The organism is Niveibacterium sp. COAC-50 (assembly GCF_013184235.1).
Lineage (GTDB): Bacteria > Pseudomonadota > Gammaproteobacteria > Burkholderiales > Rhodocyclaceae > Niveibacterium > Niveibacterium microcysteis.
On the sequence record NZ_JABCJM010000002.1, the window covers coordinates 907960 to 961734 of the forward strand.

Sequence of the window (53775 nt, forward strand, 5' to 3'; positions counted from 1 at the left end):
CTTGTTCCTGTCACAGGCGGCGGCGCCCGCCTTGCGCGAGGCCGGTGGCGCGATCGTGAACATTGTCGATATCCATGCCGAGCGGCCGCTCGCCGGCTACCCGGCCTACTCGGCTGCCAAGGCGGGTCTGCTGGGTCTCACGCGGGCACTGGCGATCGAGCTGGCGCCGCGGGTGCGGGTCAATGGCGTGTCGCCGGGTGCGATCGAGTGGCCGGAGGATGGCCAGTTCCCACCCGACGAGCGTGAGGCGATCGTTCGGCACACCCTGCTGCAGCGCGTGGGGTCGCCGCAGGATATCGCCGGCGCGGTGCGCTTTCTGATGCTCGACGCACCGTACGTCACCGGCCAGATTCTTGCCGTCGACGGCGGTCGTTCCGCCCGGCTCTGAACGTCGTAATCGCCAAATTAGGTAGGGAAGCTGGGGTCGGCGGGGCCCCTTCAACGCTGCGAACGGGACGATTTCCCATGCCATGCGATTGAAGACCGGCTCAAAGCACCGCTCTTCCATTTCAAGCCATCGCGATGGAGCCAATTAAGTATTGATTTATCAATGGCTTGGTCGGTTTTTGCCGTGCGATGTATCGACGCCCATATTGCGCTGCAATGGGCGCTCCGAAAGCCCCGGGCCCCCAGCTATAATCACGCGTTACCCTGACCCCCCGCAGAACGCCCGTGGACGCCATCTCCGCCTTGCCCGAGCAAGGTGAAACTTACGTTTCGAATACTTTCCTGCGCCTCAAGAAGCATCTGGAGCGCCAGGTCGGCCGCGCCATCGGCGACTTCAACATGATCGAGGATGGCGATGTCGTGATGGTCTGCTGCTCAGGCGGCAAGGATTCCTACTCGCTGCTGTCGCTGCTGCTGTCGTTGCGCGAGCGCGCACCGATCAACTTCCGCATCATCGCGATGAACCTCGACCAGAAGCAGCCAGGTTTCCCGGCCGAGGTGCTGCCGGCGTATTTCGAGAAGCTGGGCATCGAGTACCGCATCATCACGGAAGACACCTACTCGATCGTCAAGGACAAGATTCCCGAGGGCAAGACCACCTGCTCGCTGTGCTCGCGGCTGCGCCGCGGCATCATCTACCGCGTCGCGCGCGAACTGGGTGCGACCAAGATCGCGCTGGGCCACCACCGCGATGACATGCTCGAAACGCTGTTCCTGAACATGTTCTTCGGCGGCCGCATCAAGTCGATGCCGCCCAAGCTAACCAGTGACGATGGCCAGCACATCGTGATCCGCCCGCTCGCGTACTGCAACGAACGCGACCTGTCGCGCTTCGCGCGTGCGATGGAGTTTCCGATCATTCCTTGCAACCTGTGTGGTTCGCAGGAGAACCTGCAGCGCAAGCATGTCAAGGCTATGCTGCAGGAGTGGGAGCAGCGTTATCCGGGGCGCATCCAGTCGCTCACGACAGCGCTCGCCAACGTGGTGCCGTCACACCTGCAGGATCAGCGGCTGTTCGACTTCAAGGGCCTGCAGAAGGGTCAGCCGCTTGCAGAGGGTGACGTTGCCTTTGATGCCCCTGATTTGCCGCAACAGGAAGCTGCAGTGGGTATTGCGAGCATCGTTCGTGTTGACCGTGACGCGGTGGCTGGCGCAGAAGAGGCTTCAGGCTCTATGCTCGTGAGCCGTAAATGTTGATTCCGAATGCATCCGTTTTCCGCGGGACGTGACCAGATGTCGAACCGGACCGATTTCAATTGCGTGCTGTTTGCCGAAATCCTCGGCAATCAGAAGCTTGCCGACAAGCTCGGGCAGGCAGAGGCCCAGCGCGCGCTCGACCGGGGCCGCAACCGCATCATGCGCTCGGTGGATGCCCACCATGGCAAGGCGCTGCTCGATCGTGCGCATCGCCTGATTGCGGTGTTCAAGAAGGCTGACGATGCGGTGCAGGCTGCGGCCGACATGCAGGAAAAGGTGCGTCGCCTGCCGCCGGTTTCCGGCATCAACCTAGGCCTCAAGATCGGGCTGCACTGCGGTGAGCTGCGTGCCGGTGACGAGCCGGCCGGCTCCGCCGTCGATCTGGCAGGCCGCCTTGCCGATGCCGCCCAGCCGGGTCAGGTCCTGCTGACGGGCGAACTTGCGCTGCATCTCACCGAAGGCGTGCGTCCGCTCGCGTCGGCTGTCCTTGATCGTGGCTTCCGCCACGAAGGCGTTGAGGTCCCGCTGTTCGAACTCTTCATGCAGGATGGCCCCGAGTCCGCCATGACGGCGACCGGCCCGCACAGCGAACCGGGCCTGTCGCGCACACGGCTGGTGCTGCGTCACCGCGGTGTCGCACACATCGTCACTGAGGCGCGTCCGATCCTGTTGATGGGGCGTGAAGAAGGCAATGACATCGTCGTGCTTGACCGCCGCGCGTCGCGTCACCATGCCCGCATCGAATGGCGCAGTGGCCGCTTCTTCCTGATCGACCAAAGCTCGAACGGCACCTTCGTGGCGCCGGACGACGAGGCTGAGATCATGCTCAAGCGCGAGGAGTGCGCGCTGCCGGCAACCGGCAAGGTTGGCTGTGGTTTCTCCTGCGAGGAAGACAGTCAGGGTGAACTGGTGGCCTTCGAAGTGCGCGAAGGCTGACGCTGACGCCGCCGGAACGAAAAAGGGCCGCAACGCGGCCCTTTTCTTTTGCTGCAGGCCGTTCAGGCGCTGCGGATGGCGCGGCTGTGCGAGCGCACGGTTTCCACCAGGGCAGTCACATTGTCCGGGTTGGTGAACTGCGAAATGCCGTGCCCCAGGTTGAAGACATGACCCGGGTGGTTGCCGAAGGCGTCGAGTACGCGGCGCGCTTCGGCCGACACTGATTCCGGCGAGCCAAACAGCGCAGACGGATCGAGGTTGCCCTGCAGCGCCACCTTGTCACCAACGCGTGCGCGCGCCTGCGCGATGTCGGTCGTCCAGTCCAGTCCGACCGCATCGCAGCCAATCGCGGCGATGTCTTCCAGCCACTGGCCACCGCCCTTGGTGAATACGATCACCGGCACGCGTTCGCCGTCGTGCTCGCGCTTGAGGCCGGCGATGACGCGTTGCATGTAGGCGAGCGAGAATTCGCGGTAGGCATGCGGCGTGAGCGTGCCACCCCAGGTGTCGAAGATCTGCACGGCCTGGGCGCCGGCTTCGATCTGCGCGTTGAGGTACTGCGTCACCGCATCGGCGGTCACGCCGAGGATGTGGTGCAGCAGATCGGGGCGTGCGTACAGCATGCCCTTCAGATGACGGTAGTCGCTCGATCCGCTGCCTTCGACCATATAGCAGGCCAGCGTGAAAGGGCTGCCCGAAAAACCGATCAGCGGTACCGAGTTGTCGAGCGCGCGGCGGATCTCGGCGACGGCGTCGATCACATAGCGCAGCTTGTCGTGCGGATCCGGCACCGTGAGGTCACGGATCGCCCATTCCTCGCGCAGCGGGCGCTCGAAACGCGGGCCTTCGCCTTCGGCAAAGTACAGGCCCAACCCCATCGCGTCGGGCACGGTGAGGATGTCGGAGAACAGGATCGCGGCGTCGAGCGTGAAGCGGGTCAGCGGCTGCAGCGTGACTTCGCAGGCGAGCTGCGGGCTCTTGCACAGCGCAAGGAAGTTACCGGCGCGGCGACGAGTCTCACAGTATTCCGGCAGGTAGCGCCCGGCTTGCCGCATCAGCCAGGTCGGCGTGTAGTCCGTGGGCTGGCGCAGCAAAGCGCGCAGAAAAGTATCGTTGCGGGGACGGGACATGGCGCGACCTAGGATGGAAAGACCGCGATTTTAGCGCGAGCACCCCGATCGGCGGCGAATCCGGCGTCGGCGAAGCCGTTCAGCGGCAGTTGAAGTTGAGCGGCGACGGCTCTGCGCCGGCGAGCACCCGCCCGCCCGTGATCAGTTCGCAAATCCTGGGTGCGGGCTCGATCCTGCGCGTCAGCATCAGTCGGCTGCCGTCGTAGCGGCAGCCGAGCCAGATGCCTCGTGGCGCCGCGGTATCAAAGCGCCATACCTGCCGCTGCCCACCATGGCTGATTTCAGGTTTGAGCTCGGCGCCCTCGGAGGGTGGCCCATCAAAGAGCGAAATCGCGGCCAGGCGCTGCGGCTGTCGAAGCGGCACCAACGACCAGCCGTCCGGTGTTGCCGCAAGGCTTTGCTGGCTCTCGAGCACGCCAGGGCAGTTTAGTGCGGCTGATGCAAGGGCCGCGTGCAGAGCCAGCACGATCGCGACGGCGCTGGTTCTCAAAGCCGCCTCAGGAGTAGCGTCGCCAGTATCGATAGCAACACGGTCATGCCCAGTGCGATACGGATTTCGCGGCCGCCCAGGCGCAAGCGCAGATCGCCCGGCAAGCCGCGCGGAAAGCGCGCGCGCAGCCAGCTGTCGAATATCCCCGAAGCCAGAGCCAGCAGCACGATCACCAACAGCCATTTGATCATCGATCACTCCGTCGCCCGGGCGATACCGCGCCGTACGGAAGAGTGGGATGATGTGCACGTGCAACATCGGAGACGGGAATGATCACGCTGTATACCTGGGCAACGCCAAACGGCCGAAAGGTCTCGATCATGCTGGAAGAGTGCGGGCTGCGCTACTCGGTCAAGCCGATCGACATCAGCCGTGGCGACCAATTTTATCCGGCGTTTCTGGCCATGAACCCGAACAACAAGATTCCGGTGCTGGTCGACGATGAGGGCCCGGACGGCCAGCCCATCACGCTGTTCGAGTCCGGCGCGATCCTGGTGTATCTCGCAGCCAAGACAGGTCGGCTGCTGCCGGCCGACGATAGGGGCCGCTTCGAGGCGTTGCAGTGGTTGATGTTCCAGATGGGCGGACTGGGGCCGATGTTGGGCCAGGCGCACCATTTCCTGCGTTTCGCGCCGGAGGCTGTGCCCTACGCGATGAAGCGCTACTCGGATGAAGCGCGGCGGCTTTATGGCGTGCTGGAGGGCCGTTTGACGCAGCATGAATGGCTGGCGGCCGATACCTACACGATTGCCGACATCGCCGCGTTTCCATGGATCGATCGTCACGACTACCAGCAGATCGATCTGGCGGACTATCCCAAGGTGCAGGCCTGGCATGCCCGCATTGCGGAACGCCCGGCAGTGCAGCGTGGCATGAAGGTGCCGGCATGAACGTGCGCGCACCGGCCTCGCTCGAAATCCTTAGCGCCTTGCCGGCCACGGGCGCCAACGGCGAAAGATCACCACTGCTCTTCGTACATGGCGCCCACGCGGGCGCGTGGTGCTGGCAGGAGCATTTCCTGCCGTACTTCGCAGAACGCGGTTGGGCCGCGCACGCGGTGTCGCTGTCTGGCCACGGTGGCAGCCCCGGGCGCGAGTATCTCGATGCGTTGTCAATCGACGACTATGTGCGCGATCTGCGGGAAGCCATTGCAACCCTGCCAGCGTCGCCTGTGCTGATAGGCCACTCGATGGGTGGTTTCGTCGTGCAGAAGCTGCTTGAAACGCAGCCGGCGCCGGCCGCCGCGCTGATGTGCGCGGTGCCCCCCGGCGGCATGTGGTCGTCCGCGCTTGGGTTGGCGATCCGTCGGCCGGGCCTGCTGTTCGACCTGAACCGCCTTGCCGGGGGCGGCAACATTGGTCCGCGCGCACTGGTCGAAGCGATGTTCCATCAGCCCTTGCCGACCGAATTGCTGGAGCGCTACTTCCTGCAGATGCATGGTGAATCGCAGCGTGCGATCTGGGACATGCTGGGCTTTGCGCTGCCGCATCCGAGCCGGCGCAATTGTGCGCATGTGCTGGTGATGGGGGCGGCGGAAGACGCATTGATTCCGGTGGCCGGCGTACGCCAAACCGCCAGCCAGTGGGGTGTTGAACCCCTGATCGTTCCCGGCATCGGCCACGGCATGATGCTGGAAGCAGGCTGGCGTGCTGCCGCCGATCCGCTCGCCGCGTGGCTTGAAAACTTGCCTATCTGACCACCTTCGCAGCGCCTCGGGAAGGCGCTGTTTTCCCCCTTGTCGCTTTCTCGCAACATCGCCCGTTAGCCCTACAGATGCGGTCACTATTGGCTTGCAGGCGCATCGACTGTGGAACTTCGTGAAAAAAATCGCGTCGATGCAACATCAGACCTCAACTTTTTCGGGGTTTGAACGTTCACTGCAATTAAGGGCTCAATGAAAGAGCCCGCTACGAGGGGTGTGTCCGGTGGCATTGCCAAGCGGACATGGGTTGGGGGCGACCCAGACAGAGGGCGAGACGGTGATGATCATGGATATGGCAACAGGCAGGCTGCTCGACGAATTCGGGCAATTCGCAGAAGAAGTCCTCAACGCCAGCGGCCTGCCGCAGGCACTCGTGGAGCAGCTCGGTTTGCAGCCGGTGCACGCCGCGCAACGTGTGCGCGACACACCGCCCGGCGATCCGGACGATTTCCTGCGGCAGATCTATCGCAGCCAGGAATGAAGCGGCGCGCGACGCGGCGCGGTGCGTACCCGAGGTGAGCGCCGCGCTGTTCGGCGAAGGCAGTGCCTTGCTGGCGCCGGTCGAAGCCGCACTGGCGCCGCTGCACGCTGCCGTGGCACCGCACCGCTTTCGCCTTGGCGATCTGCAGGTGCAGGTCGAGCGCAGCTTGCCCGAAGGGGTCGAGCCGGTACTCGCTTGGTCGATTCAGGAGGCGAGCCGCGCTGGCGTGCGCGTGGTGGCGTATCTGGCCGAAGCGGCCGACCCCCGGCCGTCGGTGCGGATCACGCTTGTCTATACCTTGGCCGATGCTGCGAGCGGCAAACCGCGGCTGCTTGACGCGGACGAAAGCGCGCGCGTTGCAGCCTTCCGCGCCTGATCCTTTTACCGCGTTTGCCTTACCAGCGTGAGGCGTGATCTTCGGTCACGCCCAGCAGGCCACTGAGGTCCACGCGTGCCACGCCGGGCACACCGATATGCCCCGAAAAGCAGCCGATTGCCTGCACGAAACGGCTCGCGACGATGCCGAAGTTCTTGTTGCCCCGGTGCAGCCCTTCCGGCTGAAAGCTGAGCCGCGTGTTGCCACAGCTTGAGTGGATCCGCCACGGCGCGAGCGGGTCGGCGGCGCGGTAGTCAAACTCCACCGGGCCGAGCTTGTAGGGCATTCCGCCAAGCCAGACGACGTTCTCCGCATCCCCCATATAGCCCGCCTGCAGGTTGAACCCGAGGCCATCGGCATGGGCTGAAGCCCAGTTCCAGCGAGTCTTGTGGGCGAGCAAGCCATCCGAGTGATCGATGCTCGCGTGGCAGCCATTCAAGTCCAGCTTCCTTGTGCCAGCCCTGAGTTCGCCGGTCGCAGCGATCGCACCGGTCTTGTGGGTGCAATGGGCAAGCAAGTTGGCGGGTGCGACGATGCAGGCCGGCGCCGGCATTGTGCGCAGATCCAGCGAAGCGTCGAGTTCGATGTCGCGACTGCGCACTGCAACGTCGATCGCGTCGCCCGCCAAGCGCATGTCGATGCGCAGGCCCGGCAGGCGCGCGCTGGCGTTTGCAAGCGGGCCCCCGACTGAGGCCGCCCCCGGCAGACCGTCCCGCGCAATCGATAGCAGTTGCCGTGGCCCGCGCAGGAAGGCATACGCGAAGCCGTGGGCGGCCCAACCCAGATCCACCGTAGCGATACCGACGAAGACGTCCGGGTGAGCGAGGGCGATGTACTGCCAGCGCTTGTGCCGCAGGTGCAAGTCAAACCAGCCGGGGCGTCTCGGCAGCCGGAGCGGATGCCAGTCCACGCTCGGCATGCGCCCCGCCCAGGCGCCGAAGTTAGGCGCCCCGTTGTGCGTCAGCAGTGGCGGGGGCGGGCCCGCCAGCGGTTGTGCAGGCTCAGAGTGCATGCAGGCGGTCGCCGCGCATGAAGCCGCGGAGCGGCTCTGCAATGCCGCGCCCGATTGCCAGCACCTTGAAGAGTTCGCCCATTTCATGCGGCGCGATCAAGCGCTGGGCGGCGCGCGCGGCGCGGATGTAGTCGGCGTTCTCGGTCGGGCCGCGTGCGGCAACGCGATCGAGCAGGCCGCAGTTGAGCAGGAATGCGCCCTGATCGATGTAGCCCAGCACATCAAGGCCGGCGTCGTACGCGGCATCCGCCGTGGCGGTGAAGTCGACGAAGCTGGTGATGTCAGTCAGCCCCGGCCACAGGAAGGGGTCGGGGTGGGCGCGGTGGCGGTAGTAGCAGATCAATGTGCCGGTGCTGCGAGAGGCGAGGTAATACTCGCGCTGCGGATAGCCGTAGTCGACCAGCAGCATCACACCGCGCGTCAGCCGGCGCGCCCATTCGGCGACCCAGGCGCGAGAGGCGAGGCAGACTTCGCTGACGTACTCTCCAGCAGTCGGCATCGGCGCCGGCAGGGCGGCCGCAGCCCGCGCGAGTTCGCCGGTGGCAGGGCGGTCGGCCCAGCGAAGCCCATCCTGCCAGGCAACGCCGCGCTGGAAGATGCCGCCATCGCGCCATACGGCGAGTTCCACCGGCATCACGTCGAGTACTTCGTTGGCGATCACGACGCCATCAAAGTTGTCAGGAAGTGTGTCGATCCATTCGACCCGTTCGGCCAGTTTCGGCACTTTCTGCTGCAGGGTTTCCTGCTGACGAGCACGCAGTTCACCCGAGACCTCAAGTATCCGGTATCGATCGGGAAGTTGCCCCAGCTCTGCCAGTGCGGCGAGCAGGTCGGCCGCGAGCAGGCCGGTTCCTGCACCGACTTCGAGTACTTGCGAGGCGGTCTGCCGGAGGATGTCCGCGATCTGGGTGGCGAGCGCCTGGCCGAACAGCGGTGTGAGTTCTGGCGCGGTGATGAAGTCGCCGCCGGGGCCGAACTTTCGCGCGCCGCCGCTGTAGTAGCCGAGCCCGGGGCTGTAGAGCGCTAGCGCCATGTAGTCGGAAAACGGAATCCAGCCGCCTGCGTTGTCGATGGCGCTGTGGATGCGTTCGAGCAACGCACCGCTGGCGGCGAGCGCGTCGGGCGAAGGGGGCGGGAGCTGGTCGGGGCGTTCTGCAGTCATCGGCGGATTCTACCGCCGGTGCTGCGCGCGGCGATTTACTGCGTCCCGCTCTCGGGCGACCCTTGCCAGGCGTAGTCCATCTGCCTTGCGGTGCGCACGGCGAGCGAGCGGTCGGCAAGGCGTGCGACGAGGTAGAGGCTCATGTCCAGCCCGGCGGAAATGCCGGCCGAGGTGATGATCGGCCCGTCGTCGACAAAGCGCGAGTCGGTGACCACGTGAGCGTTGGGATAGCGGCTACGCAGCGCGGCGACATCTTCCCAATGCGTGGTGCAGCGACGACGATCGAGCAGGCCGGCCTCGCCGAGCAGGAAAGCGCCGGTGCACACCGATGCGATGCGGCCGTTGCGAGCGGCCTGGGCACCGATCCAGGTGACCACTTCCGGGCGTTCCAGTTCGGCGTCGACCACCCCACCCGGCACCAGTAGAAGGTCCAGCGGCGGATGGTCGTCGATGCGATGAGGCAAGGTCACACGCAGTCCGCCGCGTGCGCGGATGCTGGGTTCACGGCCGATCAGTGCGGTGCAGAAGGGGGGCGGGGCGCCGGGATGCAGCCGCGCAAATACGCGACTGGCTGTGGAGAACACCTCAAGCGGACCGGCGAAATCGAGAATCTCGACCTCGTCGAACAGGTAGAGCCCGATGCACAGCGTCATCACACACTCTCCAGCCACAGTGGGGGGATGCGGCGGCGAGGATTGTGGCATGTTCTGTTGCACTGCGTCAGCTTACATTTCGTAAGTCATTCCGGTTGGACCATCGCCCCCCTCGCGTGCGATGATTCGGCAATGATTCTTGTTAGGCGAATGGCATATTTGTGCGATCGTCGCCCAATATCCATGCGGGTTTTGGCGATGTCGCGCCGTGCGCGCGTCGGGGCGAATCGGCGTGCCGCTCGGCCGCGGTCGATCGTGCGGCGCAGCGTCATGCCATTGAGTACGGCCAATCGGACGAGGGAGGCCGCGCGACAATGAACGCACCGAACGAATCGCTTCCGTTGCCAGCGGCGCCTGCTGCGCTCGCGGGTCACGATCTCGCGTGGCGAGTGCTGATTTTTCTCGGAAATGACGTCGCTCTGGCACGGCAGGATCTGCGCGCCTTCGCACGTCTCGCGGCTGAGTTCCGCACGTTGGGCGCCGACCTGGTTGCCGTGACGCCGTTTGGCGAACTCGGCCAGCGTTTGATGACGCGCGGGTTGCGGCCTGATCAACGCTTGCCGATGGCGGAAGATCTTTTCGGGCTTTGGTCGCGCCACGCCGGCATCGTCGCTGGGGAGCGCGGCGCCGCCATCCTCGGCCCGGGAGGCGTGATTGCCGCGCGGTTGGACGCGGCCGCTGGGGCAGCCGCGGTGCTGGACGCGCTGGCGACCCGCGTCGATTAACGGATCGCTTCGACCCCAGTCACGTAGTAGCCGGTGTCACCGAAGCAGGTGGATGGAATGCCCACGTGCTCGTCGTAGTGCAGCGTGACCTGCTTGCCCAAGACCTGGTTGATCTGCTCCGCCACTTTCTCGTCGGGAACGGTGAAGTGGAACTTCTCCGGCAGCGCGCCGGGGATGGCCAGCATCTGCAATTCGCCTTCCCAGGTCTTGCAGACCCAGCCCTTGCGAGAGAGCTTGAGTACATACCCGGCACGCTCGCCGCTCGAGTAGGCGAAGTTGAGTACGGCCACGGTGTAGAGCACGGTGCCGCCGACAATGGCGAGCAACACGATCAAGGCCCATTTGCGCACGCTGCGTACCTTCTGGTCTCGGTTGGATAGGCTGGAGGTGTCCATGGCTTTTCAGGCGATTCGATGGTCAGGGGGCAAGGATAGCAGGCGCTTGTTACGCGGGCATCGGCAGGCTGCGGCGGAGCTGTATCGCTTCCGCAACGTGGCCCGCACCCACAGTATCGCAGCCGGCCAGGTCGGCGATCGTGCGCGCGACGCGCAGCAGCCGATGGGTGCCCCGTGCCGAAAGGCCAAGGTGCGCGATCGCGCTGGCGAGCAGGCGCGAGCCGGCCTCGTCCGGATTGCAGTGCCGCTCGACACCGGGGGCATCAAGCGCCGAATTCGGTGTGCCCTGGCGTGCCCGTTGCACCGCGTCAGCCGCGACTACGCGCTGCCTCACCGCGACGCTGGCCTCGCCGGGCGCCGTGGCGCGCAGTTCGGTGGCGGGTACGGCGGCTACTTCCAGCACCATGTCGATGCGGTCCAACAGTGGCCCGGAGAGTCGGCCCCGGTAGCGTGCCACCTGGTCCGGCGTGCAGCGGCAGCGGCCAGTGTTGCTGCCGTGGTGGCCGCAGGGGCAGGGGTTCATCGCCGCAACCAGCTGGAAGCGTGCTGGGAAGTCAGCGCGGCGGGCCGCGCGCGAAACGGTGATGTGGCCCGTTTCGAGTGGCTCGCGCAGGCTCTCCAGCACGCGCCGGTCGAACTCGGGTAGTTCGTCGAGGAACAAGACGCCGTGGTGGGCGAGCGAAATTTCGCCCGGTCGCGGACTCGCACCGCCGCCAACCAGCGCGGCAGCCGATGCCGAGTGATGTGGCGCGCGCACCGGGCGCACCGCCCAGCGTGCGGGATCGAAGCCGCCATCAATCGATTGCACTGCCGCCGCTTCAAGCGCTTCGACCTCGTTCATCGGAGGCAGGATGCCCGGCAGGCGTTGCGCGAGCATCGACTTTCCGCTGCCCGGCGGCCCGTACATCAGTAGCGAATGGCGCCCTGCGGCGGCGATCTCCAGCGCCCGCTTGGCAGTCTGCTGGCCGCGGACATCGGCGAGATCAGGGTACGCGGGGGCGGTTTGCGCGCCGGAAATGGTTGCCACCGGGTCGAGCTCGTGTTGGCCGTTCAGGTGCGCCACCACTTCGAGCAGGCTACGCGCCGAAAAGACGCTCGCGCCGGCAACCAGCGCTGCTTCGCCGGCGTTGTCGGCCGGCAGTACGAGCCGTCGGCCGGCGCGGCTGGCGGCCAGTGCCATTGCCAGCGCGCCACGCACCGGGCGCAGCCGGCCGTCGAGCGACAGCTCACCCGCGAATTCGATGCCGTCCAGCGCGCCGCTACGGATCTGGCCAGAGGCCGCGAGGATGCCGAGCGCGATCGGCAGGTCAAAACGCCCACCTTCCTTCGGCAGATCGGCCGGTGCGAGGTTGGCGGTGATGCGGCGTTGAGGAAATTCAAACTGGCAGGTCTGCAATGCGGCACGCACCCGGTCGCGCGATTCGCGGACTTCCGCTTCGGGCAGACCGACCAGCGAAAAGCCCGGCAGGCCGTTCGCAAGATGGACCTCCGCGACCACTTCCGGCGCAGCAATGCCATCGAGCGCGCGGCTGGTGACACAGGCAAGGCTCATGATGACTCCGGCATGAGAATGCTGCGAGTCTAGCGATCGGCGCAGCAGCGTCCATAATGAAAACTCGCGCGGCGCGGCACCAGTCACGCCGCGGCGTGGGTGCAGACCGGGAGGGGCTTGCGTCATGCGTGGTATCGGGATCGGAGCAGTCTTTGCACATGGGGCTTTGCTCCTGCCCCTCGTTGTTCTGACGCCGCCGACGCTGGCGGACGGCTTGCGAGTCACCGGCAGCAGCTTCGGTATCGCTGCACCGGAGATGGATTTCGCCCGGCTCTTGCGACCCGGCGCGGATGATGGCGACCTGCCGACACCGGGCCGAACCAGCCTGCGCTACGCGTTGCTGGACCAACCGGGCTGGCATGCAGGCCTCGGTGTGAGCGCATGGGAGACAACGCCGCTGACCGCACCGCTGCTCGCGCAAAGCGGCTACGTGCCCCTGCTGCATGCATTTGGTGAGTACCGTTTCTGGCGCAGCTTCCGCCTTGCGGGCGACGTGGATGCGTTGGGGGGTACGCAGGGGCGGGGTGTCGATGCCGGCATGCGGCTCTCCTACGATTTCAGTCCGGCCTGGTCCATCTCGGCCGCCTACCGCCTGCACCGCGAGGACCGTGCGCCGGGTTTCGACCTGATCGACCAGGGCAGCCTTACCTTCGGTACCCGCCTGCGGTTCTGAACGCAGGCGCAGCGCGCGCGCTATCGGGCGCTGACGTGAGAGCATGCGGCTGTCGCCGTCATGCAGGGTCTTGTCATGCCTAATCCGCCCACCGTCCGCAGCATCCTGATCGACCTCTTGCGCCCCTACCGCGCACGCATCGCAGTGGCGGCGATCGCGCTGGTGCTTGCGGCGAGTGCAATGCTGGGTGTTGGGCAGGGCTTGCGCGCCGTGATCGACCGCGGCTTTTCGGCCGGCGATCCGGCCTGGCTGGATCGCGCGTTGGCCGCCATGTTCGGGGTGATTGCGCTGCTCGCTGCGGCGACCTGGCTGCGCTTCTACAACGTCAGCTGGCTCGGTGAGCGCGTCACCGCCGATCTGCGCCGCAAGGTGTTCGATCATCTGCTGAGCCTGCCGCCCTCGTGGTTCGAGAGCGGTCGCACGGGCGATGTGATCTCGCGACTGACTTCCGACACCACCCAACTTGAGAACGTGATCGGTTCCAGCGTGTCGATTGCGTTGCGCAATGCGCTGCTGCTGATCGGCGGCCTGGTGATGCTGTTCACGACCAGCACCAAGCTCACGCTGCTGGTGATCGCCGGCGTGCCGCTGGTGGTGGCGCCTATCGTGCTGTTTGGCCGCCGCGTTCGCACGCTGGCGCGCGAAAGTCAGGACCGTGTCGCCGATCTCGGCAACCGCATCGACGAGACGATTCACGAGATCCGAATCGTCCAGGCCTATGGCCACGAAACGGCTGATCGGGCCGATTTCGGCGCGCGGGTCGAACGTGGATTCTCCACTGCGCGGCGCCGCATTGCGGCGCGTTCGGCCTTGATCGTGGCCGTGATGGTGCTGGTCTTCGGCGCCATCGCGTTCATCCTGTGGATCGGCGGCCACGATGTGCTGGCGGGCCGGCTCAGCGGTGGCGAACTGTCGGCCTTCGTGTTTTACGCGGCCATGGTCGCGGGCAGCGTTGGCGCACTGTCAGAGGTGTGGGGCGATCTGCAGCGCGCGCGTGGCGCGACCGAAAGATTGATGGAACTGCTCGCCACTGCGCCAGATGTGGCGCCGCCCGCCAACCCGGTGCCACTGCCGCCGGCGCGCGGCGAAGTCAGCTTCGAGGCGGTGGCTTTCCGTTACCCGACACGCCCTGATACGGCGGCGCTCGATGACTTCAATCTGAAGGTGTCGCCGGGCGAAACCGTGGCGCTCGTCGGCCCCTCCGGCGCAGGCAAGACCACTGTTTTTCAGCTCCTGCTCCGCTTTTACGATCCGCAGGCTGGCCGCATCACGATCGACGGTGTTGCGCTGGATGCGGCGGATCCGCTCGCGGTTCGCGCGCGCATCGCGCTGGTCCCGCAGGAGGCGGTGATCTTTGCTGCAAGCGTGCTCGAAAACGTGCGCTACGCGCGGCCGGATGCCTCGCTCGCGGAGGTGCAGGCGGCTTGCGTGGCGGCCTATGCCGACGGCTTTGTGCGCGAGTTGCCGCAGGGCTACGACACAGATCTCGGCGAGCGCGGTGTGAAGCTCTCCGGCGGGCAGCGCCAGCGCATTGCGATTGCCCGTGCGATCCTCGCCGATCGCCCGATCCTGCTGCTCGATGAAGCAACCTCGGCGCTCGATGCCGAAAGTGAACGCATGGTGCAGGCCGCACTGACGCACTTGATGCGCGGTCGCACGACGCTGGTGATTGCGCACCGGCTTGCCACCGTGCAGCAGGCCGATCGCATCGTCGTGATGGAGCATGGTCGTATCGTCGAGCAGGGCGACCATGCCGCCTTGATCGAGGCGGACGGGCTCTACGCCCACCTCGCGCGCCTGCAGTTCAGCGCTTGAGGCCGGCCGCCGCTAGCCGGCAGCGCTCGGCGTGGCAGGCGAGTCCGGCGCGGCCTCCGGTGTCTTCTCGACCGGCTTTGCGCGTAACGGCGCCGGGCGAGGCGGCGCTGCCTGCCAATCCAGGGCGTAGCGCGGATCGCGCAAAGCCCCGCTGATCCGCACCGGCACCGTGACACCGCGCAGGCCGATCAGGTCGCGCGGAATTGGCCCTTGCGACTGCACCGCCGTGCGAACGAGCCAGTCCAGCCGGCCATCTGCAAGCAGCACCTTGCCGCCGCCGCCAATGCGCGCCCAGGGTGTGCGGCCGGCCAGTTCGCTGCAATCGGCCTCGCCACCGCCAAAGCGGCAGTGCGCACCGAATTCCTCAAAGGCCTGTTGCTCGCGCGCAGCATGGCGGCGCTCCGCTGCGCCGCGGTCCTTCAGTGCGGGCCGTACGGCGCGCAGGAAGTCGTCCAGTGCGAGGCCGGTCCACTGCGCGGGGCGCAGGGTGAACTGGCCTTCGCCGCTCAAGCTGTGGGCGATGGCTGGCCAGTCCGGCCCGTTTGCCTGGACCGACCAGCGGCCGGACACGCTGCCGCGCAGCGGCCAGTTCCGCTTGAGGTCCTGCGCGAGCGCAGCGAGTTCGACACCGGTAAAGCGGCTGTCCAGCGCTAGGCTGCGATTGGCCGTTTCGTAACGCGCACTGCCGGCGATATCGCCGCCGTAGGCTTTGAGCGCGAGGGAATCGAAGCCCACCGCGCCATCGCCGGTCTGCAGCTGCGCGCTCACACCACTGCCTTGCAGCGGCCCGATCCGCAGGGCGGCAATCCGCAGCTGACCATCACCATGCAGGCGTGCGATCGGCGCGAGCATTGCGCCGGCGCCCTCCAGACCGAGCGCCTTGCTGATCCGGCCGGTGTCGATGCGATCGGCGTCCACCGTGAAGTGCCACGGCACCGAACGCGATTGCTCGTAGCTTGCCTGGAACTGCATTGCGCTCTCCGCAACCCGGACCTGAAGCCGCGTATCGACGCGCCCGCCAAGCAGGGAGCTTGCGGCGCTGCCGCCCACGGTGGCCGTCCATGCCCCTTCGGGGGCGCCGGGCGCGGCGCTGCGCCAACGCGCGTCGATCGCATCCAGCTCGATACGGCCATGTTGCGGGCGGTAGGCGATGCGGGCGTTGAGCTGGCCGCTGGTGAGGCGTTGCCCACCCTGGCTGCGGAAGGTCGCGCGCAGCGGTTCGCCGGGGAAGTCGGGTGTGCGCGGCGCGATCGAGGCGGTTTCGAAGCTCGCGTCGGTGCGCGCGTTGCCATCGACCAGTTGCAGCGTGGCCTTGATGGCCTGCAGCGCCAGCGCATCATTCTGGCTGGCCAGGCGCTCCGCGCTTGCCTGCAGTTGCAGTTTGCCGGTGCCGAGTCGCCCCTTGGCCTGCAGCACGATGCCTTGCAGGGCCAGCGCGCTGCCCTGGTCGCCGCGGCCGCTGCGGATCTGCAGGTCGCCGTCCACGCTGGTGGCGCCCCATGCGTCGCCGCGGAAGCCCAGCGTCGCTGATTCGATGTCGTAGCCCTTGTTGTCGAGCAGGTAGGCGAGGTCCAGCGTGAGGCCGCCTGATGCTGCGCCTGGCCCTTCGGTCAGCGAGGCCTCGGCGCGAACACGGCCGTGCGAACCGGCCTGCAGCGAGCCGGTCACAAGATGGATCCGCTCGAAGGTGAGTGCGTGGCCGAGCGCATCGTCGCGCAGCCTTATGCGTGCGCGTTCGAGCGCGACTTGTTCGAGGCGGACTTCGAAGGGCCACGGTGATTCGAGCCGCAGGCCGCGGTTGAGGTCGGAAAGGCTCCAGCCGTCGTGGCTGCGGACCAGCGTGGCGTCCAGATCGGAGAGGCGCAACGAGCGGAGTTCGAGCCTGCCGCGCAGCAGCGGCAGCAGTGCGACACCCGCTTCCACGCGGCCGATGCGCAGTGGAATGCCCGGCGCCTCGCGCTCGCCGAGTGCAAGTCCTTCGATCACCACGGTCGGCCATGGGCGGAAGGCAAGCCTCGGTGTCCCCTCCATCGCCAGTGGCCGCGCTGTGCGTTCGCGTACCTGGCGGGCGAGGTCGCGGCGGACCACCTTGCCGTCCCAACTGGCATGCAGGTAGAGCCCCAGCACCAGCGCGAGCGCGCTGAGCGCGCCGAGCAGGAAGCCGAGGACCTTGGACAGCCGGGTGATCATGCCTGCGCGTGCTCCGCAGCCCATTTCGGCAGGTCAAGGCCCACGGTGAAACCGTCAGCGCCACGGGCGCAATGGATTCGCGCGCCATGCCGGTCGGCCACTCGCCGCACGAACGCGAGGCCGAGCCCACGTGGCCGTCCGATGCGTTGTGCGCCCGTCAGCACCGAGAGTGCCGTGGCATCGGGACCGTGGCCGCTGTCATGCACCGCAATGCGCCAGTGCGTGTCGCAGTCCGCCACCGTCAGCGCCACCGACTGGCCGGCGGGGCCGTGCAGGATTGCGTTTTCCAGCAGGTGCGTGAGTGCGCGGCGTAGCGCATCGACATCGCCGCCGACGAGTGCGTCGTCGCCGGCTGCATCGGCGTCTACTCGGACCGAGATTGCGCGGTCGCGTGCGGCGGCATAGCAGGCGTCACTCGCCTCCCATGCAATCTGCTGCAGGCTCACCGCTTCGAACTGCTCGCTGCGCAGGGCGTCGGCGCGGAGCAAGCGCAACACGCCGTCCGCGCGCGCAAGGGCCAACTCCGCGTAGTGCCCGACCTGCTGCAAGGTCTGTGGATCCGGCGGCAGCGTGCCGTCGGCGACGCTCTCGGTCAGCGTCAGGATGGCGCCGAGCGGCGAGCGTAAATCGTGCGACATCGCGCGCCATGCGTCGTCGCGCAGGTTCGCGGCGCTCACTTCGGCGCTGCGGTCTTCGATCAGGTAGAGCGTCTGATGCGGGTCGCCCAGTTCATGCCGTGTCACGCGCAGTGGCAACTGCGCGGCCGATTCGAAGTCGCCAGCTTGCAATGCGCTCATCACCGTGGCCGCGTCAGCGACGCCGAGCAGGGCCAGGGCGCGCGGCGATGCATGCACGAGCTCGCCATCGGCGTCGCACAGCACGGCACCGAGCGGCAGCAGGTCTAGCAGCGCTGGCGGCAGCATCATGCCCTTGCGTGTTCGCGGCGGGATCATGGACACTCGCCCCTGCAGTGCGGCGCATCGGTCGCCACGACAACAAGCCCGCCGCAAGGCGGCCAATCAGGAGATCGGGTCATGAGTTTTTTGTCGGAGTTCAAGGAATTCGCGCTCAAGGGCAACGTGGTCGACCTTGCCGTGGGCGTCATCATCGGCGGTGCTTTCGGCAAGATCGTCGATTCGCTGGTCAAGGATGTCGTCATGCCGATCCTCGGTCGCCTGATCGGGGGTGTCGACTTCAAGCACCTGTACCTCAACCTCGGCGACAAGACCTTCGAGACGCTGGAGGCGGCGGAAAAGGCCGGCGCACCGCTGGTGAAGTATGGCGCCTTCATCAACGCCACGGTGGATTTCCTGATCATCGCGCTGGCGATCTTCGTTGCGATGAAAGCAGTGAACAAGCTCAAGCGTGAGCAGCCCGCGGCGCCGGCCGAAGAGCCGCCGACGCCCGAAGACATCGTGCTGTTGCGCGAAATCCGCGATGCTTTGAAGAAGTGACGCCGTGCCCCGCGTGGGCTGAGCGACGGCCGCCGGAAGGCGGCCGTTTTCATTCCTCGGTCAGGCGTTCGAGCCGGTAGCCGTAGTTGTAGGTTGGCGTCAGGCGGTAGCCGTTCTCCGGCCGCAGCGCGAGCTTGGTGCGCAGGCGCGAGACGTGGGTGTCGATCGTGCGCGTGGCAACGTTCGGGTTGCGCCCCCAAACGGCCTCGAGCAAGTGGCCGCGCGAATACAGGCGGCCGACGTTGCGGAAGAGGAACAGCGCCAGTTCGAATTCCTTGTCGGTCAGGTCAACCGCGGTATCGCCCAGGCTGCAGACCTTGTTGGCGATATCGAAGCGGTAGGGCGGCGCATTCAGCTCGCGTTCCGGCTCTTTCGGCCGCACGCGACGCAGCACGGCTTCGATGCGGGAGAGCAGCTCGAGCCGACGGACTGGCTTGACGATGTAGTCGTCAGCACCGGCACCGAGCGCTGCGACGATGTCTTCCTCGGCATCGCGCGCGGTGACGAAGATCACCGGCGTCGGGTCGTTGCGATCTTCCCGCAGCCAGTGCAGCACTTCGGCGCCCGAGATGTCCGGCACCATCCAGTCGATCAGGAACAGGTCGAAGCTCTCGCGGCCGGCGACCTTCATCAGCTCGCGCGGATGCGAGAACGCGTGGACATCGTGCCCAGCATCGCGCAGCCATGTTTCCACGGTGCTGGACTGGTCGCGGTCATCCTCGAGCATTGCAAGGCGCATGGCGTTTCCTCAAAGCCCTTCGGCTACGAAGGGGTTGGTGCGGCGCTCGCGGCCGATGCTGGACATCGGGCCGTGGCCAGGAATGAAATTGACGTCGTCGCCGAGCGGCCACAGTTTCGTGCGGATCGACCGGATCAGGGTGTTGAAGTCGCCGCGCGGAAAATCGGTGCGGCCAATCGATCCTGCGAACAGCACATCGCCGACCAGCGCAAGGTTCGCCCCCTGGTGGAAGAAGACGATGTGGCCCGGCGTATGCCCTGGTGTGTGCAGCACCGACAGCGTCTGCGCACCCACGGTAACCGTGTCACCGTCTTCGAGCCAGCGGTTGGGCTCGAACTGCTCGACCTGCGGGAAGCCGAACATGCGGGATTGCTGTGGCAGGGCTTCAAGCCAGAAGCGCTCTTCCGCCTGCGGCCCTTCGATCGGCACGCCGGTGCGCCGGGCAAGCTCGGCAGTGCCACCGGCATGGTCGATATGGCCGTGCGTCAGCAGGATCTTTTCCAGCGTCAGGCCCTCGCTTTCGACTGCCTTGAGCAGGCGGTCGACCTCGCCGCCAGGGTCGACCAAGGCCGCCTTGCGGGTCTCGGGACACCAGAGCAGGGTGCAGTTCTGTTGAAACGGGGTGACGGGAAGAATCCGGTATTGCAAGACACGAGCCTCCAAACCGTTCATTCTAGCGCCCGCGGCCGCTGCTGACAGTTGCGCTGGTCACGCTGGCCTGCGGTTGCTCAAGTTATCGTCGCGCCAGCCCGTTACTGGGGTGACGCCGGAATATGCTGCCCGCCGAATATGATGTGGTAGCCGTGCGTGTCCGGGCCAAGTCGGACGCGCATCGCATGCGGATTGAACCCGAACCGATCGATGGCCAAACCCTACCTGCCGTTTCCGCTTGCTGTTCGTCCGATGGGCATTGCTGCCAAGCTGAGCTTGCTGGCCGTCTCGACGATCCTGCTGACCGCGGTGGCGATTGGTGTCGCGGTGATCCGTACGCAGTCGAAGCTCGCCTTCGATGCCCTCAAGGGGCATGGCGAGGCGGTTGTTTCGATGCTGGCGCAGAGCGGAGAGTTCCCGCTGTACAGCGCGAACCGGCCAGCGCTGACGCAAATGCTTGGCGGCCTGGCCGACAACAAGGACATCGCCTACGCGGCCTTCTACGGCGCTGATCACACTTTGCTTGTCGAGCGGCGCTTCCGTTCCAGCGCGCCGGCGCGGGTGAAGCCGGCCGACTGGCCGGCACGCGGCGTCAGCCATCGCAGCCTGGGCGGCGACCAGCTTGAGTTTCTCGCGGTCGTCAAACCGCCTGCGCGAGTGCCGGACGAGGATGACGGCGAGGCCTTCGTCGGGGCCCCCGACGACGCCCCGCTCGGCTATGTTCAGCTGACCTTGTCGAGCGCGCGCGCGAAGGGCGAGGCGTTGTCCTTCATCAACGAGACCGCGCGTTTCGCGATCGTCGTCACCGCCCTGGCGATAGTGCTGACCACCTTGTTCACCCGCCGCCTGGTGCAGCCCTTGCGCGACCTTTCGCGGGCAGCGCGCGAGGTGGCCGAGGGCCGGCTCGGCCAAACGGTGCAGATTTCGTCCACCGACGAACTGGCCGACCTCGGGCGCGCCTTCCAGCACATGGTGGACAGCCTTGGCGCCTCGCGCGCCCGCCTTCTTGAATACCAGAATCTGCTGGAAGACCGCGTCCAGTCGCGCACTCGGGAACTCGAACAGGCGACCGCGCAGGCGCTCGACCTCGCGCAGCGCGACACGCTGACCGGCCTGCCCAATCGCGCGCATTTCACCGCCATGCTGGAGCAGGCGCTGGTGGCGCACGCCAGCAGTGGCGAACGGATCGCGGTGCTGTTCCTCGATCTCGACCTGTTCAAGCGGATCAACGACACGCTCGGCCACCAGACCGGCGACACCCTGCTGCAGCACATCGCGGAAGCACTGCGCGGCGCCTTGCGCGATGGTGATCTGGTCGCCCGCTTCGGTGGCGATGAGTTCGTGATCCTCGCTCGGGACGTGCGCAACACCGAGCAGGTGAGTGGTATCGCGCGCCGCATTCTCAACGCCTTCCTCACGCCGGTCGAACTCGCCGGTCACAGTTTCAAGGTGGGGTTTTCGATCGGTATCAGCATTTGCCCGGACCACGGCAACGACGCTGCCAACCTGCTGAAGAACGCCGATCTGGCGATGTATGCCAGCAAGGAAGCGGGCCGCGGCGGCTATCGCTTCTACACGCCGGACCTGAACCAGCGCGCGATGGACCGGCTCAATATCGAGAACGGGCTGCGCCGCGCACTCGACAACGAGGGCGAGCTGATCCTCGAGTACCAGCCTCAGGTGGAGCTCAACGGCGGCCGCATGGTGTCGGCCGAGGCGCTGCTGCGCTGGAAGACGCCCGAGGGTACGGTGATCTCGCCCGGGCGTTTCATACCGATTGCCGAAGAAACCGGATTGATCGTCCCGATCGGCGAGAAGGTCTTGCGTAACGCCTGCGCTACCTTGGCGCGCTGGCGCGCAGCCGGCCTGCCCTTGCCACGGATTGCCGTGAACATCGCCGCGCCCCAGTTCGAGAGCCGGAATTTCGGCGACACCGTGGCACGCGCGCTGGCCGACTACAACGTTCCCCCCGATCGCCTTGAACTGGAACTGACCGAGAGCGTGATCGTGCGCGATGCCGAGTCAGCGCTGCGCGAGATGGCGCGCCTCAAGGAACTGGGCGTTTCAATCGCGCTCGACGACTTTGGTACCGGCTATTCCAGCTTGTCGTACCTGTCGCGGATGCCGATCGATCTGGTCAAGATCGATCGCGCCTTCGTGATGCGTTCGACGGACGACGACAATGCCCGCACCATCGTGCGATCCATCGTCGCCTTGTCGCACGCCTTGCGCCACAAGGTGGTTGCCGAAGGGGTCGAGACGCGTGCGCAGCTTACGCAGCTGCGCCGGGCGGGCTGCGACTATGTGCAAGGTTTCCTGCTCGCGCGCCCGATGTCGGAGGCGGCGCTGACGGCTTGGTTGTCGAGCGAGGTCACACCTGCCGAAGCGCTGCTGGGCGACAAGGCAAACGAGTGGATCTGAGGCAAGACGGATTGCCGGAAACGGCATGGGACATGCTGGAAAGCGAGATCTGGTGCGACCGGCGGGATTCGAACCCACGACCCCTGGCTTCGGAGGCCAGTACTCTATCCAGCTGAGCTACGGTCGCACAGCCGTCGGATCATAGCGCAGATCACCCCCCAGCGTCCATGCGGATGCTGCAGCGCGTCGAATTGTCCCGCTATAATCAGGGCCTTGCGTGGCAGGGGGCCGCGCAGCACAACGTCAAAACATATCGTAGGCCATCATGTCGATCCGCACCGCGCTACCGCTCGCTCTCCTTTCGGCCGCTCTGCTTGCCGGCTGCAACAAGTCGCAACCCGTCAACGAGGAAGAGACCGCAACGCTGATCCAGCCGGTCGCGCAGGTCGCCCTGGCGGCCGCCGACGCGGGTGCGGCAAAGGGGAGCCGCACCGGTGAGCAGGTGGTCGGTGCTGTTTGCGGCGCGTGCCACAACGCCGGTGCGCTGGGTGCGCCGAAGGTTGGCGACAACGCGGCATGGGCGCCGCGTCTGGGTCAAGGTCTGGATGGGCTGCTGAAGTCCGCCATTAACGGCAAAAACTCGATGCCGGCGCGCGGCGGCAATCCGGACCTGACGGATGAGGAAATCGCGCGTGCGATCGTCTTCATGGCGAACAAGTCCGGTGCCTCTTTCAAGGAACCGGCCGCCAAGTAAGCTGCGGTTTTGAAAAAAACGGGCTGCCCTCGGGCAGCCCGTTTGCGTTTACGCCGTCTCGCCAGGGGGCAGATCGAACAGCAGCACCTCTCCGCCCTCGATACCCTCGATCGTCAGAACCGTCTCGTCGGCGATCCGGGCGCCGTCGCCAGCCCGGAGTGTCTGGCCATTGAGCCGCACGCTGCCCTGCGCAACATGCAGATAGCCGAGCCGGCCTGGCGTCGGGCGATATTCCGCCGATTCACCGGCGTCGAATAACCCGGCGAAGATCGACGCGTCCTGATGCAGCGTTACGCTGCCGTCGCGCCCATCGGGCGAGGCGACGCGGCGCAAGCGTCCGCGTTTGTCGTCCGCGCTGAAACTCAGCTGTTCGTAGCCGGGGGCAATGCCGCGCTCCGCCGGGTGAATCCAGATCTGCAGGAAGTGCACCGGTTCGTTCTGCGATGGATTGAACTCGCTGTGCATCACGCCGCTACCGGCACTCATGCGCTGCACGTCACCGGGGCGGATCAGCGTGCCGTTGCCCATGCTGTCGCGATGCTGCAGCGTGCCAGCCAGCACATAGCTGACGATCTCCATGTCGCGATGACCGTGCGTGCCGAACCCCATGCCGGGCGCAACGCGGTCGTCGTTGATGACCCGCAGCACGCCCCAGCCCATGTGCTGAGGATCGTAGTAGTCGGCAAAAGAGAAGCTGTGGTGGCTGTCGAGCCAGCCATGGTTGGCATGGCCACGTTCGTCGGCGGGTCGAATCTGGATCATGTGGGCCTCCTGCTTGGCTGATCCGTGAATGTGAATCAGCGCCAGAGACAAGCATAGGCCGAGGCAAACGGCGAAAAAAGCGAAGGTTTGTGGCGGATAAGGTGAATGCGGCTCACAAGACCGGGTGGTGAGGTGCGAGCGGCTCAGTCATGCAGAAACAGGCCGGTTCGCCGCCGAGACTCGCTTCCGCCTGGCCGCTCGCAAAATTGATTACGGCCGCATTCTGGCCGCCTTGAATCCCGAAATGCCCCTGTTGCTCGCCGGGTCGACGAGGCCCGCGGCGCGCAGCATAATCCGGCCTCCGCAGCGACCGAGATTTTCCGCATGTCCGTTTCCGACGATTCGCCCGAGTTCGACACGATTGCCTTCCGTCGTGCCCTGGGCATGTTTGCCACCGGCATCACGGTGGTGACGGCGCGGACGCCGGAGGGCCGACGCATCGGTTTGACGGTGAATTCCTTCAACTCGGTGTCGCTCACTCCGCCGTTGGTGTTGTGGAGTCTTGCGCGTCACCTTCCGGTGCTGGCGGACTTCGAACGCTGCAGCCATTACGCAATCAACGTGCTGGCCACGCACCAGCAGCCCTTGTCGCAGCGCTTCGCGACGCGTGCCGAGGACAAGTTTGCCGAGCTGGATGTGCGCGAAGGCGTGACTGGCGCGCCACTTCTGCAGGACTGTTGTGCCTGGTTCGAATGCCGCAATGGCATCCGCCACGACGGCGGTGATCACCTGCTGTTCATCGGCCAGGTCGAGGCGTTTGAACGGGGCGAAGGCGAACCGCTGATCTACCACGCGGGGCGTTACCGCTACCTGTCGGTCGACTAGGCTCGCGGTCGGGGTCCGCTTGTACTTGCGGGCCGGCGGGGCGCATCATGAGGCGGCTTTGATGACCTGGCTGCAGCGCTGATCGACCTGATACCGGAGTGCCGCGATGTCTGCATCGGTGGAACTGGGGAGACTCGAATGCCCTGAGCGGGGCTCCGAGCTTCTCGCGCTTCAGAACGACATCCTCGAAGCCGTCGCGCGAGGCAAGCCCTTGCATGACACGCTGGATCTGCTGTGTCGCGGTGTCGAACTGCTCGCCGGGGATGTCCGTTGCACCGTGCTGCTGCTAGAAGGCACCCATCTGCGTCATGGCGCCGCCCCGAGCGTGCCTGACGAGTACGTACGGGCAATCGATGGGGTCGAGATCGGGCCGGCGGTCGGGTCCTGCGGCACCGCCGCCTACCGCGGCGAAGCGGTAGAAGTGACTGACATCGCCAACGATCCGCTATGGGCGCCCTACAAACACCTCGCGTTGCCTCACGGCCTGCGGGCGTGCTGGTCGACGCCGATACGCGCGCGAGCCGGCGCCATCCTGGGCACGTTTGCGCTGTATTTCGCCGAGTGTCGCGGCGCGGGGGCGTTTCACCGCGACGCGGTGCGCGCGTCCACGCATCTGGCGGCGATCGCCATCGAGCGCGCGGCGATGGACGAGGCCGAGCGCCGGCGCGGGGCCGAACTCGCCGAGAGCAATGCGCGCTACGAGCAACTCAACTACACGCTGGAACAGCGGGTCGCTGAACGTACGCGCGATCTGGACCAACGCAACGTCGAACTGGCGCAAGCCTTCGAGGATCTGCAGCGGGCGCAGAGCGCGCTGCTGGAGGCGCGCCGCCTTGCCAGCCTCGCGCGCATGGTCGCTGGTATCGCGCACGAGCTGAATACCCCGCTTGGCAACGCCCGGGTCCTTGCCACCACCTTGCTGTCGCGTTGCGAGGAGTTTGGCGAACTTGCACAAGGCAGCTTGCGGCGTTCCGATATCCGCGCGTTCATCACCGATGTCTCCGAAGCCGCGGTGCTGATGGAACAGGCGATCGCCAGTGCGGTGGCCAGCGTCGGCAGCTTCAAGGCCGTCGCGGTCGAGCAGCCGGCGTCGGTGCGCTCCGCGTTTTCGGTCAGCGATACCTTGCAGTACATCGCCCATCTCTTTGCGCCGGCCTTGCGCGCACTTCGCGGCACGCTGGTGCTCGACGCGCCATCCGGGCTGATGCTCGACAGCTATCCGGCGGCCCTGCAGCAAGTACTCTCAAGCGTGGTCGACAACGCGCTCGTGCACGGGCTCGCCGGCAGGGGCGATGCGCGACTGGAGCTTGGCGCGAACCTTGTGGCGGAAGGGGTGGAGATTGTCGTACGGGACAACGGAGCGGGCATCGCCGCAGACCAGATCGACAAGGTCTTCGACCCCTTCTTCACGACCCGCCTGGCGCAAGGCAGCAGCGGCCTCGGGCTGCATGTGGCCTACAACCTGGTGCACGGTGTGCTGGGGGGCGACATTCGGCTCGAAAGCCAGCCGGATGTCGGCACCACCGTGACGATCCGTCTGCCGCTCAGTGCACCGCTGCGCACCTGACGCAGCGCGAGCGGCTACTGCAGAGGTGCGAAGCGCGGCTGCACCACGCCTTCGTGCGTGACCGTCTCGACGAACATCGCGTACGGCCGCACCCAAAGCCCGCTGCTGTTGTACAGCGGGCGATAGACCACAATCGCGTCGAGCGTTTCGCTATGACGTGCAACACCCAGGACTTCGTACTCGCCGCCTTTGTAGTGGCGGTAACGGCCTGGACGCAGCTCGGGCAGCGGCGGTAGATCTTTGGATTCCATGGCGGCGGGGCGGACTGGAAAGCGCCGATTATGGCGCTTTCATTGTCCTTGCGGCGGATTACAGGCCCAGCAGGCCTTTGAGCTTGTAGGCGGTGTCGATCGCCGTCGTGGCACTGTCGATGACCGAGCGGGTCGTGTCCGCGGCCGACTTGTTGCTCTCGTTGCTGTTGCCGTTCACCGGCGCTGTCTGCGCTTGCGGCCGCGGTGCGGGGCGGCTGGCTTGCGCTTGTGTCGCGGCCGTGGCGGCGGGGCGCTGCGCGATGATCTCGACACGGCGATTCTTAGCACGGCCCGTTTCGTCGGTGTTCGCGGCGAGCGGCTGCGTCTGCCCCATGCCGCGTGCGAGCATGCGGGAGGCGTCAATGCCGTTGCGGGCGAGCGCTTCGGTCACGGCGCGCGCGCGTGCTTCCGACAGCCGCTGGTTGGCGTCGGCGCCGCCGACATCGTCGGTGTGGCCGATCACCTCGATCTGCAGCGTCGGGTTGTCCTGCAATACCTTGCCGAGTTCCTTCAGCGTGGCCTGCGAGCTGTCGCGCAGCACTGCTTTGCCGGTGTCGAACTGGAAGCCGTAGAGATCCACCCGCCCTTGTTCGCTGAGGGACTTCGCGATCGCGCTCTCGCCGCTGATCGCCATCTGGTTGTCGTCCAGGCTGCCTTTCTCGATCACGAACAGCCACGCGTTCGGCTCGCCGAGGTCATTGACCCACAGCGACACATAGGTGTTGCCGCGTTTGGCCGCCAGGTACTGGTTCTCACGGCTGCCGTTGAGGTAGAGGTCGCGCGCCTTCATCAGCGCCTTGAAGCTGCTGAGGTTCGCATCGGTGCAGGGGCGGTCGCAGACGAATAGCTCGCTGAAACCGGAGCGCTTCAGCGCCGACTGGTAGTTGCGGAACACCTGCAGCGCGGACGCTGTTTTTGGCATCTCGTAGTGGATGTAGGTGACGCGGCCTTCGAGCGGCAGCACCTTGTCAGCGGTGAATTCGCCGCCGCGATAGGCCGGACGGCTCAGGATCAGCTGTGCCTCTTCGTATTCCTTGAAGTCGTAGCCCTCGATCACCGCGCCGGGGTAGCGGCTGACTTCGGGGTGATCGGCGCCCCTTTCGGCATGAGCCGGCTGGGCCAAGGCGCCGAGCATGACTAGTGCGGCGAACAGGGCAGTGCTGATCTTGGACATGCGTCGACTCCGATTATTCCGATGACATCGCGCGATCCTAGCATCGGCGATTGACGGTATGGCGCGGAAACATTTCTCATTTCACTCTTTGGCCGTATCTTCAACGAACCGGTGCATGGCGCCGTGGTCAGAACAGACCGAGACCCCGGAGAACCCCGACGATGAATGCCCCTGATGCCCTGTTGCGCCCGTTCGAAGAAGTGGTTTTCGACGACCTGTTCGTGCGCTCCCATGCGGCCGATCCGGGTAGCCACAATGTGCCGCGTCAGGTGCCCGGTGCGGCTTACAGCCGCGTCTTGCCGACGCCCGTCGCGGCGCCGCGGCTGCTGGCCTGGTCCGACGCGCTGGGCGAATCGCTCGGCATTGCGCGCCCGCTACTAGGCAGCGGCATGGTTGCCGACGTTCTCGGCGGCGGGCGTGTACTGCCGGGTATGCAGCCCTACGCGGCGCGCTATGGCGGCCACCAATTCGGCCAGTGGGCGGGGCAATTGGGCGATGGGCGTGCGATCACGCTGGGTGAGATCTTCGACCGCAGCGGTCAGCGGCAGGAGCTGCAGCTGAAGGGTGCGGGCCGCACGCCGTATTCGCGTCATGCCGACGGTCGCGCGGTGCTGCGCTCATCCTTGCGCGAATTCCTTTGCAGCGAGGCGATGCATCATCTCGGGGTGCCGACCACGCGCGCCTTGTCGCTGGTGGCGACTGGCGAGGGCGTCGTGCGCGACATGTTCTACGACGGCAACCCGCAAACCGAGCCCGGCGCGGTGGTATGTCGTGTCGCCCCGAGTTTCGTGCGCTTCGGCAATTTCGAGATCTTCGCCGCCGAGAATGAAGCAACAAACCTTAAGGCGTTGGCGGACTGGGTGATCCGGCATCACTACCCGCACCTCGGCGAACCGGGTGCCGCGACCTACGCGGCCTGGTTCGACGAGATCTGCGGCCGCACCGCGCTGATGGTGGCGCACTGGATGCGCGTCGGCTTCGTGCATGGCGTGATGAACACCGACAACATGTCGATCCTGGGCCTCACCATCGATTACGGCCCCTACGGCTGGCTGGAAGGCTTCGACCTTGGCTGGACCCCCAACACCACCGATGCGCAGGGGCGCCGCTACTGCTACGGCCAGCAGGCGCAGATCGCGTACTGGAACCTGACACGCCTGGCCGGCGCGCTGAGCGACCTGGTCGGCGACGACGATGCGCTGCGTGCCGGGCTGGAGCGGTATCGCATCGACTTCGGCGTTCATTGGTCACGCATGCTGGCTGACAAGCTAGGCATTGCGACGCGCGAGGACGACGACCCGCTGATCGTCGACCTGTTCGGTCTCTTGCAGCAGACAGAGACCGACATGACGATCTTTTTCCGTCGCCTCGCCGACGTACCAACGGGTGCCGACGTCGCGGCCGAGGCGCGGCTTACGCCGCTGCGCGAGGCCTTCTACGCTCCAGCAGCGCTGGAGGCCGAACACGGCCGTGCGCTCGCCGATTGGCTGCTCCGTTACACCCAGCGGGTTCGCGACGAAGCAGAGCCGGGCGCATCGCGCATTGGCCGCATGCAATGCAGTAATCCGAAGTACGTGCTGCGAAACTGGATTGCGCAGCAGGCCATTGACGCCGCAGCCCAAGGGGATATGGCGCCGACCGAGCGTTTGCTGGAACTGTTGCAGCGCCCCTACGACGAGCAACCGGAGCACGAAGCCTGGTTTGCGCGCCGGCCGGAGTGGGCGCGCCACAAGCCGGGCTGCTCTGCTTTGTCGTGCAGTTCCTGACGCGGGTTTCTGCTCAGCGCCGCGGTGGCGTTGTCAGCATCAGCCGCTCGCGCCAGCTTTCGAGGATGCGCTCGGCACTGCCGTCCGCCAGCATGGCAGCGTAGCCCTGCTCGAAGGCGGCCAGTGCGCGCGCGCCTTCTGCGTGCCGCATGCTGAAGCCGATATGGCTGTCCAGCGGCCCGAAGTCGCAGGCCACCTGCAGCGGTGCCTGCACCGCTGCCTGACGCTGCACGTAATCAAGCGTCTTCAGCGCGTCGAGTTGAAGCACGATCGCGTCGACACGGCCAGCGGCAAGCATCCGCAGGCCCTGCGCTTCGGAATTCAGGTCGGTGGTCGCGACGCGCGTCGTCGCCATTGCTTGCTCGAAACGCGGTGCGTACTCGTAGGCATGGACGCGGCCAACGCGAGTGTCCGCCGGCCAGTCGGACGCGTTACACCCCGATACCGCGGCGTGTTCCCGCGACACCAGCACGGTGCGCACACGATAGAGCGGCGTGCGCGGCAGGCGGGTGCCCGCGCCGAGCGCTTCGTTCGCACCCACCGCGATGCAGCCCGCTACGCTGCCCGCCAGCATCTCTGCCTTGCAGCGGGCATAGGGCACGGTATGCATCCGGATCGCCACGCCGCCGCGTGCAAAGGCTTCACGCACGATCTCGTTGGCGGCGCCGCGGCCATCGTCCTGTGACCACGGTGCGGCGGCGTCTTCCGCATCGATGTCGATCACGGTAGCCGCAGCCAGCGGCGACAGGGCACAGGCGGCGGCGAGAAGCACGCCCCCACTGCCAATGCGCTTCCACGATAGCAAGACCCGCATCGATCCCCCGTTCTGCGATGGCGGATACGTACTCAAGGGACGATTTGCGCAATCACCCAATCGCCGTCGTCCAGCGGCAGATCATGGCCGGCGGTTGGATGGACCGCAAGGGGGCGCTGCCACGTGTGCGCGATCGCGTGCGAGCAACGACTATCGACCAAGGCATCGCGCTGGCCGCAGAGCAGCAAAGCAGGCACCGCGGGCGCTTGCCGTGGGGCACGAAAACGTGCGGCGGCGATCAACTGGCGCAGCGCGTTGCGCGTGCTGCAGGGGCGCGCCGTGTGCAGCGCCTGCCAGTGATCCAGCACCGCTTCTGCGTGGACGACCAGCCGTGTGGTGGCCCTTAGGATGGCGGCCTCCCGCATGCGCGGAGGGGTTTCAAGCACGGCCAGCCGCAAGAGCGTCGCGTAGTTCCGTGGGCGTAGCCGCTGCCAGAACGGGCTGAAGGGGCGCAGGCTGGTGTTGATCAGCACGATTCGCGACAGTTCCTGCGGGTAGCGCGCGGCCCATGCAACCGCCACCATCGCGCCGAGCGACATTGCCAGCACTGCATACGGCGGCGCGACGCCGTCAGCGCTAAGCTGGGCGCGCACCGCGTCGGCCATCGCTTCGACGCTGGTCGGGCTCTCCTGCATATTGAGCTGGCCGTTGCCGGGCAGGTCCGGTGTCAGCACGCGGCTGCCGGGCAGCGCGGCGCGCAGGCGATCGGGAAAGTCGCCCCAATGGCCTTGTTCGCGAGTGAGGCCGCGCAGCAACACCCAGGTTGTCGGCGTGGCGCCTGTCATGCTGCGCCCGCCGCGGTGTGGGCGCCGTACCAGTCGCGCATCGCGATCTCGTAGTGATGCGCACGGGCAGCCGGATCCGGCAACCAGAGCGCGCAACTCGCCGCCGCGCGCGCCATGAAATCCAGCCAGGCCATGTGCCGACGCAATACGCGTTGCTGGCGGTGTGCCTTGCCCGGGTTGAACATGCCGTGGCGCGAGAACAGCTGACGTGGATTCTTCTTCACCCACAGCCAGGAACCCATCTCCAGCGTGAGGGGCAGGAACACACGATCGGGTGCGCTGCTGGCACGCAGGTAGAGGTAGTCCCACAGGTCGCCGTGCGTGAGGTAGCTCAGGCTCTGCGGTTCGAACACATAGCTGTGGTGTGCGTGCGCCTGATCGAAGATTTCTTTCAGGGCGTGCACTTCGGGCAGGTGGCGGATCGGCTCGGCAGTATGGGCAAACGGAAACCAGATACGATCGCGCAGACCAAAGCCCGAATGGCAATCGAGCGAGAGGCTGAAGCGGCGGGGCAGCAGTTCGCGTTCAACGACTTCGCACAGCGCTGCGCTCTCTGCTTCCATCGCGGCACCGCGCGGGCCGCGATACCACGGCAGCCAGCGTGTCAGGCGTTGCCCGCCGAGGAGGAAGGGCACCTGTTCCAGCGCTTCGACCGGGGCGTTGCGCATCAGGTCTACGCCCCGCCCGTTGGCGCGTGTGCCACGCCACACGCCGGCCGGGTTCACCAGCGGCATGAAAACCATGCGCAGCGATTCGAGCTGCCGGTGCAGCAGCCCATCCCAGCGCAGTCGGGTGATAAGACTGCGCAGGTACTCGATCACCACTTCCGCACCGATGCGTTCCAGGCCGTGCACGCCGCCGAAGAAGCCGATCGCCGGCACCGCCGGATCCGGATTGCCGAGCGTGATCGCATACACCGGCAAGCGCGCCAGCCCCGCTTGCGCTTCGCATACCACGCGTGCGTCGACCTGCCCCGCCGCACGGCGGATCAGCTGTTCCAGGTCGCTCAGCAGCGGCAGTTCAGGGCGGGGCATGGTGCTCGGTTGGGACACGCAGGGTGCGCCCGAGGATACCGGAGCGGGTTCGCAGAAATTCGAGGCTGAAATATGACAGCACCGAAGGTGCCCGCACTGGTTAGGCCATTCAGCGCCTGCGTCGTTCGCGCTGTGCGCTCTTTGCGAGCTTTTGCGCGAAGCCGGTGAAATCCAGTGCGAGGCGTTGCGCGAGGGCGCGCGCTTCACGTTCGACGGCAGGCCAATCGGGGGGGTAGCCTTCGTCGTTGAAGGCAAAGGCGATGCGGTTGCCGTCGCCGGCGACTTCCTGAACGATCAGCCGGTCGCGAAACACATCCCGCAGCAGCTCGATATGCGCGGCGCTCTCATCGCCCTTCACCGCGAGGTTGCATACCAGCATGCCGGCGGGCTTGAGGCGTGCGCGGATCGCAAGGTAGAAACGCTCGTCGCAGAAGGCCGGCACGATGCCGTTCTCGTCGTAGCCGTCGAGCAGCACCACGTCGGCGCGGTCGTCGGTGCTGGCGAAGTATTCCACCGCATCCTCACACACGATCGCGAGCCGCTCATCGTCCGGCGGCAGCGCGAACTGTTCGCGCAGCGCGATCACGTCCTCGCTGATCTCCACCGTGGTTATGCGGCTGCGCGCCAGATGCCGGTGGCAGAACTTGGTCAGCGAACCGCCGCCGAGCCCGACGATCACCACATGCTTGGGCCGCGGCAGGAACAGCAGGAAAGCCATCATCTTGCGGGTGTAGGCCGCATGCAGCGCGAAGGGCTCGGCAACGTCCATCTCGCTTTGCACCAGCGCCAGCGTGAAATGCAGTCGCCGCAGCTTGCCGTCGTCGATCACGAACGGGCGCGGATACTCGCCATCGCGTAGCAGACGCACGAGGTGATGCAGATCGGCATCGGCCGGCTCAAGCAGCCGCACGACACCGCGTTCCTGCAGGAAGCTGGCGGGGAATTCGAGCAGGCCGTCTGGGGTGATCCGGGCTTCGATGCCGTGCAGTGCCGTGCCGCGCATCAAGGCCAGATCTCCGATTCGCGCCAGCACAATTCCGCGAAATCGGCGGCACGCAAGGCCACTTCACCGGCACAGAAGAACTCGTCGAGTTGCGGCGGCTTCACTGAGGTGCCGGCCAGCATCGCATGCACCTGTCCGCGGTGGTGGATCTGATGCTGGAACAGATGGGCCAAGAGCCGCGTGCGCGTGTCGTGCTGCGGCGTGCCCGGTCGCGCGATGGTGACGACGCGGTCGAGCGTCGCATCCTGCAGCACCTTGCAGTAGTCGATCAGGAGCCGGTCCACCGCGGCCTGTTCGCGCTGCAGATCGGCGCAGATCGAAAACGGCTCGTCCTGTGCAAAGAAGCAGTAGCAATCCGGGTGCGGCGGCTCGCCGCGCGCTTCACGTTCGAGCGCGTCGACATAGAACCAGTCGACCGTCAGCGTATGGCTCAGGGTGGCGCGGATGGTCGGGAAGAAGCTTGTCCGCGTTGCGACGAACTCGTCCTGGCTCAGCGCGGCACAGGCCTTGAGCAGACGATGGTTGGCCCAAGCGTTGTTGCAGGCCATCGTGAAGAAATGATGCGATAGCGGATTGGACATCGGACGCCAGCCTCAGAGTCTGCGTACCTTCACGCGGCGGCCCTTGATCTTGCCGTTGGCGAGCCGGCGCACCGCTTCGTCGGCGATCTCACGCTGCACGGCGACATAGGTGGACAGCTCCATCACGCTGATCTTGCCGACCTGCTCGCGGGTGAAGCCGGCCTCGCCGGTGAGCGCACCGAGCACATCGCCAGGGCGCATCTTCTCCTTGCGGCCACCGAGGATCTGCAGCGTCGACATCGGCGGCAGCAGCGGCGAGGCATCGGGCTCCAGTTCTGCCAACGCATGCCACGCCGGTTCGAAGTGCTGCGCTTCGGCGATGGCGGCAACCCGGCGCTTTTCGTTCGCACTGACGACGCTGAGCGCCCAGCCGTCGGCGTCGCCGCGGCCGGTGCGGCCGATGCGGTGAAGATGGATCTCCGGGTCCGGCGTGACGTCGACGTTGATCACCGCTTCGAGCTGGTCGATGTCGAGTCCGCGCGCGGCCACATCGGTCGCCACCAGCACCGAACAGCTGCGCTGCGCAAACTGCACCAGCACCTGATCGCGTTCGCGCTGATCCAGTTCGCCATGCAGCGCAAGCGCCGAGATGCCTGCCGCGAGCAGCGCGTCGACCAGATCGCGACACTGCTGGCGGGTGTTGCAGAAGGCCAGCGTGCTGACCGGGCGATAGTGGCGCAGCAACTGGATCACTGCAGCGAGGCGTGCGTCGTCGGCGACTTCGTAGAAACGCTGGCGGATCTTGTCGCTCGCGTGCTGCTCGATCAGCTTCACCGTGCGCGGCTGGTGCAGGAAGCGCTCGGCGATGCGCGCGATCCCATCAGGATACGTGGCGGAAAACAGCAGGGTCTGACGCACTGCAGGGCACGCTTGCGCGACGTCGGCGATGTCGTCGTAGAAACCCATGTCGAGCATGCGGTCCGCCTCGTCGAGCACCAGCGTGGCGACGTCGTCGAGCACGAGTGCGCCGCTGCCGAGATGGTCGAGGATGCGGCCCGGTGTACCGACCACGATGTCGGCACCATGCGCGAGGCTTTCGCGTTGCGGCTTGGCCGGGGCGCCGCCGCATAGCGTCAGCACCTTGAGGTTGTCGATCGCGCGGCCGATGCGGCGCACCTCGCCACTGACCTGTTCGGCCAGCTCACGTGTCGGGCACAGCACCAAGGCCCGCACCCGGCCACCGCGATCACCGAGCCGTTGCAGCATCGGCAACGCAAAGGCGGCGGTCTTGCCGGAACCGGTCTTGGCCTGCGCGAGCAGATCATGCCCCGCGAGCGCGACCGGCAAGGTGACTGCCTGGATCGGCGTCATCGTGTGATAGCCGAGCAGCGCGAGGTTGGCCAGCGTGGCGGCCGGCAGCGGCAGTTCGCTGAAGGGCGGGCCACCTGCGGCGGCGGTGGCTTCGGGGGTCGGGGTCGTTTGGGTCATGCGCAATTATCCGTCCTGCACGGGCATTTCGGCCGAAATGTGTGGGCGCCAAATTTGGTGCCCGGAAAATAAAGATTGCTTTATGTTCAGAAAGGGCGCACCGTTCGCCTCGCGTTAATCAAGCAGTGTCTCTGTTGTTCGCTTATACCTCCGGTATTCCTGCTTTCATCGTTCCGCCGCCTTGACGACCGCCCAACCAGGGCAAGACCCTGTTCATTATTTTTTATTCAGGAGATTCATCATGGCTGCAGGTACTGTGAAGTGGTTCAACGATTCCAAGGGCTTCGGATTCATCACCCCGGACGGCGGTGGTCAGGATCTGTTCGCGCACTTCTCCGCCATTCAAGGTGGTGGCTTCAAGACCCTTCAGGAAAACCAGCGCGTCACGTTTGACGTGACCAAGGGCCCGAAGGGCGACCAGGCTTCGAACATCCGCCCGGAGTAAGCATGACGCTGGCGGGTATCAAGCCCGCCAACGCAGCGCGTACTTCGGCACCACGCAAAGCCCCTGTGGCTTTGCGCGATGCCCCCGGAAAAGCCCGGCATTTGCCGGGCTTTTTCCTTTTCGAATTGCCTGAGGAGTCCACATGTCCAAGGAAGAACCGATCGTCATGAACGGTCAAGTCACCGAAGTGCTGCCCGACGCACGCTTTCGCGTCACGCTCGACAACGGGCATGAGTTGGTCGCCTACACCGCAGGCAAGATGCGCAAGCACCGCATTCGCATCCTTACCGGCGACAAGGTCACGCTCGAAATGTCCGCGTACGACCTGAGCAAAGGCCGTATTACCTTCCGCGCGATCGAGAATCGCGGGCCGGTCGCACCGCGCCGCCGCTTCTGAACGTTGCGTGTTGACGCCGTGTCGCACGGCGTCGGATAGTCGGGCGATGAACCCGACTTTTGTCTCTTGCGGCGCCGTCAGGCGCCTGCTGCTGGTGATGCTGTGCGGCGCGCTGAGCGCCTGCGGCGGCATTGCCTACCATCTGCCCGAACATTCCGCTGAACGCATGTCGGTGCCGCAGACGATGCGGCCCGGCGAGCAACGGCTCGCCTTGTCGACGCCGGCGCGTCTGCCTGCCCCGGGCGGCTTCGAAATGGGCCTTGCGAGCGAGGACCCGGACGTGGTTACCGTGGTCGTGCGCGAAGGGGGCATGGGTGCAACTGAATCGAGCTTGCTCGCGCGTGCGAGCGGCCGCACCCGTGTTCACTACGTCAATCGCTTCGCCTTGCCGCGCGACTCTTCGCTCCGTATTCCGCTCGATACCCTGCAGGCCGTGTCACTCGGCAGCTTCGCCGTCACGGTGAAGTAGGCCGCCAAGCTGGGCGGCGCGAAACCTCCGCTTACGACATTTACATTTTGAGATTCAGCCCCGCGGCTGCTCGCGCGTTGATGCCTTCACGGGCGCCACATTCGCAGCGCCTGGCTGGAGACTCAAATGAAAACTCTGACCCGTGTGGCTTTCTTGACCGTCGGACTTCTCGCGGCCGCTACCGCGTCGGCACATGGCTGGCATGACGACGACCGTGGCTGGGATCGTCACGAGCGGCATGAGCGCGAATGGCGTGCGCATGAGTGGCGCGAACACGAATGGCGCGAGCGCGAACGTTGGGCTTACGAACACCGTGGCTGGCGGCCCGCGTACGCCCCAGTCTATGCGCCGGTGTACGGCTACCGCGAGTACTACCCGGTGCCCGCCCCAGTGCCGGTTTACTCGCGGCCAGCCATCACCATCGGGATTCCGCCGATCGTGATACCGATTCGCTGATTCAGGCCGGTGGCGCGATCGCCTCGGCGTAGTCGTACAGTGCGCCGAGGATCGCCTCGCCGCGCTCGTCCGCGGCTTCGCTCAGCGCGTCGATGCGATCGAAAAACGCCGGCAGTGATCGGGCGCCCCCGACGCCCTGGTGCAGCTGCGCGATGCGGTGCATTTCCCAGCGCGCCTGTTCGCTCTCGCTGAGGGTCTCGGGGAAGTTTCGCGCGCGGTAGCGGAACAGCAGTTCTTCGAGCCGTCCATCGGCAAAGCTCACCTTCTCGCCAGCGAGTTCGGCCGCGTCCAGCGTGCGCAGCTGGTTCAGGATGCGGCGGTCGCCATTGCCGACAAAGCCACCGTAGAGATCCTCATCGACATCTGCGGGTGTTTCGGGGGCCGGTCGCGCAAACACCTCTCGCCACAGCGCGGTGAGCGGCTTGATGTTGCGCGCAGCTTCTGCGTGGCGCAGCGCCTGCGCCACATCGATGCCCCACTTCTCAGCCATCGTCGGGCTCAGCGTCTTCAGGTTGCCAATCACCACGGGGGACTTGTTGATGTGGATTGTCTTGATCGGCAGCCGCGTCACACCCTCCGGCAGCGCGTCGGCGCGGGTGAACATGCGCTCGCGCACCGTGGCGGCGTCCAGGCCAGCAAGCTCACCCGGGTCCTGCGCGAGATCCCAAACGATGATCTCGTTCTTGTTCGTCGGATGCGGGCCGAGCGGCCACACCACCGCAATGCAGCCACGCTCCGGCCCGAACATGCCGGACACATGCAGGAAGGGCTTGGGGTTGGCGAGATCGATCTCGGCCAGCACCGCGTCCTTCTTGCGCAGCTTCAGACAGAAGTCCCACAAGCGTGGTTGCAGGCCACGGATCAAGCGCGCCAGCGCGATCGTGGCGCGCACATCCGACAGCGCATCGTGCGCCGCTTCGTGCGCGAGGCCGTTGGCGGCGGTGAGGTGTTCGAGCTTGAACGACGGGCGCCCATCTTCGTGCCTCGGCCACACGATGCCTTCCGGGCGCAGTGCGTACATGCAGCGCACCACGTCGAGCAGATCCCAGCGGCCGCAGTCGTTCTGCCACTCGCGGGCGTAGGGGTCGATGAGGTTGCGCCAGAACAGGTGGCGGGTGACTTCGTCGTCGAAGCGCAGGGTGTTGTAGCCCACGCCCACGGTGCCGGGCATGGCCAGTTCGCGCTCGATCGCCGCGGCAAACGCATGCTCGGGCAGCCCGCGCTCAAGGCAGGTCTGCGGCAGGATGCCGGTCAGCAGGCAGCTTTCCGGATCGGGCAGATAGTCCGGCGCCGGCTGGCAGTAGATCATCTGCGGCTCGCCGACTTCGTTCAGCTCGGCGTCGGTGCGCACGCCGGCGAACTGGGCCGGGCGGTCGCGCCGCGGCATCACGCCGAAGGTTTCGTAGTCGTGCCAGTAAAAGCTCAGGTCGGCCATCGGGCGGAGTCTCGCGGAGGTCAGCCCGCGATTTTACGCACCCTGCACGCTACGGCGCGCTGCCCAAGTGTCGCACTACATCGCGGCGAGTCGCAATTTCTCCCACAGGAAGGGTTTGAGCTGGGGCCACCAGCGCCCGCCGAGTGACAGGTCGACGGTGTGCGTCATGTTGTCCTGCGCGACCACGGTGCAGCTGCCACCGGCGTCAACGATCGCCTTCTGCGTCGGCAGCACGTTGCCGGTCCAGGTGGCACCGGTGACGCTGTCGGTTTCCTTGGCGTGGAACAGCAATACCGGGCTGTCGCTGGCGTCGAAATGGAACAGGCTATTGGTGTCGATACCCGATTCGCCCAGCGTGGCCCCGGTGGCGATCGCCGCCTGCACGTGGGCGCTGAAACCGGGGTAGTCCGACACCGTGTTGAGCAGCGTGTCGGCTTCGATTGCGTTGATCAGCGAAATGCCACCGCCGGCCGAGGTGCCGATTGTCGCGATCCGGTTCGGGTCGATGTGATACCGCGCGGCGTTCGCCCGCAGGTAGCGGATCGCATTCATCGCGTCCTCGGTCGCCTGCTGGATGGCGCGTACGCGGATCGCCAGATTCGCCTGATTGTCGGGTGTCAGGCGGTAGTTGATCGTCGCCGCGACGTAGCCGGCGCGCGCATAGGTCATGGCGTCGTCGCGCCGTTCCTCCTTGCTGCCGACGAGGAAGCTGCCGCCGTGGATCCAGACCACCGCCGGTTGCGGTGCGCTGGCGGTGGCGTTCGGCGGCACTGCGACGTCCAGTTCCAGCGTCAGCTCGGCGGTGCCGATTTCAACGCTCTTCGTCAGGCTGGAGGTGTACTGCACGCCGCCCTCGTTTGGTCGCTTCGAGTACGGCACATCAAGGTAAAGCGCGATCTGTGTCGTGTCGAACTGTGGGCTGACGTAGAGGCCGCTTGCTGGTGGCGGTGGAGGGCCAGGCGGTGGCTCGGGCGTGGTGGTGTCGCCACCGCCGCCGCATGCGGTGAGCGCGACCGTGAACAGGGCGGCCAGGGTTGTCGTGAATCTCATGCGTGTGCCTCGCGCGAACGATGTCGCGATCATGCAATACGCATGGTGCCGGTGAAAGCGCGAATTGTTGCCGAGTGTTGGGTCAGGCCCGGACCAGCCGAAGGCGGGTGATCTCCGACGGTGCGCCGAAGCGCTTGGGCGGACCCCAGTAGCCGGTACCGCGGCTGGTGTAGACCCACAGGTCGCGCAGCTTGTGCAGGCCGGCGGTGAAGGGCTGCTGCAAGGGCACGAAGAGATTCCACGGAAAGAACTGGCCGCCGTGCGTGTGGCCGGAGAGCTGCAGGTCGAAGCCCGCGTCGGCCGCCGCTTCGGCGCTGCGCGGCTGGTGCGCGAGCAGCACTTTCGCGGCAGCATCGGCCGGTGCGCCGGCCAGTGCGGCGAGCGGATCGCTGCGATGGCGCGGATCGAACTGATGCGCGGTGTAGTCGGTGACGCCCGCGACGACCAGCCGTGCGCCGCCGTGGTCGAGCACCACATGTTCGTTCATCAGCACCTTTACGCCGAGGCGCTCGACCTCGGCGATCCACGCGTGTGCGTTGGAGTAGTACTCGTGGTTGCCGGTGACAAAGTAGGCGCCGTAGCGCGCAGCTAGGCGCTTGAGTGGTTCGGTATGCGGCGCGAGGTCATGCACGCTGCCGTCAACCAGGTCGCCGGTGACCGCGATCAGATCCGGCTTCAAGGTATTCACGCGGTCCACGATGCGATCGAGGTAGCCGCGCTTGATCGTCGGCCCGACGTGGATGTCGCTGATCTGAGCAATCGTGAAGCCGTGCAGCGCGTCGGGCAGATTGGCGAGCGGCACATCCACGGTGACGACGCTTGCAGTACGCCGCGCGTTGATGAAGCCCGCCAGCGTGACCAGCACGGCGAGTGCGAGCACGCCTTGCGCGCTAAGCGCTTCGAAGGCCGCCGGAAGATGCTCGGCGGCAAGCAGCAGCGCAAGGTCGCGAAGCGCGGTGAGCACCAGCACCGACGAGAACAGCCCCATCGCAAGCGACCCCGCCCAGGTCAATCGATCGGCCAGCGGCGGGCGGGTGATGTGCCGAGCGATCAGGCTCGCGGGGATCAGCAGTACCGACAGCGCAAGCATGGCCCAAGCGAGTGCGGCAGCCTGCTCGCCCAGGTCGAGCGCCGGCAGCAGACGGCTGCCGATGTAGTAGTGCAGCAAACCGAGCAGCGTGGTTGCGATCAGCAGGAAGGTGCGCATGGGGTGCCCGAAGCGTGAAGAGGAGATGCCAGGGTCGCGACGCGTGCCGCGCGCGACTTTGCCTCGGGCTTAGATGGGGGAGGGCGGCGGCCGTTCAATCGCCCATGTGTATCGGAGTGTAGCGGCGCCGCCTGCGGGCTTGCCGCGTCAGGGTTTCAGCGGCCCGCTGGCGCCCGCGCTGCGGCGCAGGAAACCGGGCACGCCCGCGGATTCGGCATCGTGCGGGTGCGCGTCAACCGGGCGGATCATGCGCGGTGCCGGCGCCTCGAACGCCAGCACCTGATCGAGCCAAGCGGTCACGCCAGTCCAGTCCGGGCGGTAGGCTGCGACGCGCTCGGGCGCGAAGTCGAACAGCGATAGCCCTTGTTCGAGGAAGCGGCAGTAGGCCTGTGTGGCGCGAATCGTGCCGAGGTAATCGATCTCCTGCTCCGCAGCCCAGTTCGCGAGGGCTTCGGCATTGCGGGTGCGGGCATCGATGCGCATGCCAACGCAGGCGATGCGGCATTTGCCCGCCGCAATGCGCGGCAGGGTGCGCAATTCAGCGAGGCATTCTTCGGCGGCGACGCGGTCGAATACCGAGCTGGTCGCCGGCAGCAGCACTGCGTCGGCATAGAGCGCCACCTTCATCAGGCCGATGCCCTGAAAACCGCCCGGGGTGTCGAGCACCACATGCTGCGTGCCCGCCGGCGGGCGGGCGAAATTGCGCTCATCGATCGTCCAGCCACGGATCGGTGTGCGTTCAGCCGCGCGCAAGCCGAGCCAGTAACGCGAGGACTGCTGCCGATCCACATCGCCCAGCATCACGCTGTGACCGAGCGACGCCAGATAGCCCGCCACATGCGTGGCGAGCGTCGATTTGCCCGATCCGCCCTTGCGGTTGATGACAGCGATGACACTCATCGCTGTCGCCAATGTGCGTGGGCGGAGCAGTACCACGCGAGGCGTGGCGGATGGATTGAAGTCCCAATCATGCGGAAGTCATCAAAAACCCGTAATCGTCAGTGTAGACCAGCTGTCGGCAAACGCGCGCGGCGTATGCTCGCGCGGGGCGCGCTGGTGGTGTAGCGCGCAGATCGACAGGAACTCTCCGCTCATGAATCAACAGGATTTCTGCGACGCAGTCGAGGCGGCACTCGCCACGCTGGGCTCGGCCGAACGCCGCGCGCCGATGCAGGCCTACATGAAACAGCGCTTCGCCTTCCTGGGTGTGCAGACGCCGCAGCGCCGCGCCGCAACGATGCCCCTGATCCGTGCGATCCGCGCGCCTGAGCCCGCCTGGCTGCTCGATACGGCTACGGCGCTGTGGCAGCGCACAGAGCGGGAATACCAGTATGTCGCGGTGGATCTGCTGGCTCGGCACCACGGTCAGTTGCGCCCGGCTGATGTGCCGGCGCTGCTCACGCTGGCGCGCGACAAGTCATGGTGGGATTCGGTGGACGGCCTGGCCGGTGTCATCGGCGATGTCGTACGCGCCGCGCGCCGAGACGATCTGCGTGCGCAGCGTGTGATGGACGCCGCGCTGGAACATGCGGACTTCTGGCTGCGCCGCATCGCGATGCTGCATCAACTCGGCTGGCGCGCTGACACCGATGTAGAACGGCTGTTCGGCTACGCACGCCAGCTCGCACCCGAGGCGGAATTCTTCATTCGGAAGGCGATCGGCTGGGCGCTGCGTGACTTTGCCCGGCACGACCCGGCGGCGGTGCGTGGCTTTGTCGCGCAGATGGGCGAAGCGCTATCGCCCCTCAGCCGCCGTGAGGCGATGAAACACATCGGCTAGCATCGTAGGATGCAAGCCCGTTCCCCCTTCCGTTACCTGACCGGCTACCCCGAGCGATTGACCGCGCCGGTGCGCGCGATGATCGCCGACGGGACGCTCGGCGCGCGCCTGCTCGCAAAGTATCCGCAGCGCCACGAGGTTCGCACCGATCGTGCGCTGTACGAGTACGTCGGCGAGCTCAAGGCGCGCTACTTGCGCAGCGCCGATCCGCTCAGCAAGGTCGCCTACGACAATCGCCTGCATGTGATCCAGCATGCGCTCGGCACCCATACGGCCATATCGCGGGTGCAGGGGCAGAAGCTCAAGGCCAAGCGCGAGATTCGCGTCGCCAGCGTGTTCCGCGAGGGGCCGCCCGAGTTCCTGCGCATGATCACGGTGCATGAGCTGGCGCATCTGAAGGAGCGCGATCACGACAAGGCCTTCTACCAGCTGTGCACCTACATGGAGCCGGGCTACCATCAGCTTGAGTTCGACTTGCGCGTCTACCTTGTTTTGCTAGAGGCCACCGGCGAGCGACCCTGGGCGAGTGAGGACAGCGCGGGGGAAACGCCGTGATTCCTTGCCGCAGCCGGATCTGCGCGATGCGCGCCGCAAGGGCTGCCAGAGCGGCGTCGCGGCCCCTACAATCCACAGCATGAACATGCAGCCCCACGCCCACACACCGCATATCGAACGCCTTGCCGAGGTGGTCGCGCTGCCGATCGGCCGTTGGGATGTGTCCGGGCGCCTGGTGTTCTGCAACACGCCGTATGTGCTGTGGGCCGGGCGCCCGCGTGAAGTGCTGCTGGGGCACACGCTGGCCGAACTGTTTGGCGAAGTCGCCTGGAACGCCGCACGTCCGGCCTTCGAACGCGCTTTCGCCGCGGGCGAGACGACCAGCTACGAACGCCTGCTGACGCACGCGCCACATACCCCGCGCTGGGCCCGCATCCAGGTCTTCCCGGACGTTGAGGATGGCGTGGTGACATCCGTCTTCACGATCGCCACCGATATCCATGAAGACGTGGTCGCGCGTGAGGCGCTGATCGCCGCGCGGGTTCGGCTGGACCGCTTCACCGAGAACATCCCCAACCCCCTGATCTATCTCGACCGCGACGGCGTGATCCGTTTTGCCAACAAGGCGTATCGCGAGGCCTGCGGCAAACCGCCCGAGGCTCTGATCGACCATCACCTCGCCGCAGTGCGCGGTGAATCGGTGTGGCAGGAGCACCGTCCGCATATCGAGCGCGCGTTGTCAGGTGAGACGGTGCACTACTCGCGGCTGGTTGAAGGGCTCACGCACGGCCCGCGCTGGTTGCGAACCAGTTTCGTGCCGGACTTCGATCACGATGGCAGCGTGCTCGGGCTCTACACCGTGACGATCGATGTGCATGACCTGACTGTTGCGCAGGAACAGTTGCGGCGCAGTGTCGAGCGCGACGCGCTGACCGACGTGCTGAGCCGGCGCACGATGATGAGCCGCATCGAAAACGCGCTCGCGGAGCCCTGCCTCGATCCGGTCGCGCTGTTCTTCGTCGACCTCGATGGCTTCAAATCGGTGAACGACGAGTTCGGCCACGGCGAGGGCGATGCCCTGCTGATCCGCGTGGGCACCGCCTTGCAGAGCGCGGTGCGTGCCGAGGACGCAGTGGGCCGCTTCGGTGGCGACGAGTTCCTGGTTCTGGCCACTGTTCGCGATGCCGCCGGTGCAGCAGCGCTCGCGCAGCATCTGCTGGATGCGATTCGCGGCATCACGACGCGCCAGGCCTTGGCCGACCGTGTCAGCGCCAGCATCGGCTATGCACTGGCGCCGCAGGACACCACACAGCCGATGAAGTTGCTGCAGCGCGCGGACGATGCGATGTACGCCGCCAAACGGCGTGGCAAGAATCGCGTGATGGCGGCCTCCGCGCTCGACAGCAGCGCGGGTTGAGCGCCCGCCTCAGGGCTGCTGCAGGATGAAGTGCGTGAAGAACACTTCCTTCACGCCGGTCTTGCGGGTCGTGCCGAGGATCTTGTTCGACGCTTCAAGAATCTTCTCGCCGAGCGCCGATTTGCCGTCGGCAGTGCGCAGGCGTTCTGGCGTCTCCGCCGAGATGATCTGGATGATCTGATGCTGCAGCGCCGGCTTGAAGGCCTCGATCGACTGCGTCGCCGTCGCGTTGGCCCCCTCGAGCACGATCTGCGTCTGCAGCACGGTACCGCCATGGCCCGTTTTGCCCACGTTCACGACGAACATCATCGGCGCCGGGCCGGCCGCCTTGTCGCCGCCGCCGTGGTCGTTGGCGTGTGCACCCGGCGCCAGCAACAGCAGGGCAGTCGCGGAAAAAAGTGCGGGCAAAAAGCTGTGCAGGCGTTGCAGTCGAAGCATGGAGTTCCCCGCCACGGCGCGAAGGTCATCTGGGATTCGCGATGATACCTGCGCGCCCGCCGGCCGGCGTGTTCCAGCGCGCCGCGCTTTCTGGTTTTCCCTGAGGCAGCGGGCGCAACACGTGGTTCGGCGCATCTTGTCGCCGCACGAACATACGGCTCAGTATGGTGGTCCGCTCCGTCATTCGTTTTCAGCCGACTGCCATGTCCGAGATACTGAACGCCCATCCGATGCGCCAGGTGCTCAACGACGAAGCCCATGCGCGCCCGCCCGCGGCGCTCGAAGCGCCTGCCCGACTCAGTTCGCTGACCTTGCTGTTCGAGCGTGAGGGGATCGGCCAGTGGGAGGCCCTGATCCGCCTCACCCGCAGCATGGGCTGCCCGGCCCCGGAGATGGAGAAGCCGTACTACACCGGTGTCGGGCCGACGCTCACGATCCGCTGGTCTCTGCACACCGAGTTCGTGCGCTACACCTTCATCCTGCCGGGGGCCGGCGACGGCAGCTTTGCCGAAACCGCGCTCGATCGCGTTCCGGTGGAATGGCTGCAGGCGTTGCCCGGCAGCGTGCTGGTGGCGCTGCACGCGCTGCTGTTGCCCGCAGGCGATTCACCGATGCCGGGCACCGATGCGGCGTCGGCGCGCTGGTTTGGCGGCCACGACCTGATCGGCGCCGAAATTGGCGACGGCAACGGCGTCGCCTACACCGACCTGCGCCTCCACCCGGACCCGCGTATCGGCGGCGGCTGCTCGCGCTTCGTGTTGATGGATCGCGGCATGGGGCCGTTTCAGAAGGGCCGCATGCTGCAGCGCCTGTTCGAGATCGAAACCTACCGCATGCTGGCCTTGCTCGCGCTGCCCGCCGCCAAGCAGCAGATGCGGACGCTCGACGAACTGAGCCTGCAACTGCGCGCCATCACCGAGTCGATGGGTGTGCCGTGCGGTGACGACGCGCAACTGCTGGCCAAACTGACAGCGCTGGCGACCGCCGTGGAGAATCTCGTCGCCCAGAGCCAGTATCGTTTCTCGGCGGCGCGCGCTTACTACCAGCTGGTGGAGCGCCGCATCGGCGAGTTACGCGAGCGCCGCATCGCGGGCCTGCAACCGTTCCGCGAATTCATGGAACGGCGGCTCGCGCCAGCGATGGAGACCTGCGAAACGGTGGTCGGCCGGCAGGACCGCATCACCGCCCGTATCCAGCGCGCCAGTGCGCTGTTGCGCACACGCGTCGAAGTGCAGCACGAAGAACAGAATCGCGCGCTGCTCGCCAGCATGGATCGCCGCGCTGCGCTGCAGTTGCGGTTGCAGGAAACCGTCGAAGGTCTGTCGGTCGCGGTGCTGACTTACTACACGGTCGGCTTGACCGCTTACGCCACCAAAGCGCTGAAGGCGATCGGCCTGCACCTGAACCCGGACATCGTCACCGGCGCCGCGATACCGGTCGTGGCGTTTGCGGTCTGGGCGGGCGTGCGTAGCGTTCGCAACCGGCTACGCCACACCTGACAGCAATCCGCGTACGCAAGCGCGGGTCCGCGTGTCGCCTGCGTGCCGTTTTGCACGGGGGATCTTGTCTTGCGCGGCGGCCGGGTTTTGCTGCTGGCATACTGCCGGCGATTGATCTCAACCTGGGTACTTCAATGAAACGCTATCTGTTGCTTGCGACGATGCTGACCAGTCTTGCGGGCTGCGGCGGCACGAATGACGAACAAATCACTACCGTGCACGTTTCTCACTACCGTGAGCAGACCTTCATTGCCCCCGGGGGCTATGTCCTTTGGCCAACCGGCACCGATGACGCAGGCAATTCGCAGCCTGTGCCGCACTTCGATCATCACTGGGGGCACCAGTATGTGATCCGTATCGGCAAGACGCCGGTCGACCACCCCGCAGCGGATGCGCCGAACTACAACCTGCGCCTTGTCAGCATTGATTCCGACGTTGTGGTACCGGCAACAACGGAATTCGTGCTCACCGCGTATCCATTCACCACGCCGCTGTTCGCGGTAACCGGTGCGGGTGGCACGTTGATGGACGGTACGCCGTTTGTCTGCAGCGATGAACAGACTTGCGCCGATCTGTCCGCGGCCCAGACCGCGCTGACCAGCCCGAACGCGCTCGCGATTACCTTCGGCTATTCCGCCGGTACGCAGCTGCCGCTGGTCGTCAAATCGTTCCAGACCAAGTCCACCGGCAGTTGAGCAGCCTGCTTGCCGTCAACGCCGCTTGCGTAGCGGCGTTGGGCGGCGCGGGGCGGTGGTCTGCTCGCGTTTCAGCGCGGCCTTCTCGGTCTTGGTGAGCGGCGGCAGGGTGGCTTCATAGGCGGTGATCGCCGTGGCGAGGCGATCTGCAGCGAGCTGGATCACCGCATGCGTGCCACGCGGCGGCTCGTAGGCGGCGAGGCGCTCCTTGACGCGGAAGGCGCGCTCGTCGTGTTCATAATTCTTGCGGCCGAGGGCCAGCACTTCCTGCGCTGCTTCGGTGAGCGTGAAACCACCGGCTTCTTCGATGAGCAGGCCGTTGGCCGACAGGCGTGCAAAGGCGTCGTGCAGCTTCACGCGCGGCGGCAGGCGCTTGTCGTGGATCGCAAGGGCAAGGATCAGCGCGTCGAGTTCAGCGGGCCCACGCTTGGAAGCGAGTGCCACGGCGAGGAGTAGCTCGACGTCGGTATCGTGGATGGGGTTCATGGCAGGCCTCTCAAACCGCCAAGGGTAATCGAATTCCGCTTCCTCGCTGCGTAGCGCGCCCGCCGACTCGCGATTGTGCATCCGCACATTTGTTCGGATCTCAGTCCAAATCAGCCTTGGCTTGCCTTCGTTGAGGTGCCGACTACGCTGAATACTGCGTTGCAGCATTTCGTCATCGTCAGCGGAGGCCGAACATGAAATCAAGCGCTCGCTTGCCCGGGTTCGTCAGCATGGTGTGGCTGATTGCCGTCGCACCGGCCTTGTGTGCGGCCGCCGGCGGCCTGCCCGAGCTGCCCGCCCTCAACATTGATATCCGCGAAACCTCGGTGTCCGGCATTTCCTCCGGGGGCTTCATGGCGGTGCAGTTCGAAGTCGCACATGCCGGTACTTTGAAAGGTGCCGGCATCGTCGCGGCGGGCCCTTACTGGTGTGCGCAGGGCAGCAGCCTGACGGCAACGACGGCGTGTTCGTGCACGCTGGACCCGAGTCACACGCTGTGTTCCGTGTCTGCCGATAGCGCCCGTGTGCCGGAGCTGGTTGCGGCCACACGGCGTTTTGCGACGGAGCAGCGCATCGACGACCCGGCCGCTCTCGCGCGTCACCGCGTGATCCATTTCGCTGGCGGCCAGGATCACACGGTGCCGGCCCCGGTTGTCGCGCAGCTCGGGCGCTACTACAGCGCGATGGGCGTGCCACCCGCGAACCTGTCGGCGCGCGAATTGCCGACCGCCGGGCATGCGATGCCGACAGCAGACTATGGCGGCGCGTGCGAGGTTTCGCAGGAGCCCTACCTGAACCGCTGCGGGGTGGACGCCGCGCACGCGATCCTGAGCTGGATCTACGGACCGCTGAAACCAGTACGCAAGAAACCGGGTGTCACGCTGACGAAATTCGATCAACGCGCCTACGTGCCTTCCGGCGCGGCGAGTTGGCGCAGCGGGCTGGACAGCAGCGCCTGGCTTTATGTGCCGGCGGATTGCGCGAAGGGCGCGGCCTGCCGGCTGCACATCGCGCTGCACGGCTGTCGCCAGGGCCAGAGCTATGTACCGCTGAAGCCGCTGCCGGGTGGCGGCGTCTACTTCGGCACCACCTTCGTCGAGCATGCCGGCTACAACCGCTGGGCTGATGCGAACCGGATCGTGGTTCTGTATCCGCAGGCGGTATCGGTGCCCTTCCTGAACCCGAATGGCTGCTGGGACTGGTGGGGCTACAGCGGTGCCAACTACGCCGAGCGGGACGGCGTGCAGATCGCGACGCTGCGGGCGATGGTGGATCGCCTCACCGCGGGGGCCGCGAAGCGCTGATTGCGGCTAGCAGCCGCCCCCGCCGCCGTTGCGCGTGAAGCCGAAGCCGCCGGCGCTGCGGGTGGGAATGATGCAGATCAGGATCGCCATCGACTTGGCCGACCTTACGATATCCGGCGGGAAGGGCGAGTAGGGCGCGGCGCGCTCGACCAGCGCCTTGATGAAGTTGATCTGGTCGAACTGGTCGCCGGCATTGAGGATCTCGAAGCTGCGCACCGTGCCATCGGGGTTCAGACGCAGTTGCACCGCCGCCTTGCGATAGCCGACCTGGCGACGCTCGTCCTTCACATGCGACGCGCTGCGGTTGAGTTTGGTCACCAGCGCGTCGAGATACATCTCGAGGCTGAACGGATTGACCGGCGGGCTGTTTTCGATACGTTCCAGCGACACGGCGCTGTCGTCCGACTCGGCTGCCGTTTCCCGCCCGATCTGCCGCGCCATCGCGAGCGAACGCTGCGCCAGGCTCGGCTGGGCACGCGCTTCGGATTCCAGTGATTGCAGGAAGCCGTTCATCTCGTCGCGTTCGGCCTGCGTGAACTTCGGCACCGTGGCGGCCGCCGGTGCTGCGTCGTGCTTGCGCGTGATCACGTTGCGCTGCGGTGCACGGGGGCTCGCCTGCGGTGCGACCTGGGGTGTCGGCTCGGGGGCGGGCTCTGGCGCTTTGGCGATGCGCGGCGCGAGCCGTGTCGTGAGCCGGCTCGGCGGCGAGGCGGGCTTCGGGCCGCGCACCGGCGCGAACAGGATCACTGCGTGCAGGACGAGCGAGACGACAAGGGCTGCGCGCAGCGGGCCTTGCGCGCGCGGGTTGGCAACAACGGGCATCGCGCCAGTCTACCGCGGATGCGCCGCGGGCCCGTGCTATCGGGCCCGCGGGACTTTGCGACCAATCGTTACCCGGCGATCAGCGCAGGGCGACGGCCTCGAAGCGGGCAAGTGGCTTGCCGCTGGCGTCCAGCAGCGTGAGCTGCCCTTGCTTGATCTGCCAGCGCGCCACCTGCTGCAACGCGGCAAGGAAGCGCTGCTCCTGTTCCATGCCCTCGACGCAGGCCATCATCGTGCTGCCCATGTTGCCAAAGCTGAGCTGTTCACCGTCCAGCGTGTAGCCGCCGAGCAGCCGGTTGCAGCCACTTGAGCCGGAAACGCGCTGGTTGTCCTTGTGCAGTATGAGGTGGGCTTCGCGCTGGCGTTCGCTGGCGACGACGGCTGCCTCACCCAGCCGTGTCAGCTTCCAGTACGTCTCCTGCAGCGCGGTCGCGACAGGTGCGGGAGGCCGCTGCGCGGTTTCACAGCCAGCGCCAGGCATCACCTGATGAAACTGATCGACGACAACCGTCGCGCGCGTGCCGGTACCTTCCATCGGCGGGCGTTCTGCAATGCGTCCGTCCAGGCTCACCAGCATCGGCGCGCCGGGGCTGGTCCGCGCTTCGCCGTAGGCGCGTTCAAGCGCTGCGTTGTCGCCTTCGGTGGCCACCGGCAGCGTCTGGCCCGTGGTGCAGAGCTGGATCGTCGCGGCATCGGCCATGTAGCGGTAAAGCCCGGTCAGTGTCAGGTGTGGTTCGATGGGGGCGTAGGCAGGCAGGCGTTTGAGGCTGTAATTGAGGGTCGAGGCGATCGGCTTGCCTTTGCGGTCAAGCTTGGTCAGCAGCCCATCGCCTTTGAGCGCGAAGGCCTGCGGTTCGCTCTGCCCGGTCGTCAGGCGGAGGATCGTCGGCGCCTGCGAGAGCGTCCAGGTACCGATTTCATCGAACGGCTGCTCGGACGGCTTGCCCTCGTAGGCAATTCGCAAGCGGTAGCTATGGTCCGCCAGCACATCGAGGTGCCAACGGGTGCCGCTGCAATCGGCGCAGGGCAGCGTGCCCTCGAACGACGCAGGCAGACTGCCGAGCGCAGTACGGCTGGCCGCCGCGCCATCGCCGGTGCGACGCAGCAGCATCTGCACTGGCGCCTCGCCCTTGCCCTGCAGTACCGGATAGCTGCGATCGGTCGTGAACAACAGTTGCCCGTCGTTCTTCACGCTCGCGCGCAAGCTGTAGCGGTGCCCGGCCTGGATGGCAGCGCCGTCGTATTCAATCGTGAACATGAAAGGCGGGCTGCCGGCCGGGTCGAGCCGGGCGCGGCCAATCACCGTGGCGGGTGCATCGGCGCGCGATACGTCTTCCAGCGTGGCCTCAAAAACGGCCCCTGGCGGCAGCGCCATGCGTTCGCGGTAGCTTGCGCTGCCGCTGATCGTTGCTGCGCCGGCTGCGCTGGCCAGTCCGAGCGCGGCGAGCGCGAACATCCAGCGGCGTGCGATCTGCATTCCCGTCATCGTGTCGTCTCCCGTTGTTGTCGATGCCATGCACTATGGCATTCGCCGGTGGGCACCGCCATGTCCGCACGAGCCAGTGGCGTGACCGACTGTGCCGCGGGTGTCATCGCACCGCACGGCTGGCGCGTTAGCTTCCTTGCTCGCATCTGTCATCACCCCGGAAAGGACGGGCCCGTGCCCAACACCACGCGTTTTGCTTTCTTGCTGTCGCTACGCCTGATCGCTGCGTGTGCCAGCGGTCTGGTCATCTCGATGCCCGCTGCGGCCGAGGTCTATAAGTGTGCCGATGCGCAGGGCAAGGTCAGCTATTCGGGTACCCCGTGCGCTGCCGGCAGTGTGCGGCAGCAAGCGGTGAATGCCGCCCCCGCCGCTGCGGGCATCGACGGTGTGACGCGTGGTGCCGCGTCGGCGCCGTCGAACACCGCGTCAGCAAGCGCTGCCACGCCGGAGAAGTTCTGCCCGTCGGAGCGCGACATCGCCAATCTGGAAAACCGCTCTACCAGCATCACGCTGGACGACAAGGCGCGCGCCTTCATTCGCGAGGAAGTGCGGCGTGCGCGCGCCTGCTCACGCGAGGACACCCGCTACACGCGCGAAGACTGGGCGCGCGTCGAACGTGGCATCGACGCACAGAACCGCAGCCTCGAGCGCGACCGCGAAGAGGGCCGCGCCGCTGCACTCGACACGCATAGCGTGAGCGCTTCGGCGCAGGAGCGCGAACGGATCGAAAACGAGAAGAATCGCGAAGCGCTGCGCGAGGCCGAACGTCAGCGTGATGCGGCGATTCAGGACGCGGCCTGGCGACCGGTCGCGCGTTGTGATGCCACGGCATGCTGGGACAAGGGCGGCAACCGCTATGGCAAGGCTGCCAACGGCAACTACGTCAACGCGGCGGGCCAGGCCTGCACGCTCAACGGCAGCAAGCTGCACTGCCCGTGAGCATCTGCTTCAGGGCCCGATCGAGCCGTCGAGGTACGGATTGACGATGCTCTCGTAGCGGCTCGGCGTGCCTGGTTTGCCGCGGCGCAGCGCAGTCAGGCCGCGTTGTATCGCCGCAAGGTAGGCATCGGGCACCGCCTTGCTGCAGGCGAAGTAGCTGTCGCCCATGCGCAGTGGAAACTGCACCGAGTAGTCGTCCTGACGCAGTTTCATGCTGGCGATCGTCCAGCGGATGACGGCCTGGCCGTGAACCCAGGCATCGACACGGCCCGCCGTGAGCATGCGCAGCGCGCTCTCGGGGCCATCGGCAAGCGAGAGTCGGCTGGGCTCGGCGCCATACCGTGTGGCGGCTTCGGCAGCGACATCGCCACGAATCGCGACCACGTTGCGACCCGCCAGCGCAGTTGCCGCGTTGTTGCCGAGCTCGGTATCGCGGCGTGTTGCCACACCCATCAACGAGGCGACGAACGGGCCAATCCAGCGGTAGGCATCCTCGCGCGCTGGCGTGCGCGCCATTGCAGTAACGCACACCGGCCGCTTGGTCGCCAGTTCGGCGAGTACCCGCGCCCAAGGCATGAAGATGAACTCGGGCTCGGCGTAACCCGCCTCGCGGTGCGCCGCACGCACCAAATCAATCGCGAGCCCGCGCGGCCCCTCCGGCGAGAGGTAGCTGAACGGCGGGTAAGGCTCGCTGACCCATCGCACCGCTTCGGCGTGCAGCGCCGGCGCGCAGAGCGCGGCCGCCATTGCGAGCGCAGCGTGGCGGGTTAGGCGTTGGAAGTTCTGGCTCAGGCTCATGGTGGTGTGCGCTGCTGTGACCGGGGGTTGGCGGGTTAACGTCGCGCCACGGCCGCAGCTTGAACCCATCGAGCTTCGCAAAGTTGAAACATCGTTTCGGCACCATCGCGGATTCATTCGATTCCTGCTTTCAACCGGAGCCTGAAATGCGCATCAACGCCGCGATCCTGCTGAGCCTTGCCCTGGCCGCCTGTGCCACTACGCCCGAACCGGCGCCCGCCCCCCAGCCGGTGGCGGCGGCCAAACCTGCCGAGGCACCGAAGCCGGCGCCGCAATGCTTCAACGGCGACACTGGCAGCTTTGCTGCCGCCGGTACCGTGGCCGAAGTGTCGGGCGTGAAGGTGGAATGCAAGCTCACCAGCGACGGCAAGGGCGCCTCCTGGCAGAGCGCCAAGTAACTCGCGTCGCCGCCGAGACGGGGCACCTTCGGGTGCCTTTTTCTTTTCTGGCGTCCCGAGGTCGGCGTGGCGATCTCCGCGCTCAGGTTTGTGGCGCCCGGGCCGTTAACCAATGGGCTGTAGCGGATCACCACAAGGAGGCAGGCGATGCTGTCGAGTGCAAAACTCAAGACCAAGATGATCGCAATCGGCGTTGCGTCCCTGGTCGGAATGCTCGCCGTGGGCGTGTGGGGCGCCTATGCGCAACGCACGGCCGGCATTGAGCACCGCAAGGAACTGATCAGCGCGGCGGTGGAAACCGCACATGGGCAGCTCGGTTACTACGTCAAGCTCGAAAAGGATGGCAAGCTCGACCGAGAAGCGGCACAGGCGCAGGCGAAAGAAGCGCTGCGCGGCGTGCGCTTCCGCGGCAAGGAGTACTACTTCGTTTATGCCTTCGACGGCAAATGTGTGTTGCTGCCACCCCGCACCGAGTGGGAGGGTACGCCGCGCATCGACGAGGTCGACAAGAAGGGCAATCGCTTCATCGAGCAGATCACCCGCCAGGGGCAAGGGCAGGGCGGCTTCCTCGACTACTACTTTCCGCGCGCAGGTGGTACCGAACCGCTGCGCAAGATTTCCTACGTGATGGGTGTGCCGGAGTGGGGCTGGGCGGTCGGCACCGGGCTCTATGTGGACGACATCGATGCGGCCTTCTTCGCCGATCTTGGCACCAACCTCGGCGTGGTCTTGCTGCTGTCGGCCGCGGTGTTCGCGCTGATCACCGTGATCGGCCGTTCGGTCCTGCGCCAGATCGGCGGTGAGCCGGTGGATGCCGTGGCCGCGATGCATCGCGTGGCGTCGGGCGATCTGCGCGTGCAGCTGGCGGGCAGCG

59 protein-coding genes and 1 tRNA gene (2 of these 60 cut by a window edge) are annotated in these 53775 nt (G+C 66.2%); 29 read left to right on the forward strand and 31 right to left on the reverse strand.

What is annotated here, in order from left to right; genetic code table 11:
* From HH302_RS11635 to HH302_RS11645, 3 genes are all read left to right on the forward strand, one after another.
* Positions 1–388: the 3' portion of a pteridine reductase gene (locus tag HH302_RS11635; RefSeq protein WP_172202334.1), read on the forward strand. 356 nt of this gene lie to the left of the window's left edge; 388 of the gene's 744 nt are visible here — the last part of the coding sequence; its start codon lies beyond the left edge, outside the window; its stop codon occupies positions 386–388.
* A 284-nt stretch (positions 389–672) separates the two neighbouring features.
* Positions 673–1644, forward strand: a complete 972-nt coding sequence (gene ttcA, locus HH302_RS11640) for a tRNA 2-thiocytidine(32) synthetase TtcA (RefSeq protein WP_371814711.1) — start codon at positions 673–675, stop codon at positions 1642–1644.
* Between the two features lie 36 nt (positions 1645–1680).
* The gene (locus HH302_RS11645; RefSeq protein WP_172202335.1) at positions 1681–2580 is read left to right on the forward strand and encodes an FHA domain-containing protein; all 900 of its coding nucleotides are present in this window, start codon (positions 1681–1683) and stop codon (positions 2578–2580) included.
* Positions 2581–2642: 62 nt separating this feature from the next.
* Here the strand turns inward: HH302_RS11645 and hemE are convergent, their stop codons facing one another.
* From hemE to HH302_RS11660, 3 genes are all read right to left on the reverse strand, one after another.
* A complete protein-coding gene (gene hemE, locus HH302_RS11650; protein ID WP_172202336.1) occupies positions 2643–3710 on the reverse strand; it encodes a uroporphyrinogen decarboxylase in 1068 nt (355 codons plus the stop codon).
* A 79-nt stretch (positions 3711–3789) separates the two neighbouring features.
* Positions 3790–4200 (reverse strand): STY0301 family protein, encoded by a 411-nt coding sequence (locus HH302_RS11655; RefSeq protein WP_172202337.1) that lies wholly within the window; start codon positions 4198–4200, stop codon positions 3790–3792.
* On the reverse strand, positions 4197–4391 hold the full coding sequence (locus HH302_RS11660; protein ID WP_172202338.1) for a DUF2905 family protein: 195 nt from the start codon (positions 4389–4391) through the stop codon (positions 4197–4199). The genes HH302_RS11655 and HH302_RS11660 overlap by 4 nt, the downstream gene beginning before the upstream one ends.
* A 78-nt stretch (positions 4392–4469) precedes the next feature.
* On the opposite strand from HH302_RS11660, the gene HH302_RS11665 reads away from it, so the two are divergent.
* The 4 genes from HH302_RS11665 (at position 4470) to HH302_RS11680 (ending at position 6759) form a co-directional block, all read left to right on the forward strand.
* A complete protein-coding gene (locus tag HH302_RS11665; RefSeq protein ID WP_172202339.1) occupies positions 4470–5090 on the forward strand; it encodes a glutathione S-transferase family protein in 621 nt (206 codons plus the stop codon).
* Positions 5087–5896 (forward strand): alpha/beta hydrolase, encoded by an 810-nt coding sequence (locus HH302_RS11670; protein ID WP_172202340.1) that lies wholly within the window; start codon positions 5087–5089, stop codon positions 5894–5896. The genes HH302_RS11665 and HH302_RS11670 overlap by 4 nt, the downstream gene beginning before the upstream one ends.
* Positions 5897–6188: 292 nt before the next feature.
* Entirely contained in the window at positions 6189–6383 is a 195-nt protein-coding gene (locus HH302_RS11675) for a hypothetical protein (RefSeq protein WP_246479716.1), read from the forward strand.
* 34 nt (positions 6384–6417) lie between these two features.
* Positions 6418–6759, forward strand: a complete 342-nt coding sequence (locus tag HH302_RS11680) for a hypothetical protein (protein ID WP_172202341.1) — start codon at positions 6418–6420, stop codon at positions 6757–6759.
* Positions 6760–6778: 19 nt separating this feature from the next.
* Here the strand turns inward: HH302_RS11680 and HH302_RS11685 are convergent, their stop codons facing one another.
* Genes HH302_RS11685 through HH302_RS11695 form a run of 3 tightly spaced genes read right to left on the reverse strand, consistent with a single transcriptional unit; the run spans position 6779 to position 9586 of the window.
* Positions 6779–7771: a DUF2804 domain-containing protein gene (locus tag HH302_RS11685; protein ID WP_172202342.1), complete on the reverse strand. Its 993-nt coding sequence runs from the start codon at positions 7769–7771 to the stop codon at positions 6779–6781.
* Positions 7761–8933, reverse strand: coding sequence for a class I SAM-dependent methyltransferase (locus HH302_RS11690; RefSeq protein WP_172202343.1), 1173 nt, complete (start codon positions 8931–8933; stop codon positions 7761–7763). Before HH302_RS11690 ends, HH302_RS11685 begins: the two co-directional genes overlap by 11 nt.
* Before the next feature lie 35 nt (positions 8934–8968).
* Complete coding sequence (locus HH302_RS11695) at positions 8969–9586, reverse strand: DJ-1/PfpI family protein (protein ID WP_172202344.1); 618 nt, start codon at positions 9584–9586, stop codon at positions 8969–8971.
* A gap of 314 nt (positions 9587–9900) precedes the next feature.
* Here HH302_RS11695 and HH302_RS11700 point away from each other — a divergent pair, with 314 nt between their 5' ends.
* Positions 9901–10311 (forward strand): hypothetical protein, encoded by a 411-nt coding sequence (locus HH302_RS11700; RefSeq protein WP_172202345.1) that lies wholly within the window; start codon positions 9901–9903, stop codon positions 10309–10311.
* Here HH302_RS11700 and HH302_RS11705 read toward each other — a convergent pair.
* A complete protein-coding gene (locus HH302_RS11705; protein WP_206254484.1) occupies positions 10308–10706 on the reverse strand; it encodes a hypothetical protein in 399 nt (132 codons plus the stop codon). The genes HH302_RS11700 and HH302_RS11705 overlap by 4 nt on opposite strands.
* Positions 10707–10755: 49 nt before the next feature.
* Positions 10756–12258 (reverse strand): YifB family Mg chelatase-like AAA ATPase, encoded by a 1503-nt coding sequence (locus HH302_RS11710; protein WP_172202346.1) that lies wholly within the window; start codon positions 12256–12258, stop codon positions 10756–10758.
* Between the two features lie 166 nt (positions 12259–12424).
* Here HH302_RS11710 and HH302_RS11715 point away from each other — a divergent pair, with 166 nt between their 5' ends.
* Together HH302_RS11715 and HH302_RS11720 are read left to right on the forward strand one after the other, a co-directional pair.
* Positions 12425–12931 (forward strand): hypothetical protein, encoded by a 507-nt coding sequence (locus HH302_RS11715; RefSeq protein ID WP_172202347.1) that lies wholly within the window; start codon positions 12425–12427, stop codon positions 12929–12931.
* Between the two features lie 75 nt (positions 12932–13006).
* Positions 13007–14746 (forward strand): ABC transporter transmembrane domain-containing protein, encoded by a 1740-nt coding sequence (locus HH302_RS11720; RefSeq protein ID WP_216661874.1) that lies wholly within the window; start codon positions 13007–13009, stop codon positions 14744–14746.
* 12 nt (positions 14747–14758) lie between these two features.
* Here HH302_RS11720 and HH302_RS11725 read toward each other — a convergent pair whose 3' ends face one another.
* Positions 14759–16936 carry an AsmA family protein gene (locus HH302_RS11725; protein ID WP_172202348.1) on the reverse strand — a complete coding sequence of 726 codons (2178 nt, stop codon included), beginning with the start codon at positions 16934–16936 and terminating at the stop codon, positions 14759–14761.
* Positions 16933–17889: a sensor histidine kinase KdpD gene (locus tag HH302_RS11730; protein WP_172202349.1), complete on the reverse strand. Its 957-nt coding sequence runs from the start codon at positions 17887–17889 to the stop codon at positions 16933–16935. Before HH302_RS11730 ends, HH302_RS11725 begins: the two co-directional genes overlap by 4 nt.
* Positions 17890–17970: 81 nt before the next feature.
* On the opposite strand from HH302_RS11730, the gene mscL reads away from it, so the two are divergent.
* Positions 17971–18390 (forward strand): large conductance mechanosensitive channel protein MscL, encoded by a 420-nt coding sequence (gene mscL, locus HH302_RS11735; protein WP_172202350.1) that lies wholly within the window; start codon positions 17971–17973, stop codon positions 18388–18390.
* Between the two features lie 49 nt (positions 18391–18439).
* Here the strand turns inward: mscL and HH302_RS11740 are convergent, their stop codons facing one another.
* The gene (locus HH302_RS11740) at positions 18440–19129 is read right to left on the reverse strand and encodes a response regulator transcription factor (protein WP_216661875.1); all 690 of its coding nucleotides are present in this window, start codon (positions 19127–19129) and stop codon (positions 18440–18442) included.
* A gap of 9 nt (positions 19130–19138) precedes the next feature.
* Positions 19139–19801: an MBL fold metallo-hydrolase gene (locus tag HH302_RS11745; RefSeq protein WP_305847222.1), complete on the reverse strand. Its 663-nt coding sequence runs from the start codon at positions 19799–19801 to the stop codon at positions 19139–19141.
* 189 nt (positions 19802–19990) lie between these two features.
* Here HH302_RS11745 and HH302_RS11750 point away from each other — a divergent pair, with 189 nt between their 5' ends.
* Entirely contained in the window at positions 19991–22201 is a 2211-nt protein-coding gene (locus tag HH302_RS11750) for a bifunctional diguanylate cyclase/phosphodiesterase (protein ID WP_172202352.1), read from the forward strand.
* A 50-nt stretch (positions 22202–22251) separates the two neighbouring features.
* Here the strand turns inward: HH302_RS11750 and HH302_RS11755 are convergent.
* A tRNA-Arg gene (locus tag HH302_RS11755) sits at positions 22252–22328 on the reverse strand.
* Between the two features lie 138 nt (positions 22329–22466).
* On the opposite strand from HH302_RS11755, the gene HH302_RS11760 reads away from it, so the two are divergent.
* On the forward strand, positions 22467–22895 hold the full coding sequence (locus HH302_RS11760; protein ID WP_172202353.1) for a cytochrome c5 family protein: 429 nt from the start codon (positions 22467–22469) through the stop codon (positions 22893–22895).
* Between the two features lie 48 nt (positions 22896–22943).
* On the opposite strand, the gene HH302_RS11765 is transcribed toward HH302_RS11760, so the two are convergent.
* A complete protein-coding gene (locus HH302_RS11765; RefSeq protein WP_172202354.1) occupies positions 22944–23657 on the reverse strand; it encodes a pirin family protein in 714 nt (237 codons plus the stop codon).
* Between the two features lie 324 nt (positions 23658–23981).
* On the opposite strand from HH302_RS11765, the gene HH302_RS11770 reads away from it, so the two are divergent.
* Both HH302_RS11770 and HH302_RS11775 read left to right on the forward strand, forming a co-directional pair.
* A complete protein-coding gene (locus HH302_RS11770; protein WP_172202355.1) occupies positions 23982–24482 on the forward strand; it encodes a flavin reductase family protein in 501 nt (166 codons plus the stop codon).
* 106 nt (positions 24483–24588) lie between these two features.
* Positions 24589–26049 (forward strand): sensor histidine kinase, encoded by a 1461-nt coding sequence (locus HH302_RS11775; RefSeq protein WP_172202356.1) that lies wholly within the window; start codon positions 24589–24591, stop codon positions 26047–26049.
* Positions 26050–26063: 14 nt separating this feature from the next.
* Here the strand turns inward: HH302_RS11775 and HH302_RS11780 are convergent, their stop codons facing one another.
* Together HH302_RS11780 and HH302_RS11785 are read right to left on the reverse strand one after the other, a co-directional pair.
* Positions 26064–26300 (reverse strand): DUF1653 domain-containing protein, encoded by a 237-nt coding sequence (locus HH302_RS11780; RefSeq protein WP_172202357.1) that lies wholly within the window; start codon positions 26298–26300, stop codon positions 26064–26066.
* A 58-nt stretch (positions 26301–26358) separates the two neighbouring features.
* Positions 26359–27474, reverse strand: coding sequence for an OmpA family protein (locus HH302_RS11785; protein ID WP_172202358.1), 1116 nt, complete (start codon positions 27472–27474; stop codon positions 26359–26361).
* Positions 27475–27635: 161 nt separating this feature from the next.
* On the opposite strand from HH302_RS11785, the gene HH302_RS11790 reads away from it, so the two are divergent.
* Complete coding sequence (locus tag HH302_RS11790) at positions 27636–29240, forward strand: YdiU family protein (RefSeq protein WP_172202359.1); 1605 nt, start codon at positions 27636–27638, stop codon at positions 29238–29240.
* A gap of 13 nt (positions 29241–29253) precedes the next feature.
* On the opposite strand, the gene HH302_RS11795 is transcribed toward HH302_RS11790, so the two are convergent.
* The 6 genes from HH302_RS11795 to dbpA all read right to left on the reverse strand — a co-directional run bounded on the left by HH302_RS11795 (position 29254) and on the right by dbpA (position 34885).
* Positions 29254–30012, reverse strand: a complete 759-nt coding sequence (locus HH302_RS11795; RefSeq protein WP_172202360.1) for a transporter substrate-binding domain-containing protein — start codon at positions 30010–30012, stop codon at positions 29254–29256.
* A 74-nt stretch (positions 30013–30086) separates the two neighbouring features.
* Positions 30087–30839 (reverse strand): alpha/beta fold hydrolase, encoded by a 753-nt coding sequence (locus tag HH302_RS11800; protein ID WP_172202361.1) that lies wholly within the window; start codon positions 30837–30839, stop codon positions 30087–30089.
* The gene (locus tag HH302_RS11805; protein WP_172202362.1) at positions 30836–31873 is read right to left on the reverse strand and encodes a M14 family zinc carboxypeptidase; all 1038 of its coding nucleotides are present in this window, start codon (positions 31871–31873) and stop codon (positions 30836–30838) included. Before HH302_RS11805 ends, HH302_RS11800 begins: the two co-directional genes overlap by 4 nt.
* A gap of 109 nt (positions 31874–31982) precedes the next feature.
* Positions 31983–32876: a spermidine synthase gene (locus HH302_RS11810; protein WP_172202363.1), complete on the reverse strand. Its 894-nt coding sequence runs from the start codon at positions 32874–32876 to the stop codon at positions 31983–31985.
* Entirely contained in the window at positions 32876–33457 is a 582-nt protein-coding gene (locus HH302_RS11815) for a DinB family protein (RefSeq protein WP_172202364.1), read from the reverse strand. Before HH302_RS11815 ends, HH302_RS11810 begins: the two co-directional genes overlap by 1 nt.
* Before the next feature lie 12 nt (positions 33458–33469).
* Positions 33470–34885 (reverse strand): ATP-dependent RNA helicase DbpA, encoded by a 1416-nt coding sequence (gene dbpA, locus HH302_RS11820; protein ID WP_172202365.1) that lies wholly within the window; start codon positions 34883–34885, stop codon positions 33470–33472.
* Between the two features lie 241 nt (positions 34886–35126).
* Here dbpA and HH302_RS11825 point away from each other — a divergent pair, with 241 nt between their 5' ends.
* From HH302_RS11825 to HH302_RS11840, 4 genes are all read left to right on the forward strand, one after another.
* Entirely contained in the window at positions 35127–35330 is a 204-nt protein-coding gene (locus tag HH302_RS11825) for a cold-shock protein (protein WP_172202366.1), read from the forward strand.
* 142 nt (positions 35331–35472) lie between these two features.
* Entirely contained in the window at positions 35473–35727 is a 255-nt protein-coding gene (infA, locus tag HH302_RS11830; RefSeq protein ID WP_172202367.1) for a translation initiation factor IF-1, read from the forward strand.
* Positions 35728–35773: 46 nt separating this feature from the next.
* Positions 35774–36196: a hypothetical protein gene (locus tag HH302_RS11835; RefSeq protein WP_172202368.1), complete on the forward strand. Its 423-nt coding sequence runs from the start codon at positions 35774–35776 to the stop codon at positions 36194–36196.
* Between the two features lie 126 nt (positions 36197–36322).
* Positions 36323–36652: a hypothetical protein gene (locus tag HH302_RS11840; RefSeq protein WP_172200843.1), complete on the forward strand. Its 330-nt coding sequence runs from the start codon at positions 36323–36325 to the stop codon at positions 36650–36652.
* Position 36653: 1 nt separating this feature from the next.
* Here HH302_RS11840 and sbcB read toward each other — a convergent pair whose 3' ends face one another.
* The 4 genes from sbcB to HH302_RS11860 form a co-directional block, all read right to left on the reverse strand.
* The gene (sbcB, locus tag HH302_RS11845; RefSeq protein ID WP_172202369.1) at positions 36654–38087 is read right to left on the reverse strand and encodes an exodeoxyribonuclease I; all 1434 of its coding nucleotides are present in this window, start codon (positions 38085–38087) and stop codon (positions 36654–36656) included.
* A gap of 75 nt (positions 38088–38162) precedes the next feature.
* Positions 38163–39137, reverse strand: a complete 975-nt coding sequence (locus tag HH302_RS11850; RefSeq protein ID WP_172202370.1) for an alpha/beta hydrolase — start codon at positions 39135–39137, stop codon at positions 38163–38165.
* A gap of 82 nt (positions 39138–39219) precedes the next feature.
* Positions 39220–40344 (reverse strand): metallophosphoesterase, encoded by a 1125-nt coding sequence (locus HH302_RS11855; RefSeq protein WP_172202371.1) that lies wholly within the window; start codon positions 40342–40344, stop codon positions 39220–39222.
* 147 nt (positions 40345–40491) lie between these two features.
* Positions 40492–41244, reverse strand: a complete 753-nt coding sequence (locus tag HH302_RS11860; protein ID WP_172202372.1) for a ParA family protein — start codon at positions 41242–41244, stop codon at positions 40492–40494.
* A 193-nt stretch (positions 41245–41437) separates the two neighbouring features.
* On the opposite strand from HH302_RS11860, the gene HH302_RS11865 reads away from it, so the two are divergent.
* From HH302_RS11865 to HH302_RS11875, 3 genes are all read left to right on the forward strand, one after another.
* Complete coding sequence (locus HH302_RS11865) at positions 41438–42124, forward strand: DNA alkylation repair protein (RefSeq protein ID WP_172202373.1); 687 nt, start codon at positions 41438–41440, stop codon at positions 42122–42124.
* A 9-nt stretch (positions 42125–42133) separates the two neighbouring features.
* Entirely contained in the window at positions 42134–42679 is a 546-nt protein-coding gene (locus HH302_RS11870; RefSeq protein ID WP_172202374.1) for a M48 family metallopeptidase, read from the forward strand.
* Positions 42680–42758: 79 nt separating this feature from the next.
* On the forward strand, positions 42759–44036 hold the full coding sequence (locus HH302_RS11875) for a sensor domain-containing diguanylate cyclase (protein ID WP_172202375.1): 1278 nt from the start codon (positions 42759–42761) through the stop codon (positions 44034–44036).
* A gap of 9 nt (positions 44037–44045) precedes the next feature.
* Here the strand turns inward: HH302_RS11875 and fliL are convergent, their stop codons facing one another.
* A complete protein-coding gene (fliL, locus tag HH302_RS11880; RefSeq protein WP_172202376.1) occupies positions 44046–44474 on the reverse strand; it encodes a flagellar basal body-associated protein FliL in 429 nt (142 codons plus the stop codon).
* Positions 44475–44677: 203 nt separating this feature from the next.
* Here fliL and HH302_RS11885 point away from each other — a divergent pair, with 203 nt between their 5' ends.
* Together HH302_RS11885 and HH302_RS11890 are read left to right on the forward strand one after the other, a co-directional pair.
* Entirely contained in the window at positions 44678–45973 is a 1296-nt protein-coding gene (locus HH302_RS11885; RefSeq protein ID WP_172202377.1) for a DUF3422 family protein, read from the forward strand.
* 134 nt (positions 45974–46107) lie between these two features.
* Complete coding sequence (locus tag HH302_RS11890) at positions 46108–46668, forward strand: DUF4377 domain-containing protein (RefSeq protein WP_172202378.1); 561 nt, start codon at positions 46108–46110, stop codon at positions 46666–46668.
* A gap of 15 nt (positions 46669–46683) precedes the next feature.
* On the opposite strand, the gene HH302_RS11895 is transcribed toward HH302_RS11890, so the two are convergent.
* On the reverse strand, positions 46684–47154 hold the full coding sequence (locus tag HH302_RS11895; protein ID WP_172202379.1) for a hypothetical protein: 471 nt from the start codon (positions 47152–47154) through the stop codon (positions 46684–46686).
* 194 nt (positions 47155–47348) lie between these two features.
* Here HH302_RS11895 and HH302_RS11900 point away from each other — a divergent pair, with 194 nt between their 5' ends.
* Positions 47349–48458: a poly(3-hydroxybutyrate) depolymerase gene (locus HH302_RS11900; RefSeq protein WP_216661876.1), complete on the forward strand. Its 1110-nt coding sequence runs from the start codon at positions 47349–47351 to the stop codon at positions 48456–48458.
* Positions 48459–48464: 6 nt separating this feature from the next.
* Here HH302_RS11900 and HH302_RS11905 read toward each other — a convergent pair whose 3' ends face one another.
* Positions 48465–49280, reverse strand: coding sequence for a hypothetical protein (locus HH302_RS11905; protein ID WP_172202380.1), 816 nt, complete (start codon positions 49278–49280; stop codon positions 48465–48467).
* Positions 49281–49359: 79 nt separating this feature from the next.
* Positions 49360–50766, reverse strand: a complete 1407-nt coding sequence (locus HH302_RS11910) for an META domain-containing protein (RefSeq protein WP_172202381.1) — start codon at positions 50764–50766, stop codon at positions 49360–49362.
* Between the two features lie 174 nt (positions 50767–50940).
* Between HH302_RS11910 and HH302_RS11915 the strand changes: the two genes are divergently transcribed.
* Complete coding sequence (locus HH302_RS11915; protein ID WP_172202382.1) at positions 50941–51705, forward strand: DUF4124 domain-containing protein; 765 nt, start codon at positions 50941–50943, stop codon at positions 51703–51705.
* 9 nt (positions 51706–51714) lie between these two features.
* On the opposite strand, the gene HH302_RS11920 is transcribed toward HH302_RS11915, so the two are convergent.
* A complete protein-coding gene (locus HH302_RS11920) occupies positions 51715–52503 on the reverse strand; it encodes an ABC transporter substrate-binding protein (RefSeq protein WP_172202383.1) in 789 nt (262 codons plus the stop codon).
* A 146-nt stretch (positions 52504–52649) separates the two neighbouring features.
* Here HH302_RS11920 and HH302_RS11925 point away from each other — a divergent pair, with 146 nt between their 5' ends.
* Together HH302_RS11925 and HH302_RS11930 are read left to right on the forward strand one after the other, a co-directional pair.
* Positions 52650–52901, forward strand: coding sequence for a hypothetical protein (locus HH302_RS11925; protein WP_172202384.1), 252 nt, complete (start codon positions 52650–52652; stop codon positions 52899–52901).
* A 147-nt stretch (positions 52902–53048) separates the two neighbouring features.
* Positions 53049–53775: the 5' end (the start) of a methyl-accepting chemotaxis protein gene (locus tag HH302_RS11930; RefSeq protein ID WP_172202385.1), read on the forward strand. It continues 896 nt past the right edge of the window; 727 of the gene's 1623 nt are visible here — the first part of the coding sequence; its start codon is at positions 53049–53051; its stop codon lies beyond the right edge, outside the window.

What these genes read in the sequence shown, in the direction of transcription:
- HH302_RS11645 (WP_172202335.1), top strand. Translation starts at nt 1,681, where the DNA reads ATGTCGAACCGGACCGATTTCAATTGCGTGCTGTTTGCCGAAATCCTC.
- hemE (WP_172202336.1), bottom strand. Translation starts at nt 3,710, where the DNA reads ATGTCCCGTCCCCGCAACGATACTTTTCTGCGCGCTTTGCTGCGCCAG.
- HH302_RS11660 (WP_172202338.1), bottom strand. Translation starts at nt 4,391, where the DNA reads ATGATCAAATGGCTGTTGGTGATCGTGCTGCTGGCTCTGGCTTCGGGG.
- HH302_RS11665 (WP_172202339.1), top strand. Translation starts at nt 4,470, where the DNA reads ATGATCACGCTGTATACCTGGGCAACGCCAAACGGCCGAAAGGTCTCG.
- HH302_RS11670 (WP_172202340.1), top strand. Translation starts at nt 5,087, where the DNA reads ATGAACGTGCGCGCACCGGCCTCGCTCGAAATCCTTAGCGCCTTGCCG.
- HH302_RS11675 (WP_246479716.1), top strand. Translation starts at nt 6,189, where the DNA reads ATGGATATGGCAACAGGCAGGCTGCTCGACGAATTCGGGCAATTCGCA.
- HH302_RS11685 (WP_172202342.1), bottom strand. Translation starts at nt 7,771, where the DNA reads ATGCACTCTGAGCCTGCACAACCGCTGGCGGGCCCGCCCCCGCCACTG.
- HH302_RS11690 (WP_172202343.1), bottom strand. Translation starts at nt 8,933, where the DNA reads ATGACTGCAGAACGCCCCGACCAGCTCCCGCCCCCTTCGCCCGACGCG.
- HH302_RS11695 (WP_172202344.1), bottom strand. Translation starts at nt 9,586, where the DNA reads ATGACGCTGTGCATCGGGCTCTACCTGTTCGACGAGGTCGAGATTCTC.
- HH302_RS11700 (WP_172202345.1), top strand. Translation starts at nt 9,901, where the DNA reads ATGAACGCACCGAACGAATCGCTTCCGTTGCCAGCGGCGCCTGCTGCG.
- HH302_RS11705 (WP_206254484.1), bottom strand. Translation starts at nt 10,706, where the DNA reads ATGGACACCTCCAGCCTATCCAACCGAGACCAGAAGGTACGCAGCGTG.
- HH302_RS11710 (WP_172202346.1), bottom strand. Translation starts at nt 12,258, where the DNA reads ATGAGCCTTGCCTGTGTCACCAGCCGCGCGCTCGATGGCATTGCTGCG.
- HH302_RS11720 (WP_216661874.1), top strand. Translation starts at nt 13,007, where the DNA reads ATGCCTAATCCGCCCACCGTCCGCAGCATCCTGATCGACCTCTTGCGC.
- HH302_RS11725 (WP_172202348.1), bottom strand. Translation starts at nt 16,936, where the DNA reads ATGATCACCCGGCTGTCCAAGGTCCTCGGCTTCCTGCTCGGCGCGCTC.
- HH302_RS11730 (WP_172202349.1), bottom strand. Translation starts at nt 17,889, where the DNA reads ATGATCCCGCCGCGAACACGCAAGGGCATGATGCTGCCGCCAGCGCTG.
- mscL (WP_172202350.1), top strand. Translation starts at nt 17,971, where the DNA reads ATGAGTTTTTTGTCGGAGTTCAAGGAATTCGCGCTCAAGGGCAACGTG.
- HH302_RS11740 (WP_216661875.1), bottom strand. Translation starts at nt 19,129, where the DNA reads ATGCGCCTTGCAATGCTCGAGGATGACCGCGACCAGTCCAGCACCGTG.
- HH302_RS11745 (WP_305847222.1), bottom strand. Translation starts at nt 19,801, where the DNA reads ATGAACGGTTTGGAGGCTCGTGTCTTGCAATACCGGATTCTTCCCGTC.
- HH302_RS11750 (WP_172202352.1), top strand. Translation starts at nt 19,991, where the DNA reads ATGGCCAAACCCTACCTGCCGTTTCCGCTTGCTGTTCGTCCGATGGGC.
- HH302_RS11760 (WP_172202353.1), top strand. Translation starts at nt 22,467, where the DNA reads ATGTCGATCCGCACCGCGCTACCGCTCGCTCTCCTTTCGGCCGCTCTG.
- HH302_RS11765 (WP_172202354.1), bottom strand. Translation starts at nt 23,657, where the DNA reads ATGATCCAGATTCGACCCGCCGACGAACGTGGCCATGCCAACCATGGC.
- HH302_RS11770 (WP_172202355.1), top strand. Translation starts at nt 23,982, where the DNA reads ATGTCCGTTTCCGACGATTCGCCCGAGTTCGACACGATTGCCTTCCGT.
- HH302_RS11775 (WP_172202356.1), top strand. Translation starts at nt 24,589, where the DNA reads ATGTCTGCATCGGTGGAACTGGGGAGACTCGAATGCCCTGAGCGGGGC.
- HH302_RS11780 (WP_172202357.1), bottom strand. Translation starts at nt 26,300, where the DNA reads ATGGAATCCAAAGATCTACCGCCGCTGCCCGAGCTGCGTCCAGGCCGT.
- HH302_RS11785 (WP_172202358.1), bottom strand. Translation starts at nt 27,474, where the DNA reads ATGTCCAAGATCAGCACTGCCCTGTTCGCCGCACTAGTCATGCTCGGC.
- HH302_RS11790 (WP_172202359.1), top strand. Translation starts at nt 27,636, where the DNA reads ATGAATGCCCCTGATGCCCTGTTGCGCCCGTTCGAAGAAGTGGTTTTC.
- HH302_RS11800 (WP_172202361.1), bottom strand. Translation starts at nt 30,839, where the DNA reads ATGACAGGCGCCACGCCGACAACCTGGGTGTTGCTGCGCGGCCTCACT.
- HH302_RS11805 (WP_172202362.1), bottom strand. Translation starts at nt 31,873, where the DNA reads ATGCCCCGCCCTGAACTGCCGCTGCTGAGCGACCTGGAACAGCTGATC.
- HH302_RS11810 (WP_172202363.1), bottom strand. Translation starts at nt 32,876, where the DNA reads ATGCGCGGCACGGCACTGCACGGCATCGAAGCCCGGATCACCCCAGAC.
- HH302_RS11815 (WP_172202364.1), bottom strand. Translation starts at nt 33,457, where the DNA reads ATGTCCAATCCGCTATCGCATCATTTCTTCACGATGGCCTGCAACAAC.
- dbpA (WP_172202365.1), bottom strand. Translation starts at nt 34,885, where the DNA reads ATGACCCAAACGACCCCGACCCCCGAAGCCACCGCCGCCGCAGGTGGC.
- HH302_RS11825 (WP_172202366.1), top strand. Translation starts at nt 35,127, where the DNA reads ATGGCTGCAGGTACTGTGAAGTGGTTCAACGATTCCAAGGGCTTCGGA.
- infA (WP_172202367.1), top strand. Translation starts at nt 35,473, where the DNA reads ATGTCCAAGGAAGAACCGATCGTCATGAACGGTCAAGTCACCGAAGTG.
- HH302_RS11835 (WP_172202368.1), top strand. Translation starts at nt 35,774, where the DNA reads ATGAACCCGACTTTTGTCTCTTGCGGCGCCGTCAGGCGCCTGCTGCTG.
- HH302_RS11840 (WP_172200843.1), top strand. Translation starts at nt 36,323, where the DNA reads ATGAAAACTCTGACCCGTGTGGCTTTCTTGACCGTCGGACTTCTCGCG.
- sbcB (WP_172202369.1), bottom strand. Translation starts at nt 38,087, where the DNA reads ATGGCCGACCTGAGCTTTTACTGGCACGACTACGAAACCTTCGGCGTG.
- HH302_RS11850 (WP_172202370.1), bottom strand. Translation starts at nt 39,137, where the DNA reads ATGAGATTCACGACAACCCTGGCCGCCCTGTTCACGGTCGCGCTCACC.
- HH302_RS11855 (WP_172202371.1), bottom strand. Translation starts at nt 40,344, where the DNA reads ATGCGCACCTTCCTGCTGATCGCAACCACGCTGCTCGGTTTGCTGCAC.
- HH302_RS11860 (WP_172202372.1), bottom strand. Translation starts at nt 41,244, where the DNA reads ATGAGTGTCATCGCTGTCATCAACCGCAAGGGCGGATCGGGCAAATCG.
- HH302_RS11865 (WP_172202373.1), top strand. Translation starts at nt 41,438, where the DNA reads ATGAATCAACAGGATTTCTGCGACGCAGTCGAGGCGGCACTCGCCACG.
- HH302_RS11870 (WP_172202374.1), top strand. Translation starts at nt 42,134, where the DNA reads ATGCAAGCCCGTTCCCCCTTCCGTTACCTGACCGGCTACCCCGAGCGA.
- HH302_RS11875 (WP_172202375.1), top strand. Translation starts at nt 42,759, where the DNA reads ATGAACATGCAGCCCCACGCCCACACACCGCATATCGAACGCCTTGCC.
- fliL (WP_172202376.1), bottom strand. Translation starts at nt 44,474, where the DNA reads ATGCTTCGACTGCAACGCCTGCACAGCTTTTTGCCCGCACTTTTTTCC.
- HH302_RS11885 (WP_172202377.1), top strand. Translation starts at nt 44,678, where the DNA reads ATGTCCGAGATACTGAACGCCCATCCGATGCGCCAGGTGCTCAACGAC.
- HH302_RS11890 (WP_172202378.1), top strand. Translation starts at nt 46,108, where the DNA reads ATGAAACGCTATCTGTTGCTTGCGACGATGCTGACCAGTCTTGCGGGC.
- HH302_RS11895 (WP_172202379.1), bottom strand. Translation starts at nt 47,154, where the DNA reads ATGAACCCCATCCACGATACCGACGTCGAGCTACTCCTCGCCGTGGCA.
- HH302_RS11900 (WP_216661876.1), top strand. Translation starts at nt 47,349, where the DNA reads ATGAAATCAAGCGCTCGCTTGCCCGGGTTCGTCAGCATGGTGTGGCTG.
- HH302_RS11905 (WP_172202380.1), bottom strand. Translation starts at nt 49,280, where the DNA reads ATGCCCGTTGTTGCCAACCCGCGCGCGCAAGGCCCGCTGCGCGCAGCC.
- HH302_RS11910 (WP_172202381.1), bottom strand. Translation starts at nt 50,766, where the DNA reads ATGACGGGAATGCAGATCGCACGCCGCTGGATGTTCGCGCTCGCCGCG.
- HH302_RS11920 (WP_172202383.1), bottom strand. Translation starts at nt 52,503, where the DNA reads ATGAGCCTGAGCCAGAACTTCCAACGCCTAACCCGCCACGCTGCGCTC.
- HH302_RS11925 (WP_172202384.1), top strand. Translation starts at nt 52,650, where the DNA reads ATGCGCATCAACGCCGCGATCCTGCTGAGCCTTGCCCTGGCCGCCTGT.